This is a genomic window from Legionella clemsonensis, assembly GCF_002240035.1.
Classification (GTDB): Bacteria; Pseudomonadota; Gammaproteobacteria; order Legionellales; family Legionellaceae; genus Tatlockia; species Tatlockia clemsonensis.
In genome coordinates, this window is record NZ_CP016397.1 from 2,202,228 (window position 1) to 2,259,898 (window position 57,671).

The window sequence follows — 57,671 nt, forward strand, 5'->3', positions numbered from 1 at the left end:
ACTTTTCTGGTTTTTCGTTGCGTAAAAAAAATTAAAGAACCATTTTTAATTTCTCGTATAGCCACAACACGACTATGCGGGAATCCAGTGGGTGAAATAGTCGATAGAACTGTATTAACTTCTAATCCCAGTTCTTTCTCCTGATTAAACCATTCATTTAGTTTATTAAAAGGCATGGCATTTTGTTATAGTTTAGTTAAGTTTCGCAAGTATAAACTACTCTACCTGTCTATTAAATATTTGATTTACTTAAACAATTAGGGCAGTTCCTATCATTTAATAACCTTGCCGTCATCTGTTGAGCTCCTCCGCTACGCTAAGGATGACCTCATTATCCCATGAATAAACCATTCATTTTAGTTTTATTACCAAGCACATTCCGTTCAGGATAATGACACTAAAATTCCGTTATCCCGAAAAGAGCAAAGCTGCTAGAAGTCCCATAAGCTGCAGGAAGATTCGTAAACACCTTTAAAACCCCGGCAGATATTTTTGCAGTTCTAGCCTATAAAAAAGAGGGGAGTTAAATAATACGCCAGTAAGGCATTACAGGCTTATATTGAACTAGGATTATTTAGTGTTATCATCGCATTTTATTTGCCCGCATTCATTTTAGATTGAAAGGGCTTTGTGAGCGCTAAAAATATTCGTTTTCCGGAGTACATATGACCGAGGTTTATACAATAAAACAATGTTTGGAAGGTGAAATCAGTGTCGATGAATCAGTCATTGTAAGAGGCTGGGTTAAAACCAGAAGAGATTCGAAAGCTGGTTTATCATTTATTAGCTTGCATGATGGCTCTTGTTTTGCACCTATCCAAATTGTAGCCACCGATAAATTGGAAAACTATAGCAGCGAAGTGACGAGATTAACTTCAGGCTGTTCTGTCATTGCTCAGGGAAAACTGGTTATTTCTCAAGGTAAAGGTCAAGCCTTTGAAATTCAAGCTGAAGCGCTTGAGGTGGTAGGTTGGGTTGAAAATCCTGATACTTATCCTATTCAAGCCAAACGACATACCCTTGAATTTTTACGGGAAGTAGCTCATTTGCGACCTCGTACAAATACGATCAGTGCAGTGGCTCGCATTCGTCATTGCTTGGCACAGGCAATTCATCGCTTTTTCGACGAGCGTGGTTTTTTCTGGGTTCATACGCCTATTATCACTTCGAGTGACTGTGAAGGCGCCGGCGAAATGTTTCGGGTAAGCACGCTTGAGCTTTTAAATTTACCTAAAACACCACAAGGACAAATTGACTTTTCTAAAGATTTCTTTGGCCGAGAAGCGTTTTTGACTGTTTCCGGTCAGCTAAATGTGGAAGCCTATTGTTTGGCAATGTCCAAAGTCTATACCTTTGGTCCTACTTTCAGAGCTGAAAATTCTAACACCAGCAGACATTTGGCAGAATTCTGGATGATAGAGCCTGAAATTGCTTTTGCAAATCTCCAGGATATCTGCCAACTAAGCCAGGATATGTTACGTTTTCTCTGCCAAACTGTACTTGAAGAACGTGCTGATGATATGAATTTCTTTAATCAGTTTGTAGCGCCAGGTTGTATTGAACGTCTGGAACATATTATCGAAACCAGTTTTGAGGTGATGTCTTACACCGATGCTATTGCAGCACTCGAGAAAGCGGATCGTAATTTTGAATATCCCGTGAGCTGGGGACTTGATTTACAATCCGAGCATGAGCGTTATCTCGCAGAAGAACTCTGTAAAAAACCAGTTATTCTGACTGATTATCCCAAAGATATTAAAGGATTTTATATGCGGCTGAATGATGATGGACGCACGGTGGCTGCAATGGATGTGCTAGCTCCTGGAATTGGTGAAATCATCGGCGGAAGTCAGCGCGAAGAGCGGCTGGAAATTTTGGATAAACGCATTGAAGAATGTGATCTGGATCGTAATTATTATCAGTGGTACCGAGATTTACGTCGCTATGGTTCCGTTCCACACGCTGGCTTTGGCTTAGGTTTTGAGCGATTAATCAGTTATGTAACTGGTGTTAACAACGTGCGTGATGTAATACCCTTTCCACGCACGCCTGGACATGCCGAATATTAATTGATAGCAGGGGAAATTACCCCTGCGTCTGATAATGCTCTTTTGCTTTCATTTAAATTACCATTGCCTCGGTCTCTAAAAAAGCCAAAAGCAACAATACCCTTCCCTTCTCCAACTGTACTTAATTGGATTCTTTTTTCTGCCAGTTTGACACTGCTTATTCTTTTGTTAATGACTCTTCTAATAGTTATCTCACTTTTTTTAACAGTCATATTTAACCTCTTTATTGCACTATCAAGTCTATAACCATAGTGTTTTTGTTGCTTCAGAGTACCGCCTTTTTTCTTTAAAAGAAAGCAATCCTCAAGTGTTGTTAAATTATTTAGCCATTTTATATTTAATAATCTCTTAATGTACATTTATTATACTCATATTACCACTTATTGAGGGGCATTTGATTATGGAACCTGCAGTTATTAACTTTCGTCACTCATTCCTTGCTTATTTGACTAGCCCCTCATCCAATCGAAAAGCTTTAATTAAAGCAAGCGAGCAGTTAATGGAATTAGCCGACGAGCAAGCAAATGCTAAAGCAAAAGCTAAAAATAATGAGGAAGCAAGTGCTGATGAGATTGGTAATGAACTTATTTGTTTAATTGATGAGGCACTTTTACATATTAGCGTTTCTCAATTAAAACTTGATAATTTGCAAAATTTAATTAATACCCTCGATAACCAACAAATAAATGCTATTGGAGTATTAACAGCTTTTACAGGAAAATATACAGACCCTGATCACCCAGCCCAACCTGTTTCAGAGGAACAATATAGGGTATTAGCTTCTATTTATGAAATAGAACTTGATGGGCATCGAATTAAAGAAGTAGACGAAAAAGCCGGTGAAGCTGCTATAAAACTTGGCAAAAAACTTCTAAATATTACTCAGACAATATTTGAAAAAAAGAGTCTGGGAGAAGAGGAGGAAAACGCTTACAAAAATGCATATGACGAAGCTAAAGGTCAAGGTATTGAACATCATCGTGGCATTAAAGAAAAATTTTACCGATTTTTAAAAGTCTTAAGTTGCCTGTTTATCGTACCTGCTATTTACCATGCCAAAAATGCGGAAAAAACCGGCAGCTTTTGGGGACATGTTAAAACAAAAACAGAAGAAGACATTGAAAAATCGCAAGAAGCAATAGAAAAATATAAAAATAACCAGTCACCTTCCTAAGCCGCAAAAGATTCTGATCCAAAGATCAGAATCTTTTAATTCTTAGTGCCAATATTGACGTTGAAAATCCCTTACAGCACGTTCAGCTTCTTCACGTGAATAACCGTAATGTTTCTGAAGTTTGCCATATATTTCTTCTTGATTACCTTCTAATTCTCTTAAATCATCATCAGTTAACCAACCCCAAAATTGTTTCATTTTACCTTTGGTTTCTTCCCATTTGCCCTCGAAAATGTCCCTATTCATAATTTATCTCCTAAAATAAATGAATTTTACCCACCCGATAGATAGCAGGTCGGATTTTAAGCATAGTAGACAAATTTAAATTTCGCAAAATTAGGATTTAGCTGGATAACAAACCATCTTGAATAGTTAAAATTTTATCCATTTTTCTTGCCAATTGTACATCATGAGTCACAATGACAAGGGCTGTATTTAAATTTTCATTTAAACCCAACATGAGTTCAAATATTTTTAATGCGGTAGCATGATCTAAATTTCCTGTTGGCTCATCCGCTAACACACACTGAGGTTGATGCACCAAGGCTCGCGCAATTGCGACACGTTGTCTTTCTCCGCCAGACAACTGTGACGGTTTATGATTTAGACGTTGAGCAAGGCCGACTTGTTGCAGGATATTTTCAGCGCTAGCTTGTGCTTGGGCAATGGATTGATTGCCCAATAAAAGGGGCATAGAGACATTCTCCAATGCTGTAAATTCAGGTAATAAATGATGAAATTGGTAAACAAAACCTAACTGACGGTTACGTAATTGACAGCGCTGTTTTTCTGAAAGACTTTGCCAATTCACATTGTCAATTAATACCTCTCCTCCTGTTGCTTTATCTAATCCACCTAATAAATGCAAAAGCGTGCTCTTCCCAGAGCCAGAAGGACCCACTATTGCTACGCGTTCCCCTGGTTGAATAACAAAATTAATCCCCCTCAATACTTCAACCGAATTGGTTCCGTCATGATAAGATTTGCTTAAATTTTCACACTTTAAAATCGGATTACTCATAATGTAAGGCCTCCGCAATAACGGTCTTTGAGGCTCGCCATGCCGGGTAAATGGTCGCCAGGAAGCTCATTAATAAGGCCATTGCACACACTAACCACAAATCACTTAGCAAGATTTTCGACGGTAGGTAATCTACGAAATAAATATTGGATGATAAAATCTGCGTATTAAATAGCGCTTGTAATTTATTAACGATAGTAGTGGCATTAGAAGCAAGAATTAAACCACCGATAAGACCCAACAAGGTACCAATCACACCTACCATCATACCCTGCACGATAAATATCCAAAGGATTTTAGCAGGTGTTGCACCAATTGTTCGTAAAATTGCAATTTCAGCCTGTTTGTCATTAACTACCATCACCAGTGAGGAAACCAGATTAAAGGCGGCCACCGCAATAATTAACAACAAAATAAGAAACATCATGGTCTTTTCCATTTTGACAGCCTGGAAAAATGCTCCAAATTGTTGCGTCCAGTTTCCAACCTCATAGGCTTCACCTAATTTTGCAGCGAGTTGGTCAGACAGAGCAGGTGCATTGTAGATATTGGCTATTTTCATTTTGAGACCAGTCACATCTTTACCTAATTGGACTAATTTCTGTGCATCGCCCAGATTAATAAAGGCAAGTTTGGTATCAAAATTAAATCCTGCCCCTGCAGAAAACACCCCTACTACAGTGAAGCGCTTGAAACGAGGAATCATACCGGCTGGCGTAACGGTAGCTTGCGGAATCATAATCGTTACTTTATCTCCCAGCATTAGACCTAAACTATCAGCAAGCCCCCTTCCGAGGATGAGGCCAAAATTTTTAAGGTCAGATAGATCCCCTGCAAGCATTTTATCATTAAGTTGAGTGACCGTTTGTTCCTGTGCGGGGTCAACACCCGTTAAAACAATAGGTAATACTTGCCCTTCATGCGTTAGCAAACCTTGTCCCCCAACATAAGGAGCAATTGCCTTTATGCCAGGTGCCGCCTTCAGATCTTTTTCAAGAGCTTGCCAATCACTGATTCTACCATTTTTACCACTTACAGTAATTTCTGGCGCCATGCCAAAAAAGCGCTTATGAATTTCTTCATCAAAACCGTTCATTACCGACAGTACAGTAATTAATACCATGACGCCCAAGCCAATCCCAAGCATGGAACTTAACGATATAAAAGAGACAAAATGATTTCTTTTCTTGGCACGCGTATAGCGTAACCCGATAAATAATGCCAGTGGCTTGAACATAAGTGATCTATTTTGCTAAATAGCTCTATTGTAGTGAAATTTGCTGCTGCATGATAGCCGTTATAGCAAATCTCTTCATTCATTATCAGCTAATGCACACAGTTATCCACAGAATCTGTGGATAGAAGTCTGCTCTTTTAGTTCTGAACTAATCTCCTTCAGCAATCAAAATGCAAAATAAATAACCACGGGAAAAACAGCAACATTTAAATTATGAAAGTTAGTTCTTTTATTATTATTCAACCTACTGTTAAAATTTCTTTTCTATAAAAACCAGAGGGATCCGGGTTGAACAGTGCTGCAAAATTCGAAAAATTCAATCGTCTTTATCCCATTAATATTAGTAGCGGCACCCTTGAAGCATTAAAATGGTTGGCAATGGTATCAATGACTATCGATCATTTTAATCGATTTTTCTTGAATGCCAGTAGCTATCCAGCCTACTGCGCCGGCAGATTAGCCATGCCCTTATTTGCATTTATTTTTGCCTATAATTTGGCACGTCCTGAAGCCTTTGCTCGTGGTCTTTATACTCGCGTATTTAAGCGCCTTATTTTTTTTGGCGTATTAGCAACACCAGCCTATATGGCTATGCGACATTTACAACATCTATGGCCTTTAAACATTCTTTTCATGCTTTTTCTAGCCGCAGTTTTATTTTTGTTGTTGGAGAAAAGGAATCCATTTACGATTTTTCTTGCCATTTTTATATTTCTTTTTGGAGGTGCCTTTGTTGAATATAGTTGGCAAGGTTTACTCTTTTGCCTAAGTTGCTGGTTTTTTTGTCGCAATCCATCCATTTTAGCAGTAATCGCTTGCTTTTTTTCTTATTTTTTACTGGACAGTCTCAATGAAAATCACTGGGCGTTGGTTAGCTTGCCACTTATTATTCTGGCTACCCAACTACAATTAAACATTCCGCGCATCCCTTATTTTTTTTATATTTATTACCCGGCGCACTTAACCTTATTCTGGTTGGTCAGCACATGGATTTAGCCATTCGGCGACTTCACAAACAATCAGTTATACTAACTATTAGTACCAGGAAGAGTCCTGATTCTTACCACATCAGGAGATGGGATGAAGAAATTATCATTTGCCACATCAAAAATTGGCTCCATTGGTGTTGAGCTTGAACTACAGCTCATTGATCCTCAATCATTTTATTTGATTGCGCGTTCTAAAGATCTTATTCGTAATATTGGAGAAAGTGCCTATAAAGAAATTATTAAACCTGAAATTACTCAAAGTATGATTGAAATTAATTCTTCCATCCATCATTCAATTACCGACCTTTTAGAGGAACTTTTTCGTCTTAAGACTTTCTTGCTGCAACAGGCGGAGCAATTAAATATTGCGATTTGCGGCGGAGGTACACATCCTTATCTAAAATGGAGTAGACAAAAAATATTTCCGACACCACGTTATAAGAAAATTGCCACTAAATTCAGATATTTATCGAAACGCTCTACTGTATTTGGCCAACATATTCACGTCGGGTGTGATAGCGCCGAGAATGCGCTTTATCTTACTCATGCGTTGGCCCGTTACACGCCTCATTTCATTGCTATTGCTGCTTCCTCTCCATTTTACCAAGGTGCTGATACTGGCTATGCTTCATCGCGCTCTAATGTATTTAGTTCATTTCCGCAAAGTGGCCATATCCCTTACCTACTAAACTGGACAGAATTTTCCGAATATTACTACAAGATGCGCAAACTGGGTATTATTGTAAGTATGAAGGATTTTTATTGGGATATTCGTCCAAAACCTGAATTCGGTACTGTTGAGATTAGGGTTTGTGATACTCCTTTAACAATTAACAAAGCAGCCGATTTGACAGCCTATATCCAGGCGCTAGCACTTTATCTACTTCAAGAAAGGCCATTGAACATAAGTAAAGATTTATACTATCTCTATACTCATAATCGCTTTCAAGCAAGTCGATATGGTCTTGAAGGCCTATTTGTTAATCCTTACTCTTTTAAAGAGATTACCCTGGTAGAAGATATTCTCACCACCCTTAAAATTATTGAGCCCTATACAGTGAGTCTTAATAATGAACCTTATATTGCACGTTTGGTCAGTGATGTGACTGAGAAGAGAAATGATTCAGCATTGTTAAGGCAACTTTTTAAAGAACGCGGCTTTCTTCTTAAGGTAGTCAGCGAACAATGTGCAATTTGGAAACAATCTGCTGCAAAGCACTAACGGTCAGGTCACACGTGTTGTCGTTTTTTCTTAAAAAGCTGAAAAGGCCCTAAAAAGCCACAATTTCAGGTTTTTTTTCCCCCATTCATAAAATTTCTGTCTATATTATGAATAAGAAGCTGTTAGCGAAGGGATCAGTAAGCATTAAAAGCAACAAAGGCTTGATGTCTAAGCACTAAACTTCTTATAAAATGGAATTTATGGAGTGATCATGCCAGTACACGAACGACGTCAGCATTTCCGCATTGAGGATCAAATTTATTTTGATTATAAATTAATTCAAACTGAAGAGTTTTGTTCTGATAAAGCGCTTACAGAGGATTTATTGGGTCAAAGCGGCAAAAGATACCTTGAGACAACGCAGTATTTTCAAAGCCTTGATTATGAATTGTCTGAGCTTACACAATCACTCGCCTTACGCGAACCTGCTCTGGCACACTATCTCAACCTGTTAAATGCAAAAATTGATCACCTGGCACGGAATCTTTTGATCGGAGATAAAATTCATTTACGCAAGGTGAACATCAGTCTCGGTGGGATGTCATTTAAGACTAAAGAACGCATTAAAGAAAAGACGCACATGAAAATAGTCATCTATACCAAACCTAAAATGCTACCTATTGTTCTTGATGCTGTCGTAGTCTACAGCCAGTTCCATAATGAAAATCAATACCGTACTGCAGTACAATTTGAAGAATTAAGTACTGAGCAAGAACAATTACTTTCCCAGCATATTATGCTTGCCCAGTCCAAATGTCGAGCGGATTAACTCAACAAGATTATCATTGCTGATCATTGGCTATTGCCGCATAATCAGCATTTATAGTTTGAAGTTAGGGTAAACGATGACAAGACTGATTTACTGTGAAAAATTACATCAAGAAACAGAGGGTTTGGAGGCTCCTCCTTTTCCAGGCCCTTTAGGTGAAAAAATTTTTAACCATATATCAAAACAAGCCTGGCAAATGTGGCTTGCCCATCAAACCATGCTAATTAATGAATATCGCTTGAGCTTAATTGATCCGAAAGCTCGCGAGTTTCTTACTGCTGAAATGAAAAAATATTTTTTTGGTGAAGGTTCAGAAAAACCCGCAGGTTTTGTCCCAGAAAAATAAAGGAATTGATTATGTTTCATGAGCTGCTCGTGCTAAATGAAGAAGTTAAAACTGCCATACATAATAAGCAACCTATTGTGGTTCTGGAATCAACCATCATTTCTCATGGTATGTCTTATCCTGAGAATTTGGTTACCGCTCACATGGTCGAGCAGATAATCCGTAAGAATGGCGCAGTGCCCGCAACCATTGCCCTTCATCAGGGAAAAATCCATGTGGGTATTAATCAGGAGCTCATGGAGCATTTGGCTTCCAGTGATGAAGTCATTAAAGCGTCCCGGCGCGATATTGCTTTTGTCTTAAGCACTAAAAAAACAGCAAGCACCACCGTGGCTGCTACCATGTTTTGCTCTCATCTAGCCAATCTCCCTCTTTTTGTGACCGGCGGTATTGGGGGTGTCCATCAGCGCGTAGAGGAAAATTTTGATATTTCTGCAGACTTAATCGAGTTAGCAGCCACACCAATCACAGTCGTCTGTTCAGGCGCCAAATCTATTCTGGATCTACCAAAAACATTAGAAGTGCTGGAGACTCATGGTGTACCTGTAATTGGTTATCGCACTGATGAATTTCCTGCATTTTATAGCCATTCAAGCGGAATTCCGCTGTTGCATCGCCTGGATACTGCAAAAGAGATCGCTAGCTTAATATATTACCAACACCAATTAAAACTTAATAATGGCATTGTTATCGCTAACCCTATCCCCAAGGAAGTAGAAATTCCTGACGAAAAAATTCTGCCTGTTATCAAACAAGCACTGGGTGAAGCCAATCACATTGAAGGCAAAGCCATTACTCCGTTTTTACTACAACGCATTGCCGACTTAACAGCTGGGCAAAGTATCCAAGCCAACATTGAGTTAATTAAAAATAACGCTATTTTAGGAACCGAAATAGCGATTGCTTATCAACAACTAACAGAAAATAACTGATTTTAAATAACTCAGTTTGGATTAATTTTTAGCCTAAAATTAAATCGTTAAGCCAAGTAGTTAATCAGAGAGTTTATCCCACAGATTTTTTTGAAAAAAAACAGCAAACTCTACTTGACTCAAATTCATTCTCGGAGTTTAATAGCAACCTCTTCGGCCAGATAGCTCAGTCGGTAGAGCAGAGGACTGAAAATCCTCGTGTCGGCAGTTCGATTCTGCCTCTGGCCACCATTAGAATGGGTCTTCCCCAAATCCGGGGGCACTTTACTCATCCACAAAGCACTCTAACTCTTAATCTATAATTTTCAAAATTTCTAAACCCATAAGCCCTGCGTTGAATCAATTTCATCTTTCGATGAAACCCTTCAGTTATTCCATTATTCTGGGTCTTCCCCAAATCCGGGGGCACTTTACTCATCCACAAAGCACTCTAACTCTTAATCTATAATTTTCAAAATTTCGGGTCTTCCCCAAATCCGGGGGCACTTTACTCATCCACAAAGCACTCTAACTCGGGTCTTCCCCAAATCCGGGGGCACTTTACTCATCCACAAAGCACTCTAACTCTTAATCTATAATTTTCAAAATTTCTAAACCCATAAGCCCTGCGTTGAATCAATTTCATCTTTCGATGAAACCCTTCAGTTATTCCATTATTCTTAGTAAAACGAAGCATTCTAACGACTTCCTCTCTCCATTTAAATAGTGTATTTCCTAAAGTTCTAAGCGATTGAAAAGCGCTTTGCTTTAGTTCTTTAACCATTTCCAAGAATTGCGGTAATAAGCGTTTACACTCTTTTGCTGTACAATGCTTCTTAGTTAATAGTTCATGCAACTGTTGTTTAAAATCATAAATCGCAGCAATCGCGGGTTGTTGTTTCAGGTATTGGTCGCGTTTGCTTAAACGTAATGACGTTAGATTCTCTGGCTTTGTCTTCAAAGCCATGAGTGTGCCTCTTTGATACTTCATTGTGGGATCAATTTGATGAAAGGTTTGCATGCTCAGTTGGTTAATTAATCGGATGACATGAAAGCGATCAGCCACAATCTTGGCCTTAGGAAAGTGGCGTTTCACCAAAGCCCGATAGCTGCTACTTAAATCGATACACACGACACGTACACGCTCTTTGCCTTCCAATGTTTTAAAATAAGCCTCTAAATCTCGCCCTGAGCGGCCTTTAACAATATCAAAAACCTTATGCTTACCTAAATCACATAAGGTAGTTACATAGCCCTGCTTCTTTGTAAACGAGTGTTCATCAATACCCAATACACGAGGACATAAGGGTGATGTAATCCGTTTCTCTTGCCGTTCATAACCATAATGATACCAACGTTCTATCGTTGATTTGCCTGTATGGAAATGACGGCTTAAATCTTTTTGACTAACACCCTCTGTATGATGGTGAAACACCTCTTTACGCAAGCTTTCTGTAGCTCGCTGGTATTTACCTATCCCCGGAAAACGCTGATTAAAATAGCGCTTACACCCATAGCACTGAAACTTATGCGATTTAATAAGTAAATAGCTATAACGTAATCCGATAGACTCATGACGTATCTTTCGATTAAAGCTATCTTTCTTCCTTAATCGCTTGCCATTGCAGTAAATACAACGCACAACTCGAGTATATCTTACTTCAATATAAACAGGATTGTTTCCTGTCACCTTGACTATTGTATAGCCAGGTAAATTTAGGATAATATCTTTTCTTGGCACTTTAATCCTCTTTTGATTGCGGAATCAAAGAGTTAGATTACTATAATCTGATTAAAGTGCCCCTACATTTGGGGTAGAGCCTTCTCCCTCTGGCTGCCATGAAAACATAAGCATAATCAATAAGTTAAAGTTGATTTACTAAACCTTTAAAAAATTGCGCAATTTCACTTCCGTTATTGAATCTTATTGAATAAGATGTAATGCATTCATCAACCGTTCTTTAAATTTTATTGTTTTAGCTAATCCCATTATTTACTTTGGGTTATTTGAATCCCATTTTCGTGGCTTAAGGACAGAGACATGCAAAGAAATTGCAAAAAAAATACTTTAATGAACATTGTTTTGTTTTCCTTGCTAAGCACAGCAGCACATGCGGGAACGCCTCTTTGGACCATCTTTCCAGCACCTGGAAGTAATCCAACCCAAATTGTCCCGGAAAATGGTACAGCAACAGTAAATTATAGGGTTCAAAACCAATCCAGCAAATCTAAAAGACTCACAATTCAGCCTATACCTGGTATAATTCAAACCACAACCTGCAAACTGACACCCAAAGGAAAGATAGGCAGTAGCTGTTCCTTAATTCTTGCCATAACCGGTAGTGCGCTACCGAAGAATGGGGTTCATGGTGGGCCTGTACTGTGTCAATCTAACCCAGATGGTAGCCCAAATCCAAACCAATGCTACCAACCTAATATGGCTAACAGTTTAAATATTACTCGCCGTCCTTCTGCAGGCGCTGTGATAACGGTGAACCCAACCTCCTTAAATTTGTTCAGGGGAAAAATTGGTTTAGTGACTATAACCAATAGTGCGACGTCGCCAGAACCCGCATACAATGTGGGTGCCTCTATTCCTTTAGGAAGCAATATCAGCGTGCAAAGCACAACCTGCGGTACAAGCCTTGCAATTGGTGCACGCTGTACTATACGTTTTACGGCTCCTGTACCAGTAGATCCTACGACTATAGCCATCAATGGTACAAATACAAATACGGTGAATATCACTGTGACTGTGACGAACCAGCCTCAAATTAGCATCACCAATCCGGTACAGCAAAGCAGGGTAGTTACCGTATTTGGAATGACACCCTTGTCTTTAGAAATCACTAATAATGCGGACAGTGCCGTCAATGCACAGGCAATTACAGTCAGTAATAAAGCAGGCTGCCCAAATTTATCTGTAGATGACAGTGCCTGCTCTAGCTTAGCCCCTGGAGCGAGTTGTCTTCTGGAGCTAACATCCAATACGCCCTACGCACCCTGTATGATTACTGTCAGTGGCAGCAATACCGCCAATAGCCCGCAATCTTTGATTGCCTTTTTTCATTTGGGAGGATTGGTTTTTCAAGAAAACAACGGCAGTGGCAAGGTAATTATAGATGTGGCACAACAGTTTAATAGCCTATGGACTATCCTCCCTTCTGATATTAGTAACGCAACCAGCCTTACTGACGGCTTTGCTAATACCGGGGCCATTGTAAATGATCTAGCTTGTTCAGGTGATACTGCCAACTGTGCTGCTCAAAAATGTCAAGACATCAGTCCAGAGTGGTATCTTCCTGCAATAAAAGAATGGTCTGCGGTCCATAATGCCTTATGTTCTAATAACGCAATACCCTGTAACTTTGGCAATTTTTTGATGGGGTTCTACTGGAGTTCCTCGCAGTTCGATACCGACTTTGCCTGGTTTTTAAGTTTCCCCCTGGGCGTTGAAAATAATACTGTTTTTAACAAAACCAGCAATTTAATTGTACGATGTGTGCGAGTTTTTTAATGCTGGATGACGCCGATCTGCTATTTGATAACTTCATCTACAGTTATAAAATTCAGCATACTTATGTCGCTTTAAAGGGAAAAACTTTTGGGGGGTAGGGGTTTTTGGCTTATCCCTTGGGTAAACTGAAACGGCTTTTTCTTACACTATAGGTGCTGTGATGCAAAAATAATAAATGATCATTGGCAAATTGGTGCAGGATATGAATTTGCCGACTGGGCTCCTGATACCTTCCTATTCCAGGAAAACGCTGGATTAAAATAGAGACCATAAGAAGAAAATAACAAATCACTGCAACGCAATCCAATCGGCCCAGGGTATTTGTCTTATGCTGATTGCCCAATAACCGTCTGAATTTGCAGAGTGGGAAAAGATAAAGCTTCTACTATTTTTCATTGGGAAAGTGTTTTTTTACAAGGGGAACGATAGATAGTGCTGAAGTCCATGCAACCACCGTTACCCTCTCTTTTCTTTTCAGAGAGCTCAAATAAAATTGTTAAGTCACCTAATTCTTCCTTTATTAAATTTTGACCAAATTAGTTTTAAAAGCTAAAATGTGACACTTATACGAGCACCTCGATCACAAAATGTCTTTATTTTATGTTAAAGGCATGTAATGCGTATTAAGATTTCCGAACCGAAACCCCTGCAAGCTCCTGTTATTGCTAAAAAATACCCTCAGCCACTTTCTTCAACATTGACGCTCATTGGAAATTTTGAAAATGCTGCGGTTGCACAGAACTTAGCAAGTCTCCCCGAGAACCATAGCAACTGTTGCTTTCATTTATGAGGCTATTTATAAAGAGGAAACAGGTCGCATACAAGCAGGCCCAGATACTGATGTCGAGATACCCACTGGCTTTTACCTAGTTCGTATTAGTAATAATTTGCCCTTTTATACCGCCAATCTCCCTTTGACTGTCAAAAGTCTTACCATTAAATTGAATCATAATAACGGCAATTACCCTTTACATGAATTTCAAATTGATAGTTTAGTGAAAGCGGTCCAATCACTTCGATCTACTATTCAATCCCTTTATTTATCAAATATTTAGATTTTAAGCCTAGCAATAGCTCACATTCCTACTATGCAGAACTTTACAGGCAATACCTGTTAAAAAGAAGGCAACTTTTCAAGAGCATCCTGAAACGGTCCTTTCTGTAGCCCTCTCCTGGCCTGAAGGATTAAAATTTTTACACAAAAAAATAGAAAAACTAATCCTAGTACAAGCTAATCTATTCAGCTTACCTCAAAAAAAGCTAATCGAATTATTTGATTACATAAGCCCGAATTTAAAATCCCTTAGTTTAAAAAACAATCAACTTTATCGGTTGCAAAGGGAGCTAATCCCTGTTCTTTTCCCAAGTTACCAATACCGTAATTTATTAAAGAATAAAGGTTATATTGGTAGCATAGTAAAAAGGGAGATTGCTGGGATAATAGGGTTATTGAGAGCTTCTTTGGAAGTTTAAAAAAAGAACGAGTTCAATGGCGAAACTATCAAACTCGATGGGAAGCTCAACAGGACATCTTGAATTACATCACCATGTTCTATAACAGCCACAGATTGCATTCTTATTTAATATTTAAGCCCAAATCAATTTGAAAAACAGAGGGATTTTTTTATAAAAGTTGCTTAACTGGGGTGTAACATTTTCCTTGACCACTTCACAATTTAAAAAATTGGTGAAGATATATAAGTCGTTACGACTCGGTTAGTTACTTGTGAAGGCTAAAACATATAGCGCAGAAATTTGTATGTTTTTCTCACAAAAAATGATTATTAATACGGATCCTGTGGAAGAACCCCTAAATGTTATTATAGCAAGGGATTACTCTATTCTTAAGTAAATCAGGCGCTTGCTAATTCTATAAATTAAATCTACTATCTGATTTTTATAAACTCCCTAATTTATAAGGAGAGAATTATTAATTATTAGGAGAAAAAGAGCTTCCGTGAGTGGGCTCTTCGGGATTTGTCAATCTTGTACCAGCTGCACGAAAAAAAGTATCCGCCGCAGAAAATATAGAATGGGTTCTTGAGTAATCTGTTAGGGCTGCGCGGTAGGTATACAATAGTGAACCTTGTGTAGAGGAAGCGGGAGCAATGGCATCTTGGACGATTCGTTTCATCGTATCATCGCTCGCCTGAAAAAGTCTTTCAAAATCTTCAGTCGCTTGTCTTCGAACATCAGTAGTTTGATTTACGTCATTGGCTATGCGATGTAACCGAATTAATTCATTATATACTTCAATTTTCATGGCGATACCTCTCTCAAAATAGTTCCAATATTTGTCTAATCGGTGATATTTTATTCGATTTCTTTCTGAAAGGGCAAACGAATAGAAGGAGGGCATGAGATTCCATTTTGGAATGCTTTTTAATGTTTTCCTCTCTTGAGGAAGAAAACGCTTGCTATTACTTTCTACTTTAGGGCTTCGAATTTCCTTATTAGATCATTCATTTCTATCGAGGGCAGGACTGGGTTTATTATAGCAAGCAAAACCGGGAAAATTAGAATCTAGGCAGAGTAAAACCTTAGATTAAGGATAATTTACCTTGTGGGAGATACTCCTCGTTCAATTTCATGAATTCGATCATTAATAGAGTTTAGTTTAGCTTCATAGAGCTCAATTGTTCCTTGAGGTTTTTCTTTCTTGATGAGCGTGCTTAAAGCTTCGATATCACAATCAAATTGTTATCAACTAAGTAATCCCAAAATAATTTCAAACAATACGCATAGCTTTTCACCGTGCACGGCGATTTGTCTATGTTATTTAGATAGCGAACAAACTCAGTAATCGGTTTAATCGGCAAGTGATTATCATCAAGAACTATCCATGTGACATGATAAGAACTCAGTTTGATTTGATTATCACGGTAATCAGACTTAACAGATATTATTTACGGCGGATTCAACTGGCTGAGGTATTTCCTCTTCTCTCCTCTACTTGGGTTTCAAATTTAACACCCCTTTAAACTAAGCATCAAAAAATCTCCTTACGTCGGTTAACCATTCCATCACCCCTATATGAAATTAATGTTTTAAAAAAATTATATTCAAAGGGAATCAGGAATAATCACTTAAGCGATCTTCACAGACATTTATTGTAATGTTATAGGGGATTTTCCGCGCTCTTAATATTTTAGACTTTTGCGTCAGGGCGCAAGTTCCGGAGCGCTAGGCCTACTTGACATATAAGGTTGCAATAAATCATTTGGATTATTTTTTACAAACAACACAATGTCGTTTCTTCGACCTGAAATTGCCTGAGGTGTTAAGGCAGCAAAATAATCTAAAAATGTTGGGTCTATAAATCTATAACGTGATTGCCCTAATTTGCCTTGTTCATCGAGAAAAATACATCCTTTTCGTCCTAGAGTTATCATTTTATAATCTTCTTCATTCTTAAAAATAGAGGAATCATATTCACGGCAGAAAAATTTTTTATAAGGTTTCAGTTTTTCATCTTGGGTTTTTAGAATTTCTTCTTCTTTTATTTCTGTTAGCTTAAATTTATTCATAAATTGTGCAACAGCCACACTATATTTTAAAATTAGCTCAGACACACTAAATCGCCCAACTGCGAGTAAACCATTATTTTCCAATCGAATAACATCTGCCCTATCGTTTATCATAAGACAGGTAATAAAATGAAATAAATCTTTTTGAATGATTTCAGATACAAATTGATTCTTAGGTTGGTCTTCATAAAACAATTCTAAATAGGATAAGACATGCATCGTTACCATTAACATGATGGGCTTTTTAATAACACCTTCTAAATTAGGGATTAAGCTAATTCTAGATTGGACAGATAATACATCTTGGTATTGTAGTTCCTTTGCAGAATGGCTATTTTTGATAAAGTTAGCAATATATTCCTGAACTTCATCATAAGTAAACTCAGATTTAGAGGACAGTAATGCATAATCGTCTAAAATATCTTTTTCGCGAGTGGTTTTAACATATGGCAATTTTTTCTGATTTTTAATTTTATAGTTAGCTAGTTCTAACTTCTCATTTTTCATTAATAAATTAAATCGTTTATCAACTTGCGCTAACTTTGCTTGAGTTCTACGAGAAATTTTACTAATAATCTCCAAAACGACGTCGTCAGGACATTTTGCGAAAAAATTTGGCATTTTGGAGGCTCCTAAATTGGTAGACTAATCATTTGGAAAGGAAACAAGGATTATTTAAAATCCAATGCGCCTATATTTTAGACGTATTTTTGAGATTATGGTATGCTTAATTTTACCCATATTTTTATTGCATACTTTCCAGCAATTTTTAACAGATAAATCTAGTTTTAAGATTAATCAGACTTTAGATGCTTTTCTAGCTCTCAGCAAAAACACCCTACTATCAATATGAAAATACCTTTGGAACACTGTAATCCTTCTTGATTTTCACCCATTTTTACCAGACCTGAGCGTATAAAAATGTTAATTGGTGCCCAACTTTAACCGAAAGATCTCACCTTTCAATTCAATCGTATCTCCTGCAACCATCTTTTTTCTTTTCTGTTTTTCTATTATGCCGTTTACCAACACGGTGCCCGAAGCTATCATATCCTTAGCTTCTGCTCCACTCGAGGCGATACCTTCAAATTTAAGAATTTTAAAGAGTTCAACATGTTCTTTATTAATTAAAACATCTTTCATATTATTTATTACTCCAGTAATGATGAGTTGTCGCAGTCTTTACTTTTTAATGAAGCAAGATAAAGGGTTTCTATTTCAGTCCTTGCCCATGGCGTTTTGCGCAGGAATTTAAGGCTTAATTTGATGCTGGGGTTCGAAGAAAAGCAGTTGATCTTGACTCTTTCCGCCAAGCCTTCCCAGCCATAATAAATCAACAAACTATTTAAGATAGCCTCTAGCGTAATGCCATGCAGCGGATCATTAGAAGTTCTTTCCATCAACTATACCTTTTTTTGTTGCACAGGGGGTTAGTCAGACCTCGCTAAACTCTACTACTTCAAATACTATCAATCAGAATTAACAGGCCGTTTGAGTCAATAACAACTCGACCGCCATCTAAGATAAAATATATTGAATTCCATGATCATGAGCTAAACGCAGTAGTTTAAGATTAGCTCCTTTGGGGTGTACCTCCCCTCGTTCCCACTTTTGATAGGTAGATGGAGTAACATTCAATATTTTAGCCATTACAGCTTGGCTAACTTTTTCTTTAATTCGCATGTTCTTTATTTCTTGTGCCTCAAGTTCTTTAACCTCACTTAAGTTAAGCATTTCTATTTCTTTAATAGTAATTGCATCTAACCGAAGATCTTTGGCAGTTTCTAACATAGCATCAATAATTTTACTCATTCTCAATCTCCACTAATGCCCCCTCTTTTATCAGCTTATTAATCTCCACATCAGAATAAGCCAACAATGATTTAGCAATAATTTTAAAAGCTTTTTCTTCATTAGAAGAAATATTACTTTTGGCATTCTTCTCAAACCCAAAAACAAAAAAACAATGTTTCCCTTTTTTGAAGGCGACGATAGTTCTTGTACTACCACTCTTTCCTCTGCCTTTATTCGCAACACGCTTTTTTATTACACCACCACCATAATTAGCCTCGTAAATTTCAATAGCAATTTCTTTAGCAGCGATATTAAGCGATTCATCACTAACTTGATTTTTTATAGCCCACTTGGCAAAAAATTTAGTTTTTATTATTTTCATCAATAACGCCTTGTGTAGTAATCATTACTATAGCAAGATTTACTATATCGCGCAATTATAGATTAAATAAACGGGGGTTTTGTTTACTTTTCTGTCCTACTTAATGACCAACAGTAGTTCAACATGAAATTAGTTAAAAAATGTAGTTAATTTAACTATATTTAGTAAACTTTATTTTTGATGGAACTAATTACTAATGGGTTGACTACTAGTCTTTGGAAAACCGGTGTTTGCAATAACCACAAATCGAGTTCTCATCTAAATCTTCAATATCTGTTTCAGTTTCACAATATCGACAGACTAAATTAGCAGATTCATATTCGCAGCCCAAACATACATTTTCACCTTTTACAAAATATTCTTTGCTACAAGGGGTTCTTTTCAGGAAGGTACGAAATTTCCTAGAGCATGCCTACAACCCTTTACCAGTCTAGGCTGCAGCCAATAAATTGATTTTTTCATTTGACATTAAATTTTCTATAACCTCATGTAAATTAAGGGATTCCTTGTTGTTATAAAATTCATATATTCTACTGTTTTAGTACAGGAGTTGTTTAATGAGTTGTGTGCGTTTGGACTATCTGAAGCGATGTAAAATACAAGCTTTTGTGCATTCAGGTTATACACAGCAACAGATAGCCGATGAATCGGTGTACATAAATCGACAATAGAAGAAGTATTATAAAAGCTACGGGAGCCCTAAGCGCCAAGGTCTATTGGAAATAGACGCTTCGTTGATGAGAGCCTCTAAAATCATTGATGAAAAAGCTCTAGTTAGTGACTGAGAAATTGACACCATCATTGGTAAAAATCGTAAGCATGTGTTTAAATTGCTGAGTGTAATTTGTTCCTAGGTACCTATTAATTTAGAGCCGCCCTCCCATAAAAGCTTATTTCAGTAGAGGGTCTAAATTTTCTTATATTCCCTGCAAAGTATGCAGCTGCATTTATTTACTACTACATGTGGGTACTTTTACCCATATAGATAACCTATACTTTCTGTATAATATATAAACAGGGAGTTTAAATTTAACATGTTTTCTAATTTCACTGACAAAAATAATGTCAACTTCCATTTTAATTTGAGGCATAAACATTATGAATATTGAGCAATTTAATCAAGTAGTTTTTTTAGCTACGGAAGCTTATAAGGCAAAGTATAAAAGTGAAGATGCACAGAGTTTTGCTCTTGCAACAGCACGTGCCACGGGAATAGCTTTAAATGATCCAGCATTAACTCATGCCTCATCTGGACTTTCAGAAACTTTACTGCGTGTAAAAAACGAAGCTTTAGAAGCTATACGTCGAGAAGAAGAGGTTTTTAGTGAGTATAATACATTCATAAGGGAATTAGCAGAACACGACATAATAGAGCAGGCTTTTAATAGTGCAAATAAGATTACAAATGAGAGAATAGATGAGTTGTTTGACGGTGAAGTAGAGAGTGTTGGAACCTATGCAGTCACTTACTTTCAGGAAAATTTTATAACAAATTTAAATAAAGCTCTTAAAACCAATTTTGCTTCAACTGTGTTAACTAGAGGGTTTTTTAGCAAAAATCAATCAGAAAATACTCCCGCTGCAATTGAAGAAAAACAATCTAGTCTTTCCACACAACAGATTACAGAAATACGAAATTTAATAAGTAAACTTAATAAGGAAATTAATAGTTTCTGGCCTTACCCTCACAAGGACAGGAAAGCCAAAAAAGTAGAAGGATTAGAAGCATTGATTGAAAATTCTTTAACTATGGATGCTATTAGTGCGGTTAACAAAGTAGAAATTAATTTCCCCGAAATCCGTTTGGGTTCTATAAGTTCTCGCACAGCCGATTTACTTGATTCAATTAAAAGCAATGGAGTTGTGGCTTCCAAAAGCTGAAAATTGTTAGAGGTATCTAAATTCTGACACAGATGGGGTCGCTACCCCTAAACAGATGGGTATATTTGCCTATATAGGTTGAGATAAATTTATTGCATAATTAATTTCCACTCAAAGACAAAAGGAAATAACTGGTGACTCGATTAAAATTATTCAAACCGAATACAATAATAAATAGAGATGAAAAGCTTCAAAAAACAACGAAAGATGCACTTCTTGCAGCTTCTTTACTTGAGAGTTGTTATAAATATACATCTAAAAATGGAATTAGAAACACTTGGTTTAAACAATATATGAATCAAATATCAAAACTTCGTACTGACCTTAGTGGTTTTGAGGCATTTAAGACCGATGAGCAAGTAAAAATTTATATTACTAAATTAAATACATTAATTGGTCTTTCTTATGAAATCAAAGATAAAATTTGCGATAATCCTTTTATAGATCCAGCCAAAAGCACAATAAATAATCTCAAAGAAATATTGACTAGTATATCTAAAAAAATAAATCAAGAGACGGGTGTGTCCAACAATAATGAAGCAACGATGTCTCTACAGTAGTCAATTTAGAGCACAAAGATTTTGAAGTACTCAACGTATCATCAGTAGATGTTATTTTTTGTCCCAAACAAATGATAAGAAAAATGTGGTTGCATTAACTAGATGAATACACGTTATAAATCAATAAGTTAAGTCTGATTATCGAAGTAATCAGACTTAACTTGTTAAATTCGCCGCCGCCAAGAAGACCAAGGAGAGAAACGCATACCCTCCCTCTCAGCAATTTAAATTGAAGCTGTACAAATTATTTTTTTCCATTATCCTGCTAATGTTTTTCAAGGAGTAATGGAATGATGAAAAAAATAATATTTTATTAGCAACTCTCTTAGTCTCTCTACACAGTTTACCAGCATACCCAAAACATATTTACCCAGCAGAAATTATGGCAAGAGACTTACTAATTCCAGGTTTAGGTTGGGCTGGCCATGTAGGTATTTCAACTACATATATGATGTCACCAGACGGAATGCTAAATGATGCAGATCAAGTCATAGAAGTACTTAATGAATATCCAGTAGGCCAAATTAACTTAATCAGCGACTTTAAATCCCGATCAAAGTATTGGGGCAGTCGATATGGAGTATCTGATAGAGGACCATTTGGCTACAGAGTCCTTGTAGAGGCGAATCATCAGCGTTGGTGGTGTCCAAAATATACAAATGATACGAACTATCATGTCGGCTCAGGAATTCCGAACACAGGAACAATTATCGAGTGTGGAACTTGGCGCTGCGATACCTATGCCTGGTGGGCTTTCTTCAGTCAAGGTGTAAACACAATGCCCGGTAAGGTTTGGTTACCTAAAGTTATATTTAATTTCTTCCCGTATTATAATGATGAAAGAATAAAGCCAATAAACTCTTCTGATCTTCAAGAAGAAAGAAACTTAGAAAATGTAACAACTCTTGAACTTAATGAAATGCCCTATGAGGAGTTTCAAATGTTAATGGATTCCCCTCCAATACACTATGTATCATCCCCTTCAGCTGTTCAAATGCAGTTCGCATATGATTCGAATCTAAATGAAGTAAAAAGAGGAATCATGATTGATAGGCTTGTAGCAGAAGATAATGAGCCTAATTTAGTTCAAAAACTAATAAAACTCTATAATGAAACAACAAATTCAGAAGTTAAAGATAAAATCGTACAAGGTTTAATGTTATATAATCAAAGACATAGAAGTTTAGGAAACTATATTAAAGATGATCAACCTCTATTAAAAGTCTTTTTTGCTGAACTTTTAAATTCTAAATCACTCACTCCTCACACCACCGATGACGCTCTGAGAGGATTCATTGATATAAGCTCCCCTGATGAAATTCTGGCAAATGTACCTCAAATCAATAAATGGCTTTCAACCTTGAATCATTATCCTTCAATTATGCTGAAATATTCCTTACTTTTTAAATCCAAAGAGTTACAAAGAATTTACATACAATCTATAGTAGATGAGTTACGTGAAGCCAATAACTCAGATTTGGATAGTTATTTGTTTGGCCCCTTGTCTATGGGATATCAAGGGACAGGGAAGAATTTATTAGAACCAGAGTCAAAAAAAGTAGTTATGGATTACTTAAAAGAGATTAAATACAAATATACGGAAAAAGGAATTAAAGATAATCCTAAAGATTTTCATAGAGCAACTACTGCTCCTTATTATTTTGAGTTACTAAAACATATGAGTATTTAGATATAATCACCATTTCACATGCCAACTTGCTGATAGTTGGCATGATATAAACTCGATTATACAATTAATCAGACTTAGTAGGTATTTTGAAAAACATTTTTAATTTCAAAAAAACAGAATAAGTAAAACTCTTTACTAATGAAAAAATATTTGTGATTTGGGTTGTATTTTTTAAGGAGCTATTCTTGTTTCTAACAAAAGTTAATAAAATTTTACTTAATTCATGTGCCTTATTCACCCCTTCAGTACCACTTATGATCGCCTTGTTATATAATTCATCTTGATTTTTTCCTTTATTAATTGCTTCCGCTATTGGTCTAAAGGATATCAATAGTTCTTTATGAATCTCCGATAATTTGACTAATGATTCTTTGGGCAAATTCAGGTGCAACTCCATTATCATAAGCAATCGAGGAAATGGATTTTCTATTTGCTTTGTATCTTTTAAAGAAGATAAATCCGAATTTGACTTAAAAGCCCTACTTGCAGTGTAATTTGACTAAGTATGCTTAAAGCATAATCGTTAATTTGATTACTTAATAAAAATGCTTCTTCAACGTATTGCAACGTCTTATCTGCTGATTTAAAAAAGTGCCCAAAATACAAAACAACGACACCACCAATTATTGAACTAAAAAGAGAATTCCACACAGTCAATTCCTAATTTAACTAAGTATAGACAGGCCTTTATCAGCCACTAAATTCAGCAGTTTCAAAGATGTTCCTCTTGGATTTTTTTCTCCTTGTTCCCATTGGCGAACTGTTGATGGAGATGTATTAAGATATTTTGCAAACACAACTTGGCTTACATGTTCTTTTAAACGTAAACTTTTTATTTCCTGTGCCGTGAAAGATTTAATGGTAGGCAAACATAAAGCATCAAACTCATGCATTGTTGTCGCATCAACAATCCCTGCATCATAAAGACCTTTAGCAGCCCCATGCACGACATCTAAAATTGACTTTTTCATTCTTTATCCACCTTAATCAGACTACCAGCACGCAAAGCATCCGATATTTCTTCATCAGTTAAAGAAAAATAAATCTTAGCCAATTTTTTTAACGCTTTAAGTTCCTTTTCGCTGATATTGGCCTGTTTATTTTTTGCAAAGCTATATATAAAAAACGCTTTATCATTGTATTTAAAAGCTATTATAGTCCTAGCCCCACCTCTTTTCCCTTATTGTCTAAAGGAATACGTTTTTGTATACATTTCCACCTAAATTGGCATCAAATAATCCATTATTCATTTCATTTATTGCATTAAGAAGGACCTCATTAGAAACTTTATATTCGTCAGCCCATTCAGAGAATGCAGTTATTTTATAAATATCCACGTAGAACCCTTTTTGTTAAATTATATCACCTAGTGTTATAATTTCCAATACAAATAGACTATACATCTTTAAATTTAATGAGTTCCTACAATTCTCAATTGCTATTTACTTATACTTTTTAAAAGCCATATGAATTCAATCTGACAAGAGTCTCGCACCATTATTTGAGACTTTTTCAATAATGTATTTTCAAAGAGAACAGGGAAAATCTAAAAATTTAATAGATAGTGACAGAATTAACACCAGCATCCAATGTAACTTTCTTTCCTATAGGTAATACACAATTTTTGTCCCCATGCCCATATGGAAAATTTTTAATACATGGCACTTTAGAACGCATCGACCATTCAGAAATTACTTCATCAATAGTGCCGTCTCGATTATCAAAATTTGAAACACAATCCTCAAATTGTCCGAAGATAAGCCCAGAAATCTTACCAAATACTCCGGCTAGCTCTAGATGAGATAACATTCTATCTATATTAAATGGCTCTACAGCTACATCCTCTAATAACAAAATATTACCTTCAAAGTCAGGCTGATAGGGTGTGCCGATTAAGGAGGTAAGAAGTGACAAATTCCCTCCCACAATAGCTGCCTCTACTATACCAGGATTAACACCTTCACCTTCAGTAATACAATACTGCTCATCAAAAAGGCAGGACAATAATGTTTTCTTGATGAACTGATTAGATTTGGTGGTTAATGTAAATCCAGTGTAAGAGACAAGACCTGTCATTTTAAGAATGCCTAATTGCAGAGCAGTTGTATCACTAAAACCAACTAAAATTTTTGGATTTTCTGTAATTGCATGGTAATCCAGCAATGGCAAAAGTCGCTGAGATCCCTGCCCTCCTCGAGTAGCGATAATGCCTTTAATTTCCGGATCTTTAAAAAAATCCATAACATCTTGGGCACGATCTTCATCATTGCCTGCTAGAAATCTATTACTATCAATTAATATGATTACCTGATTTTAGTTTAAAACCCAAATCCTTTAGAAAATGAACCCCAGCATCTATCACACCTGGTCTTAAAGAACTGGAAGGAGAAACAAGACCAATTATATCGCCTTTTATTAAAGGCTTTGGTGTAATAATATTCATATATCTCCAAAATTACGATTTAAAGAACCCATAGACTATATCAGATGAAGAGTTCCTCAATTGTTTCTTGCATCTCCTCCTGGCTCGGTTTGGCATAACGAAAGATTTCCTTAATGGAAACATTGCCACTTAGTTCTTGAGCAAAGTGTACTCCATGTTTATCTGTGACCCTCTTTAAAAAAGTATGCCGGAGTTTATGCGGTGTAAAATCAAATTTCTCCTGCTCGGGTAAAAAAGCCAAAGCTTGCTTTAATACTCTCTGACATATTCTATAAACATCTAATGTTTGTAATCGTGTCCCATATCGTGAAATAAATAAAGGTTCATCTTCCTGTCCTTCTCTCTTTTCTAAATATTGATCTAAGTACACCCTACTCTCTTGTGGTAAAGGAATTTTTTGACTAATGCGTTTTGATTTATGACGTAGTACATCGCATAGTCCTTTTTGTCGATATTGATTTACATTCAATGAAACAACTTCTGATTCACGAAGTCCTGTACCTAATAATAAATAAAAGAGTGCTGTCTCCATCAGTGGATTTTGATTTTTACGGGTACAACTTTTAATACGCTGCTCACAAGCAGACTTTAATCGCATTAATTGACGCGACGTTAATCCATTCCAATCCGGTGCATCAGTTTGCAAATCTTTGACTTGGGCTAATGGGTCGCCTGCTAATAAAGGTCGCTGTTGATGAAGCCAACGACCTACATGGCGGATGGTTGCCATTGTTCGATTTATTGAAGTGGCTTTGTAAGGTTTTCCGGTTTTTTCAGAGATAGTTTTACATAAATGCTTCTGAAAATGTTTGCTAACCGCCGGTGTCCAACTATCAACCAAGTCATGCCCTACTTCCATTTGAAAGAAATTTATAAATTTACTCAAGTCTTTCATTTTAGCTTGTTCGGTTTTTTCAGGAGCCCCCTTCACATGCACTGAGTAATAATAAGACAACCACGCAGAAAGTGAATTGGTGTCAAAATGAACATCCAAAGGATGGAAAATCTTATCTATCACAAACTTTCGATTTTTTGAATTTTGCTCATCCAATAAATTCATAGGGTCTCTTTTTTTTCCTCATTATACCCTGTTTGTGATGGATAAGGTACGTTATCTAGCTCTAATTATTCCCATAGGTTTGATTAGTACTATACAACACGCTATATTCATCCAAGTTAAATCTAAGTAACTATTCTGCAATATGCCTGAAAAAATCTATTGGGTTTATATTTTACGCTGTAGCAATCAAAGCTATTACACAGGTTATACAGATAATCTTGAAAAACGGTTTTTAGACCACCTCACAGGCAAAGGTGGGAAATATACGAGAAGCTTCAAACCTCTCTCAATTGCTCAAAGCTGGGAAATTAAGGGCAATAAAAGAAAAGCTATGCGCATTGAACGTTACATCAAAACACTTTCAAAAACACAAAAAGAGGAACTTGTTCAAAACCCAAATTCTGAACTCTTAATTCATATACTATCCAATGAATTTTAGAGCTTTGAATGAGAGGGTTTTTAATCAATATTTAAAAGGAGATTCAATGCAAACTAAGATAGAAGTAAGTAAAACAGCGAAGCCTGTTATGGCCGTTAAATATATTACTTCTCAGCCTTCATTTTGGCAAAAAATGGGTTATGGTAATCGCCAAACACCTCTTGCACATAATGAGTCCGCTCGACTCTTTTTAAATGAGGAAGATATAAATAATGCCGAAAAAAGGCCAGACATTAAGCAGATTAAAACAGTAAGCTCCCGCGAAAGATGGATTAATAAACAATATGAAAAATATATAAAAGAAAACAATTACCAACAAGTTATTATATTAGGAGCCGGATTTGATATAAGAGCTTATAAAAAAAATATAGAAAATCAAAAGGATAAAAAAAATGCTCCTAAATATGCTCAAGTAAGATTCTGGGAAATTGATAAAGCTGAAATTTTAGATGAGAAAGAGAACATATTTAAAAGTCATGGACTCGACAAAAATGCTACTTACTTAAGAGCTGATTATACTAAAGAAGATTTTATACACATGTTAACCTCTTCGAATATTAATTTTCAGTTACCCACCCTCATTATTTGGGAAGGAAATACAATGTACTTAGAGAAGGAACAAATTTTTCTGGTTATTCAGAAATTAAAGTTGGCTTTCTCTGAGTTTTCTTTACTATTTGACTATTTTGAACAAAAAACTATTGATTCTTTAGATCCTAATTCAGTATTGAAGAATTTATGGAAAACTGGCATTAATGACATTCATGAATTTGCAAAACAAAATGATTTAATGGTATTAACTTCTCAAAATATTGGAGAATTAGAAGTATACTATGGCGTAGATAATGCTCCATGCGAACGAGCAATGCAATATTCTCTTTGTGATATAGGACAACGTCCTTTCTAGCCTACCCTTCGCTACCATAAAATTTTTTTATGGTAACTTTAGTAATTATCAATAGTTTGAACTAATTTAAAGCCATATAGAATAGTACTTTGATGGCTTTAAATTAAAAGAGATTCTTTGCAGAAAACTCATCTAGTTCGCAGAAAAATTAATGAGTTTTGGATAAATCCCATTACACTTCTCACAATTTCCTGAGTTAATTGGATCTGTCCGGAAACAAATATTAAATTTAAAATTTGATGGATAGTGAGCCTGTCGCTCTTCATACACAATTGGCTCAAATAAGGAATTATAATTGTTCGAGTCGCCATGCTTTGGATAATTTATAAACACAATTCTAACTATTAACTTTATATAATGTTTGACAAGCTATGCACAGCTTTATCCACAGATTTTGTGGATAAAAAAATTGAAGCATTTTTCCTGCATAAAGAATAAAAATCCTTGCCAGCAAAGGAGTTTATTTTAATATTGAAAGAAAGTATCGAGGACTTCATGCTAAAATTAAGATAAATATCCACAAGATGGGTTGAGATTGAAAAACATAACTGCGAACAGACATACTAACAAATAACTTCTAAAAAAACAGTCTTGACGTTTAAGTATTTTTAGAAACTTATTTTTCTCTCAAGCAATCTAGTCTAAAAAAGAACCATCTGATTGATTCAAACCTGCTCTGCTCGAAACGAATACCTTTTAAAGGCGGTGATTTCACTTCGTCGTAAGGTATCTGAAGCACCGACTCGACAATAGATTTGTTCATCTAACCATGCTTTTTCATCGGTCAGTTGTTCATTAGGAATAATCGACCACCAACATTTTGGCAGCCTACCTGAACCATCCGACCAACGATACTTTCTTAACTTGAGTAAGTCCTTTTTATCAAAAGCCGCATTTTTCAGCGCACAATAGGGTTTCTTTTGCTTTGACTTTTGATTTAAGCTCTTCAAAAGCCCCTTGCTCCTGCAAGAGAAGGTTTAATGTAGCCCGACAATCAACAATGGCGCGATGCCTTCATAGAAATAACCCAACTAAAAGTTTAAGTATTCTAATTTGCTCTTTCATATCCCCCGATTGCGCCAATCCATGTCTTGGATGGGTGCAGACAAAAGGCCTTTTTTCCACTAACTGACCAATATGCTCAGGCGTTTGTAGCTCTAAAAAATTGCGATCAAATTTACTGTTATGACAAATGACTAATGAGATTACCTCAACATTCGAAGACTTTTATCCCAATCAATAACCTTGCCTCATTGGTAATGCCGGTTATTTTGTAATTTCTTCGGGGATTAACTTATTAGGATCATTTAACTCATTGTAGCTATCAATGACTGCAACTATCCCCTCACCCGTGGAGAGGTAAATGACAGTCCTATTTCAAGAATTTCATGGCTTTTGGTATCAGACCCATGGTTTTAAGATCGATAATGGTCGCTACAAATAATTTAGGGTCTTGATAAGACTCTCGTTTAAATTGATTCGGAATTCGTTTTAAAATACGATAATCAGGATGGTTTGAAAGTCTATCGGCTCCGTTATTAGCTCCACGGGGTAACGATATCTTTTCGGCTTTCTTTCTAGCATTGCTTTTTTCCTCCAAATAATACCAGTCTAGAATAAAGGCTAATTGACGATGCCGGCAAAGCTGCTGATTTTCAAGCTCATGCGGCCAAATTCACCAGGTCCTTATCAATTGTCTATTTGGGCGAGAGGTGATTAAAAAACAACTCTCTATTTCTAGGCGTGAATTGATTTTTGCTTTAGAGGAATTGCTCCAGATTGTAATAAACACTCAACTGGAGCACGTTATATATGACTAAATTCGTGTGAATCGCTCAGATCTTGACCGGAGTAATTGGAGCCTTAATCAAAATTTGAAGGAAGCCGTCAGATATTTTGCAAAACGTAATTGGTTTATAATTTATCCTCCATGAGTCTGTAAATGGCAGTACATGTCCTTTTTTTGACATATTGACAAGAATAAAACAATAGATTAACATGTCATTTTAATATACATTATGAATATAATTTATTCATATGCCACTAAAGACACATACCTTTTTTTCAGGTTCTCTTAACCATCTCTCCATAGAAGCACTGGAAAATGTTGCTAATCGCTTAAGTATTGAAGAGTTGATTAAGTTACAAATCACAGGAGATAGCACTTTAATTGCAAAAATGAACAATGGCAATTTGTTACTGAAACTGTTTTGGAAAAAAATAAGTGTTGACTTATTGCAAGCAACTCCTGCGAGTGAAGCCTCCCCGCACAAGCTAAAAACTACTCAATCTTTACGCCATCTCCATAAGCAGTTACCTGAGCTACTATTCGAGCCAGAGTTAACGGCCATACAAACCGATGCTGTTGGTCGATGCATTAATCAATCGCTTTATCAACAAGCATTAGCTACAGGCGATGTTTGGTTATTAGAAGAACTACATAGCGAAGTTTTTCCATTATATCCAACAGAGGAAACGGAGGCCACTACTAAGGCATCCCAGCTTTTTAAAGCACAATTTCCTTTGTTCAATAAACCTATTACTCTAGCCTCCATCCGTGAAAAAGAGCCTGATTTAGTGTTTTCTCGAGAGGAAGAAAATTTTTTTAACATGGAATCAGCATATTATGATGAAAGAAATATAAGACAAATTATCACGATAAAAAAAGCCTTAACGAAGGTTATAAATGAAATTACAAATGATAATTGTGATCATGCCCAACCCACTCAGGCCACAAAAGAGGCTATAAATGATTTAAAACTAGCCTTAGCTAACGACGATGTTATTATTCAAACGGGGCTGCATTTTCCATTATTTATACTCATGATGGCAGCAGATGTGTATAGGAAAAACAATCATACACGGACCGAATGGGACCACTCAAATCAACGCGATGAAAAATGGAGTGTGTACTCACGTTTAGTTTTTGGATTAGTGCAAAAATACCTCACAGCGGTAGATGGGCAAAGCTTGCTAAATGGATTTGGTCAAGTTGATTCTGATTTTGGGCCAAATAGAAAAAATAGTCTGTTTAACATGAGTCCCCAACCCGGAGGACGATATAGTAAACATGTCAAAGGTCCCATCTCCTTAATAAAGGACTTAGGTAATATCGCATATATCACTGATAAAGGTGTGATCGCTGAGACCGATGAGCGAGATCTAAAGACATTTTGTTTTGGATTTTTTGGAGGTTATATAGATCAATACTACATAGGGACAGTGTTTGATCCATGGTTTGATCCTTCTAAGATTCCTTCGAATCTGACTGAATATATTGCTAAAAAAGTAGAGATTTTGTTAAATTATTCAAGCTCCTCTCAAACCAATTTAACTCTGTAAAAAGGGCTCCGTCAAACTGATTTGCTAAGCTTAAATAATCAAATTAAGGACTCTGATATAATTATCATCCCATCCGTTAGGCTAGAAACCAGCTTAGTATGCATTCTCATTGTTGGAAACTGGATGGGTGTAATCTTTCCTCTTAACTTATACCTTTTACTTAATCATTTTTTTTGAAGTTACTTTCAATTGATTCTTTTTTTACACGACACGAAAAGCATGGTCAATGAAGAGACAATTAAAGTCGCCTCATTACACCACACGGTGGTCAGAACTTCCTGTTGCCTATTTAAAATAATCCATGCTATTTACGTTTGATTATCTGAATTAAACGATCAATCTCATCAGGATCAAGCGGGTTCTCCTGGGCCGCAGGTGGATTTAATACATCTTTTAGACGAATACCTCCAGAAATATGTTTTAAATCATCTTTTTTAATGTTTAATTTAGTCTGTTTTTTTGAAGCACTAGAAGAAGACTTCTTCATAATTTTGTCCTATAACAAATAAGGTACTTTGTAAGAATAGTTCAAAAGGAGTTCCTATTGTTTTACCTGAGCGTATTTCTGTCTGTGCCAAAATATTTAAACTTCCCAAATTAAAACCGAAGCGGTCTTACATAGCATCGAAATTGATAAACATCCCTTGCAAACCATTGCCGATGAATTAGAGGTCAATGTGGATTGGCTTTTAGGGAAGAAAACTCAAAAAAACCACTAGAAGAACCCTCTAGTGGTTTAAGAAATTAACGTTGGTATTGACCTGGTTGATCTTTCTTTTCACCTTCCCCAGGTTTATGACCTTGTTTTTGACCACCTTGGCCTGGGGCTTGTTTTCGTTCATCGGGATTTTGTCCCATATTTCGACCACCTTGACCTTGTTGGTTTTGATTCATACGTTCTTTATCGTCCCTGTTCATGATTATCTCCTTTTATTGATAGGGTAAATCAAGTATAGAACAGAAAAACTACAGTGTTTTAAGAAAACAGGAGATAATTTCTCTTATCACTAAAGAAAATGAGGCCATTCAAAGAGATAACTAAGCTGAACAAGAAAGTTAGAAAGAGAAATAACTATCATTTAGAAAGACTTGTGCGTTTACAGAGTGATTATAGCGGCCGGGAATTCAGGAAATCACCCCCCCATGAAACATTTATGATGCCAGGACCGACTATTTAAAATAGTAGAACAGTTCCTAAGATTCGGAATTTATTATCAAATTGCAAACGTCGAGAATGTTTGGAACTATTTAGATCCTAATAACTAATAAAAGCCACCAAAATTGATTGCTAATCCATTAACTCACGTGATAAGAGCGACTTTTACCCACCCCTCTTTTCGTGTATCAAATTGGTTATAAGCTTCAATCACGTTATCTAAAGGTTTCTTTTGAGTTAAGATTGTTAATGGGTTAATACGATTATCTTCAATAAGAGACAATAATTTAGGGATATAGGCACGATGTGGGCAATTTCCCATAACTATTTTTAAATTTTTATTCATGGCTTCCCCAATAGGATAAACGTTAAAGCCTGGAGGATATACTCCAACAATAGAAACGGTCCCGCATTTTGCTGCTAACTTAACTGCTTCTTTCAGTGTGTAGCTAGGCGCATTGCCCGGTACCCATTCATTATTATGGCTCCCAACATGAGGGGCGACCTGAGAAACTTCTTGTTCATATTGCTTTTTATTATCTTTAACTTTTTTTGCTGCAGGACCGTGTGATGGAGCAAATGCATCAATACCAACGGCATCAATAACAATATCACAGAGTGAACCATTGGTTAACTCTTTAATAACTTCAACTGGGTCTTCTTCATTAAAATTAATACACTCCGCTCCTTGTTTTTTTGCCATTTCCAATCGAGAAGGAATTGCATCAACAGCAAATATTCTTGACACCCCTCTTAACTTGCAACTTGCTATGGCAAATTGTCCAACAGGACCGCAACCTAAAACCACCGCTAGGTTCCCTTTTTTTACATGAGCCATGTCTACTGCAAAATAAGCCGTGGGAAAAATATCAGAGACAAGAATAGCTTGATCATCGGAAATCGAGTCAGATAATTTTACCAAATTATTATTAGCGAAAGGGACCAAAACATATTCAGCTTGGCATCCATGGAAAGGTCCAGTCATTTTAGGACCACCGTAAAACGCTGTTCCTGCATCAGGCCCATTTGGATTGGCTTTGTCACATTGAGAATAGTTGGCCCTACGACAATTTAAACAGGTTCCACAAGCGATAGTTGAAGGGACAACGACTCTATCCCCTATCCTTAAATTTCTTACACCCTTCCCTATTTCATCAACCACACCAACTGCTTCATGTCCTAAAATCGTTCCAGATTCCATGGGACCCATTGTGCCTCGGATAAAATGTAAATCTGTTCCACATATAGCAGAAGTGGTAATTTTTACTAATGCATCGTATTGGTCGTTTAGAGATGGTTTTTTTACATCTTCTAAACAAATTTCTCCAATGCCGCGAAAAACAAGCGCTTTCATTAAACCTCCTGTCATGGCTCCTTTTTCACATTTTTATTATTATTTTAAAAAAGAGTCACTCCTTTATTTCTATGCGTATTATTAATAATAGGACAGTTTGATTTTCGCGTGTTCGATGACAAGATTCCTTAATAAATTTTCTTTATAAATCACATATAATTTGTACTATAATTTATTTTAACTTTTTTGTGTGAGGATAAATTTTTTTAGATTATACCGTCTATTGTTATTTTTTTTGCCACTCCTCATTTAATAACCTAATCCTCCCACCTTCATTATTATTTCTCAGTTTGCAATACCTATACTTGATACAGGTTTGTCATTTTCGTATTACTTTTAAACGCTAAAGCTGACATTAACAAAGGTAGCAAAACACATTCTTTAATCAAAGAAGAATATGATTTATTCCATTGTCTCCGTATACCTGTGGTAGACTTCCCACATTTAAATTTTACAAAGGTTGTTAAAAAATGCCTTCAAACCGTTTCTTTAATAATAATAAAGCAGATACTCCAATTATCGGGCGACACTTAAGAAAATCTGAATTTAAAAAAGAAAAATTAAAGCAAATCACTCGTTCTCTTTCATTTGATAGTTTTTTTACCAAAGCATTAGATGAACCTAATTACAACGGTAGTAGTTCAACTCACCCGATAGAAAACAATTCTGCACACTGTGAGGATCCTTTTAATCACGATTGGGTAAATGTTATGTGGGGTTGGGCTAATGGTAAATTTTTAACAACCTAGCCGTGGCAGAGGGATAACCAACTTCAGTTCATGAATGGTACTTGTTCAACAAAATCCAACTCATTCGTCTTTTAAAAACATGAGGCAGCTTCGCTGCCTCAAAAGAAAGGGATAAAGGAGTTAAGGGGTAAAAGCCCGAACGCACCTAACCCGAAGAAAGTTGCTCTTAATGAGGACGTTCTGGAAGCCATCGTCGAAGTACTGGAGCCAGGCGCTGCCCGTAGGACTGCCGGAAAACTCGGTAGAACTCCAGTAGCCGTCACCGGCAAAACCACCTAAATTATTCCTATGCAGCGTTATATATAAGTTGGGGTTAGTAGTGCCACATCCAGCATCATCACCTAAACTTATAAATCGTCCGAGCTCGCAAATGGCCGGCATGTACCAGTCATTAAAGCCGCCGTCAGATAAATCTACACAGAGTTGAGCGGCAACGGGTGGGGTTAAGCCCGCGGCAATGATGCGACTCGTGTTGCATGCTCCATCATTTTTACCATCACAGGAATTTGGACCGGGCATAGATGTTTGATTAATGCCTCCTACCTCTACATTCGGTCCCCATTGAACTCCTGCTGATTGGTCACTCATTGCCGCCACTTTACCACTGATACTTCCGGTATTGGAGGTGGAGTCATCGATAGAAAATAAAAAGCCGCCTTGATAAATACAACCGTATCCTAATACCAGCACATTGATATTTGTGGAGAACGCATTATCAGCACTGACCGTGACAACAGTCGGCACGGGTTCAGTCCCTGGCGATGTGGTACAGGCATTCGCATTGCTATCGGGGCTGGCCGTACTGCCCGGGGTGATGGTAATGTCGCAGGTGGCGCCAGCATTGAGTGTACCCATACAGGTATTACTGGTAATTAAAGTGCCCGTTGGAAATCCGGAAGTACTCACCTGTACGTTGCTTGCGGGCATTGAGCCTGTATTTTCTATGCGGATGATGCGTGGATTGCCAGTCAATGCTGGGTCAGACACAGGAAAAGGGCTTTGAATTGACAGCGCCAGGTTTTGACTGAGAGGAGACAATGTTGCCTGACCAAAGGTCACCGCTACGGTATGGTTAGCCTGGATATTGTTCAACTGAAAGGTGGTACCGCCATTTTGTACCACATTGCCATCCAGCAACCATTGATTGACTCCGAAGCCGGTATTGGGTGTTGCCGTAAATGTCAGGCTGCTGCCAGCATTAACTCGCTGTGCTGTTGCAGGGGAAATAGAGCCGTTAGCACCCGCCGATGGCGTGACAATGAATTGCTGGACGGGGGGCTGCTGTGTCAGACGAATTCGTAACATATTGTCTGAACTCGGCTGGTAACACTGCAAGTCATTACCCTGCTGACATAATACCGGGCCTCCAATGACATTTCCTTGCAACGCTGAGCCATTCACATTAAGTATCAATGTGCAACTTCCTTTAGCGGGGAGTCGGCAGGGTGCAGTTTGATTAATCCCCGCAATCCTTTTCATGAATAGAATCTTTGGTTTGGAGGATTGATTATGTAGGGTATAGATAATCTGGGCGCTTTGTCCTTTGGCAACAGTAATGGAAGTTGGCGTTTGGGGTGCGAAAGTCCATAAGGGCTTGGCTGCTTGTACGTTTAACAGCATTAAACAAGAGAAAAGGGCTGTGATGGCAATGCTAAAAAAATGTCTTTCCTTTCTATGCATGATCTGTCCTTAAGCGACATAAGTTAGGTTAAATAAAACCCCATTGGTATAAAGGTGATTGAGAGTTAATCCTGAGTTCATGGTCTGCCCCAAAGCGCGACCCAGTTCACTTTTCCCCCAATCAGCAAACTCATAGCCAACGCCTATCTGCCAGTGGTCATTGAGCGCTTTTTGCACGCCAGCGCCTAAGGTGTAGGTAAAAGCGGTTTTCGTGTGGTTTGTAAAATTAGGATTGGGCAATGCTTCGAAAATCAACGGTGTATTAGTAAACTCATGAGCACGATTAAACCCAACGCCTACACTTGCGCTCACCCAGGGCATGAACCAATACCCTTTATCAAGCAACAGTTTGCCTTTCACCGCTAGGCGAGTGTTTCGTACTTTATATTGGTAGCTGTAATTATCAAATTGAGGGTCGGCATCATCCCATATCACGCCTTGAAGTTTGGCATTACCGGTAGTGGCGACTGCCAGACCCAATTGCCCCAGCCATTGAGAAGTCAACGATTTTTGTAGGCCTACAAACAGCTCGCCAGAAGCGAGAGCATTCGTGGATTTTCTCGCCGCATACGTCTTTTCAATGTCTGGCGCCAAATAAAAAGTCTGTGTCTCACCACCACGAGCCCAAACCGGGCCTGCGGCTATTGAGCCAACCCAGGTCCAGTCTTTGGAGCCCATAATAGGACCCATGGTGCCCGCAAAGGCTGTACTTCCCAACACACCGGCTGTTGCAACAGAAAGAAATAAACGATACTTCATGAGCACTCCTTGCAAAATAAAAACGAGTTGTTAAGTAAAAATCATAAGCCTCAGCGGCAATCGATTCAATAACCTGGGAATAAAAGCACGAACGGGTAGCATAGAATTTAAGCCGAGCAAAGAGATGAAACAAAACCCTGAATAAAGGAAAGAAACACCATAACATGTAGGGGAAAGGAGGAAGATAAGGGAAAATCTAGTGTTGATTGCTGGCAATGGTCCGGTCATTGAAAGAAATCTTGTAATTCCTCTAAACTTAAACGCTGGTTCTTCCCCACCACCCAAAAGGTCTTTCCAAGGGTCAACGCTTACCGTTGGGGTAACGTAAGAATGGTATAAAAGGTATCTTCGCACTCACCTCTATATAGACAGGATTGTTTCCTGTCACCTTGACTATTGAGTAATCAGGTAATTTAGGGATATATCTTTCTTCGGCACTTTAATCCTCTTTTGATTGCGGAATCAAAGAGTTAGATTACTATAATCCGATTAAAGTACCCCTATATTGGGGTAGAGTCCCTAATTCTTCGGCAACATTAGTTTATTAGGGCACTCTATACACGCCCCCTATTGATCCAAATAAAGACTATATGTATAATTTATATACTTAAATACGTTAGAGAAAGCTCCTTTGGACGAATTAATAAAATTTTTTGAAGAAAATAATACATTCTACTATTGCTTTGGTAGTGACACTATTACTTTAAAAGAGTTAGACTCCCTTAAAGAAGAACTGAGTAAACATCCTCAATTGTTCAAGATCTGTTTAGATAAACTTCATAATTTTTCAATTACAGATGTCACTGAGACAGAAGATAAGATGTTAGATATTCTCTTATCTCTTCCTATGTTTACTAATCTTGAAATCTCTTGCGGTGAATTGGATGAGAGTCTTGATGCTTTCCTTGAGTCTGTTTTCCGTCGGGCCGTCCATATAAAACATATTGATTTAAATTTTGGCGAACGTATAGAGAATCATGTATTACAAGGTGGGTTTCCTGGCTTTATAGACAGCATAGGTAAATCAGTTACATCTTATAAGTTAGATATTGATACTTCTTTTCCTGTTGAATCTTTTTTTCAACTGTATATCCATAGGGTTATCGAAAAAAATTTATATGAACAAGGTGTTAAACAAACTTTTACAGAAGTAGTCTCAAATAAGATATCTAGCTTTATAGACAAGGTGCACTCTATCGCCATTATTCCTGATACTGTGGATTATATAAAACTGGATTTCAACGAAATAAAACAATTCTTTACTACCTACATAAATTTTATCGATGAAAAACAAATAGATTCTCTCAAAGAGAAATATGGAAAGGCAGTTTTTGAATTAGCAAGTTATTATTTAGCAAAAAATGAGTTGGTTGAGTGTTGTTCATTTTTAATAAACGAAAAAAGTACTGTATCGAATGAACCATTATTCGTAATAGCTTTATTTGATATCTTTAAAGAAAAGAAACTACTTATTAAAACTGAATTAGAAGAGTTCAGTTTTGCCGCACTTGCAAATATATTAAAACCAGAATACTCAGATTCCGATTCTTCTATTGAACCAAAAGATTTATTAATAGCAGTTTTCTTACAAATACAAAAAAAACGCAATCCCTCAGTCGCAGCAGAACAATTACAAGATCAATGCATCGAGAAGTTTTCACCTGTTTCCAGTCCTATTGAAACTCAACTAAACCAGCAGAATTCCTTTTTCGGAGGCACCTCAGGGAATCAAAAAAGAAGAAGGCTTCTTGAGAGTGATACAAATGCTCTTGAAAGTAGCTCAGACTACAAAACTATGGATTATGATTGAGATGAATTATGATCGCATTCATTGCAGTTATGCCTTGCACTATCTAGAAAGCAGTAGGAATTATGGCTTAAGGTTTGGCAGAGCCTGAGCCATTTCTCTTCCTACATAGTTCCTAAAAAGAAAAAGCTCATTTCATCAAATGCTTGAAAACAAATGACTGTATTACATCTGGGACACTTCATTTATGTAATGATTGGTCAAATGAGCAGATAGAGCTTTTCCACTTTCGAGATGAATATAGGAATGAAGTGGATATCGTCTTAGGGCGAGATAATGATCAAATTAGCGGAATCGAAGTTAAAGCTTCTGCTACTATAAAGCAACATGATGTTAAAGGAGTAATCAACTAGCAGAATTCCATCCCGCACAATTTCAATGTGGAATTGTTTTTATTCTGGCAAAGAGATATTACCTTTCTCACAAAATAATGTTCAACTCTATGCTCTGCCAATAGGTTATTTTTAAAATAACTGCTCTGAATGATTTAAGACAACAGGCGCTTTCTCTAATCAACTTCCTCAAAGATCTCTTCAACGCCTATCATTTGTCGCAATTCATTAGTTGACGATGCCAATAATTTTGCTATCCTGCTCTAATTTATTCCATGCGTAGGAATGGAATATTCTTATTCCAATAAACACAAAGTAATCATTGAGGTGTATTTTGAGGTTTTTTAAAGTATCAAAAAAAACTGTCCAAAAGACTACTGCCTATATTCGCTATAGTGATGCCCCTGAAGGTAATACAGTGGTATGTATAGCTATAAAAGAAAATGGGGAGAAAAAGGTCTTGCTGAAAACTGGTGATATTGAGGGTAACGAGACTCTTTTTAGCAATACTGCGAATACACTTTATTCCGGTGCTAGCGCAATGGAAATCTATAATGCTAAGGATGAAGAGGGGTTTGAGGATGAAATTGAACGCGAGGAAGAGAAGTTTGCCATATCAAGAGAAATATTTTGTGCTGAGCTGGTTCGGGATGTTGATCCCAATTGTGCCCCTAACTATAACCGCTACTACGAAGCAGATACCCAAAAGCCACTAATAGGCCCTGATTTTATAACTAACTTTCAATCATGGAAATCAAGTTATCATTATGAAAACCAGACAATATTAGGCTTTGCAATTAATACAGCTGGATTTATTGATTTTCCATCTCACGCTGGGTTTCCCGCGCAACGGAAACGCATACGCGGATTAGGTGTTTGCGCTGTTTTATTGGCAATACTTGGTAAAGATGATAGAGGCGGCGAGAATTGGGGATTGGTTGAAAAATACAATCACCTACAAGTTGTTTTAATTGATTTTGGCCGTTGTCTTTGTAGGATAATGTTTGCCGATGAGGAAAAAAATCAATCGGAAAATTCGTATAAAGATCCATTCGACATTGTAAAAACAGTATTCCAACAATACGATACTTCAGATGAGCCGCCACTGCCTGAGTCATTCTTTAAATCAACCCATATAAAGTATGAAATTTTTGAGACTATAGAGAAACTTTATGGGATGTCTGCCACCCTTGAGAAAAGAGCCGACGATAATTTTAAAGAATTCCCACGCTTTAAAACAGCAATATTGCATGATAAAAGAAGGGGCATTGAGCATTTATATCACCAATTCAAAAACAATAAAGAGTATATTGCGACGCAGTACATTAATAAAATAATTGAAAAAGCAGGAATATCTATAAAATTAAGCGATCTTGATAGCGAAACAGCGACTTACCTACAGAGCCTTTATACTTATTTAAAACCTTTTGAAACATCAATCAAACACGATTTATTTTTTAAACACATTATGAAGATATTTAATCCCGAGAGCCCTAATGAAACACTTCACACAACCCCCCAATCAATGTAAGGTTACATTAATTGGGGTAATAAGTCACAAAAGATAGAGCGCTTGTTGGTATTCTAATCGTAAAATTCCACTGCACCAGTTTGAAGATGATACAATCCACCAATCATTGCTATCTGCTTCTTATTCAATAAATTTCGTACAATTTCGCTATGCTGGGTTATTTGCTGCAACGTATGCTTTATATTTTGACGTGAAACCTCATTGAGGAATTGGTCGTTTTCGACCTGTTGGTCGGAATTTGGCATTTCTACCTTTTGAATTACTGGCTTTATTTTCTCTAATAGCGAGGTAAGATGTCCAAGACGAACGCCTTCACAGGCCCCTTTAATAGCTCCGCATTGCGTATGCCCAATCACCGCTATTAATTTTACTCCAACAACATGACAGGCAAACTCTATACTTGCCAATATATCTTCATTTAAAATATTTCCTGCAATTCGAATACTGAAAATATCCCCAAGTCCCTGATCAAAAATTAATTCAGCAGGTGTTCGAGAATCCATGCAACTTAAAACCACCGCAAAAGGATACTGCCCTTGAGATGTCTCGTTGACTTGCTGCAGTAAATTACGATTTATCTTAAGGTTGCTGATAAAGCGTTTATTTCCTTCCTTCAGTAATTGGATTGCTTGTGCTGGGGTAATGTCTTGTTGTTGTTCTTTAGTTAATGTCCACACTGGTTAAACTCCTCTTAATTCCACCTTGATATCTCGTGTTTTTGCACTTAAAACAAAATGATGAATAACTTCCTTTACATCTGGATCAACTATTTTTGAATCAGAACCATCAATCACCACAGTAACTCCTTTAGGAAGCTGTTTCAGCTCATGAATGATACTTCCTTTATTTAAAAAGGAAACTTGCTCTGCCAAATGTAGATAATATTTTGTATCTTTTTGGGTACGAATTTTAAAAAAATCATGGGAATTTAGATAGTGGTGCCGTAGGATAATGAAAAGGGCCAGCGAAAATCCAAGTGTGATGCCAAAAAGCAGATCGCGCATTATAATCCCTGCTATTGTTACCAGGAAGGGTAAAAATTGCTCCCAACCCAGGCGATACATTTGTTTAAATACTACTGGGGTTGCTAATTTGTAGCCGATTATCACCAAAATGCTGGCAAGAGAAGCGAGAGGAATTTTATTTAACACTGCAGGTATGGTAACGACGCATAGCAGAAGGAAAACGCCATGTAAGATCGTTGATAATTTTGTTTTTGCACCAAAAGTAATATTTGCGGTACTACGCACAATGACCTGTGTAATGGGTAGTCCACCGATAAAAGAAGATAGAATGTTCCCCAACCCTTGTGCTTTTAACTCACGATCTGTGGGAGTAACACGCTTATGTGGATCTAGTTTATCGGTTGCTTCCACACATAATAAAGTCTCCAGACTGGCAATCAGCGCGATAACTATTGCCACTTTGTACACATTCCAGTTAGTCAATTGCGAGAAATCGGGTAGAGTCACATGATTTAGCAATTCGCCAGGTCCAGAGAATTCAGGTAATTGAACAAGCTCGGAGGGTTCAAGCATAAAAGGAAATAATTTCTGTTCATACAAAGTGCTTAACAGTATACCAATAATGACCACCACTAGAGGTGCCTGAAGGATTTCAAAAATTTTATATTTCTTCATTAGCACCTTTTCCCAGAGCACCATTAGAAATAAAGATATTACACTGATTAAAATCACACCTGGATTGATAGACGCTACGGTATCTTTAAGACGAGTAATATTAAAGTCGCCATCAGGCTCCATCAAAATGCTAGAACTAACTTCGTGACCCAACAAATGCGGTATTTGTTTTAAAATAATAATAATACCTATACCTGCAAGCATTCCCTTAATGACTGATGAAGGGAAATAGTAAGCAATAATTCCACCTCTTAAATAACCGGTAAGTAATTGAAGTAAGCCTGCAATCACTCCAGCCAGCAAAAAAGTTTCCCAACTACCTAATAATTCAAGAGAACTTATTACAATAGCAACCAGCCCAGCTGCAGGACCACTTACACCAAGAGCTGAGCCACTCGCGATGCCCACAACAATTCCACCAATAACCCCTGCAATAATTCCTGAAAACAATGGCGCGTTGGAAGCTAGAGCAATCCCTAGACATAATGGCAATGCAACTAAAAAAACAACCAGGGAAGCAAATAAATCATTTTTTAAGTGAGCGAATACATTATGGTTCATATCTTCCTTCCTGGATACACGCTTTAAAATGAGATAAAAAATCATACCACAATTTAAGTGAATTGTTTAAAATTCGGAGTCAGAACACGTCTTTAGAATTAAGACCGCAAAAGAAAGTGATTGGGCTTTTGAGGAGCTAACACAGTTTATTAAAATTACCTGAACACTCTCATGCACAGAGAGCGTTAACGCTCTACTCTCTCATTGATAATCAGTAACTCTTTAACGAGTTTATGTTTGTGGACCAAAAGAAACCATAAGTCAATTAAAAACCACCCTATTTCTCGCAGGCGTCCCATCGACAAGAATTATAGTGAGACATTTTTTAACACCATAATGATTAATACTGCTTTTTAATGGTTGTCCGGGACTAACAGGTCATTGACGAAGGATGGCAACGGCGGGATTCTTATTTTTCAGACAGTTGCTATGCTTGCTATACTAATGTCTAAATCCTCATCATTTGGAGACAGGAATGAAAGAACTAATAAGGAAGTTTGAAGCGCGAAGTGAGGGGGGAGAGTCAATCTTTATTTTGGAATATCGAGGCATTAAAGATCTTCTGACTGCTCCAGATAAAGACAAAAAGCCTATGTATGGTCTGCCTACCTATACCACAGCTACGGGGCAAAAAGTCGTTAAGGTAGATGGAGGCTATCAAATTCTTGGCCTTGATACACTATTTTATGAAAGGGAATAAATTTTTAGTATGCAAACAATAGCCAGCTCACGTAATTCCTGTCTGTCACAAATCAGTCAGTTAAAAAGGACTTTCTCTTAATAATTTGTTAATTTCTCTCCGATATAATTTCATTAATTTGTGCTATAAAGACTCAGTACTAATGAAGAAATTTGTCGCTGGAAATTATTACATACGAAAACCTGAATCTATTTATTCTATTGCAGTGGGCGACAGAATTGAATTAAAGCCAGCGGGTATTGAGTTAGCTAATAACTATTACAATGAAAAATATCAATCCGATTTATCCTATTCACCTTTTGGATTATACATTGAAAAGGAGATATTGGAATCAAGAAAAAAAGAGACTCTGGATTATCGCAAAGCTTTTATTGTTAATGAAGGAAGCAGCCCAGGCTATCACTCCTTATCAGTGATCTATATCAAAGAAAATAACGATGAAATTCTATTGCTTGTAGATTCTCAGGGGTCTGAGGATAAGGAATATCAGAAAATATGGGCAAAAAATTTCTTTAAAAAAACTGGTATTCCCTCTTATGCGGTGAGTGATGTCTTTCAAAGCGATAACTATTCTTGCCATACTGCTTCTCTTACTATTGCAAAAGATTGTACCGCTAAAATAAATGGTCAATACAAGCTAACTAATTTATTAACTTCCATTAAAGAACGTTCAGAAAAGCCTTATGAAGGATTTGCCTGGGCTAAATTACCCGATGAATTACTGAAGGTTTCACAACTCTCTAAATTCGTAAAACAACATACCGAGCATTCAACAAGAAAAGTTGATCAAAAAAAGGAAAAAACACTTAAAGAGTATCGTCAGTCCTTTACCGCGACAGTGAAGATAGCGTCTGAAGAGTTTCATTTTAACGATTATTTGAGAAGAAAAGGGTTGAAATTAGCGAATGCGGTTGAGATTCAATATTATGTTGAAGCACTGCAAGCTGAGTTTGCAACACTGCAAACTGAATTTGAAAAGGTGGATACTGAATTTAAGGAGCTTCAGTTTTTATTCCAACACTCGTGGCCAAAGTACAGAGAGCTGTTTATTAAACGTGCAAAGGAAATCTTAAAAGAAAAGGATCCTCAAGAAAATCTTTATCGATACGCCTCATCTTTTATAGAACAACAGCTCGCCAATGCCCCTCGTTATCAAGAGTTTATTGCTGCTCTTCCTGTGGAGTTTATTGAAAAAAAGCTTCTAAAGGCCGTAGAGGATGATCAATTGGCTGACGTCCAGAAATTAATCACCTTAAAAACATCTAATCGACCAGGCATTAAAGTAATTAGCGATATTTTAAACAAAGCTGCAACTTATACTAATGGCAAGTGGGATATTGTACAAGCACTCCTTTCCATGACTGAAGACAATAAACCTAATAAGGCTAATGTTACTGATACTCTAAATACAGCTATTGATGCTAATGCAATTGGCGTTGTGCAATATATTTGCCAAATGAGCGGAGACAATAAACCGGATGAAAAAGCAATTGCAGATGCTTTAGACTTTGCCCTTGAGTCAGGTAATTTCAAAGCCGTTCAAGCTCTTTGTCAGATAACAGGAGGTAATAAATTACGCAGTAAAGCGATTGATGAAGTATTACAAAAACTGGCAAGAAAGCAATACATTTATTCCGATTCCAAAGTGGTGCAATACCTTCAGGATGCTAAAAAAATTGCTCTGCTTTATGAACGCATTGAGGCACTTAAAGAGTATGGCACAACATTGAAAAAACAAGGTTATGCAGCTGATGGCGATGCTGCAATAAGTAGTGCTGATGATCTCAAACAAATGACAGATACCTTTCTGACACTCAAAGCTAAGGATCAAAGTAGCGAGATAAAGGCTCTAAAAGAGAAGTTTAATCAACAACTAAAAAGCAGTTATGAAGCGATGGGAAATCATCGCATGCCCGCGAGACCATTCTTCGCGAATATTGCAATATCTGCAACAGGAATAGGATTATTCCTGGTTATCGGTAAATTGCTGATGACTGGAAGCGATTTTTTCTTTGAAACAACAAGACAAACCAAAATCAACTCTATCCGAGAAGTTTTGCAGGAAACTGAAGCGTTTCCAAAGGTGCATCGATGATCCTTAATCTGCAACCTTAACTCTGGTATAATTGCAGCCTTTAGATTAATATTCACCTGGGAAATAGTAATTGAACACCATTGGCTGGACAGAAAAGCAAAGTCTTTTTCGATTATTTCCGCTAATCATCAGCATTTCTTTTGCTATGGATGTTTTTGTGCCTGCAATTCCGGAGATGAGTCGTTTTTTCCATACCTCCAGCACTACCATGCAAGCTAGTCTTTATGTGTTTATGCTCACTGTTGCGATAGGCCAGTTGCTGATAGGTCCTCTGGCAGATCGTTTTGGACGTAGACGTATAGCACTTGGTACGGCAGTACTTTTTTTTGCAGGCTCCCTACTCTCTTCACTGGCGCCCTCTGTTCCAACACTAATCATCGCGCGAAGCATTCAAGCCGCGGGAGCCTGTGGTACTTATTTGTTGTCTTTTATTATTGTTAGGGATAATTTTTCAACAACGGCCTGTGCTCGCTTATTCAGCATGCTAAATGGAATTAATTCGATAATAGCAAGCGCTGCTCCAGTAATAGGCGGATTACTGCTAGATATAACCCTGGATTGGCATAGTGAATTTTATTTTTTAACGCTGCTCGGATTTTTAATGAGTATAGTCGTGTGGCGCTATATTCCTGATTACAATTACCCCAAATCAAAGCACTCAAAAACGAATTTATATAAAACCATCAAACCAATGATCGCCAACTCTTCCTTCCGCAAATACACGCTTATTGCCTCCTCTTCTTTGCTTGGCTTGTATTTATTTTGTGCTTTATCACCGGAAATTCTAATCACAAACCTTCATCTATCCGCAACAGCCTATGGTCTTTTTTTTGGATTAAATGCAGTCACTGTGTGTTTTTCCAATATGATTGCTGCACGACTTACCTATTCTTACTCTTTGGAAAGAATTGTATTTTGGGGGTTAGCATTCATGATAACCTCCTGCTTTTTTATGATGATTTGTAACTTACATCAGTCTAGCATTTTAACTTTTATGCTCCCCATGCTTTGCCTGACTATAGGCATTGGTACTTGTATGGGTTCAGCTGCAGCGCTTGCATTAAAGGATTTTGAGCAGCAAGCAGGAATTGCTACTGCTTTATTAGGTGCTTGCCAATTTGGTCTTGCAGGTTTCATTGGAATGCTGATAGCTCAACTGGCACCTGGGCCATTTAGCCTGGCTCTTCCGGTTTTTTGTTTCAGTCTCTTAGGATTTGTCAGTATTTCAAAATTCAATTTAAAACTCTTGCGGACAGAATAAACCTATCCAATAGCGCAAATTAAAGTCAACATGCCCCATTACCCGCGAAATCCAGCATAGCTATTGATTACGAGATTATATGTTCTGCATAAAGCACAGCACCTAGACAAAAAAGAGCTTTTGCACTCAAATACTTAAATGCATTTACCTGCTCTTGCGAACATAAAGTTGAGAACACATTCATTTAGAGTGTACACTGACCTTTTTACTTACTATTTAAAATTGATGAATAAATCTGATTCATTTTATAACCTTGAAACAATTGGTGGTCTTCTTTTATTCCTTGCCGCCGTATTAGCAATTGTTATTGCTAATTCGCCTTACCGTATTATTTATGACCATTTTTTAAATATCCATGCCAGTGTTACTATTGGTAATCTTTTTATCAATAAGCCATTACTTTTGTGGATTAATGATGGATTAATGGCAATTTATTTTCTGCTGATTGGGCTTGAGATTAAGCGCGAAATTAAACGAGGTATTCTAAGCAGCAAAACCAATCTATTGGTACCAGCTATTACCGCCTTAAGTGGCTTAATTTTTCCTGCTTTGATTTTTGTAATGCTTAACCGACACAATGTGGTTTATTTGCATGGCTGGGCCATTCCTACTGCAACAGATATTGCTTTTACACTTGGCATAATCTCACTTTTAGGATCACGTGTGCCCCTTTCTTTAAAAATTTTGCTTACTGCAATCGCTATTTTTGATGATATTGCAGCTATTGTGATTATTGCACTTTTTTATACACAAAAACTCTCGCTCTTTTCATTATCATTAGCCCTTTTATTTGCTTTAATATTGGGGGCGTTGAATTATTTTAAGTGCAGGCGTGTTTCAGTATTTGTGTTCTTCGGTATCGCATTATGGATTGCAGTACTTAAATCGGGAGTTCATGCCACACTGACAGGTATAGTGCTTGCCATGGCCATTCCTGACGAAGGTCGACAATCTATGCTTACGCGACTTGAAGACGGTCTTCATCCTTGGGTTGTCTTTTTTATTTTACCTTTATTTGCTTTTGCCAATGCTGGCGTTACTTTTATTGGTCTTAATCCATCAATGTTTGTTCACTCAATTGTCTTGGGAACAGCATTAGGTTTATTTATTGGCAAGCAAATTGGGATTTTTTTACCCTTAGCCTATTTTGTTAAATTTAAACAACTTTTGCGACGGGATAAAATTAATTTCAAACATCTGTACGGGATTGCCTTAATTTGTGGGGTAGGTTTTACCATGAGCCTGTTCATTGGCTCATTGGCTTATTACCATAGTTTAAATTTAATTCCCATGGTCAAAATTGGAGTGGTTTGCGGTTCTTTAATTTCCGGGATTGCAGGTTTCTTTGTCTTAAAGTATGCAAGCAGTCGACATATAGACACTAGCGCGTTGTAATTTAATTCTACTATTAGATTAGATGCGATTGCAAAAAAGGAGTTTATGGTGCAACAATTTTCAAACATTCTATTTGTAACTCATGCCATTAAAGATGAAGCAGAAGTGCTTGGTCAAACAATAAAACTTGCCCATGATAATAAAGCTAAATTAAGTATATTGGTCATTTGTCCTTCCTTTCCCGATTCTCTAAATGATTATAGGGCCTCTTATGAGGAGGCATTGATTGACAAAATGCAGCAATCTATAAAGAATGCCAAATCATTATACAAATTGGATAAAAATTTATTGTCTATTCCTATTGAAATCCATTGTTGCAGCATGCCAGATATCCATATTATCCGGCACGTTATTCGACACAATAATGACCTCCTTATTAAAGAAGTGGAAACAACGGCCAAAGGATTCAAAGCGCTGGATATGGAGTTATTAAGTAAATGTCCTTGTACTTTATTTCTTTACCGTCCATTTAAGCATAAACAAAAAAATATTCATGTCGGTGTGGCTATTGACCCGGAAACAGAAAGCGAGGCAGCCGAAGATCTAGGGCTTCGCCTGCTCAATACTGCCAATGCTTTGACAAAGCATTACCAAGGTAGCCTAAGCATTATTTCCTGCTGGAATTTTGCTTTAGAAAGCTATTTACGCGATAGTGTTTGGCTTAAAATGCCACAAGAAGAGCTTGACAGGATATTACAGGAAGAGGAACAAGCTCATTTATCGCTCTTGCAATCCCTGATTCAGAAGTCTCAAGTTTCCAATGACTATTCCATTGCCCATTTAAAAGGAGAGCCTGAAGAATTAATTCCCTCTGCCGTCACTACCAAAAAAATTGACATTTTAGTGATGGGAACTGTTGCCCGCACAGGAATAGCCGGCTTTATTATTGGCAATACGGCAGAAAATATTTTGCAAAAGCTTGATTGCTCATTGCTTGCACTAAAACCGCATGGTTTTATTTCCCCTGTTAAAATTTAAATTAAATTTTGAGCAGGAGGTAAATCAGGTTGCTTAATAATTCAGTAGTTGTTAAATAACTACTGAAATTCATCACTTACCAGGTTATTTATTTATAGAATTGCACGCTATGTTAGCAGCAGAAAAAGGATAAATTCAATGTTACCCTCTAAAAGGTATAAAATTGAATTTATCCAATTAAAGGTATATACTAAAAATATCCCTAATAAGGTATAATATATCTGGAATTTTATGCTTATTCATTCACCGCATGAACTAGCAATGCTACTAAAAAATCGACGCAAATTATTAAAATTAAATCAAGCTCAAGTAGGTAGTCTTGTGGGTCTAAAACAAAAAACAATTTCTGCTATTGAAAACAATGCAGAAAATATCAGGTTGAATACTTTATTTCGAATATTATCTGCTCTTGATTTAGATATAAATATCTCGCCTAAAAATGAAATCAATATAGTAGCCAAACAATGGAATGATGAATGGTAAAACGAAAGCAAATTCTTCATGTCTTAATGAATGGCATTCTAATAGGAGACTTGGAAAAAACATTTCAAGGGGGGTTAAGGTTTACTTACTATTACGAATGGCTAAACCGCCCAGGTGCCCGACCTATTTCTTTGTCACTTCCACTCATTCAGCAAACTTACACGGGTGATGTGGTTTATAATTTTTTTGACAACCTTCTTCCAGACAATCAACAAATACGTACTAGGATTCAGGCTAAATTTCAAATACCCACTAATCAACCTTTTGACTTGCTTTCAAGCATTGGCAGGGATTGTGTAGGGGCAATCCAGCTCATTGATGGCCAACTACCCGAATTTAAAAAAAAAATAAATTTTAAACCCTTAACGGAACAAAGCATTGCCGCCAAATTAAAAAATTATCACGTTAATCCATTGGGGATGAGTAATAAGGATCAGGATTTTAGGATCTCTATTGCCGGAGCACAGGAAAAAACTGCATTTTTATATCATCAACATCAATGGTGCGAACCACTGCAAGACACACCAACCACCCATATTTTTAAGTTACCAATTGGTTTCATTTCTCATCAAAATATAGATTTAAGTGATAGTTGCGAAAATGAATGGCTATGCTCTCTCATTGCTAAAAGTTTTGGACTTCTAGTGGCCGAATGTGAAATCTTGCACTTTGAAGAGGTGAAAGTTTTATCCGTCGAACGATTTGATCGCCGTATCTCTCATGATAAGAGCTGGATAATGCGATTGCCTCAAGAGGATATGTGTCAAGCATTGGGTGTCTCTCATAGCCTCAAATACCAATCAGATGGCGGTCCTGGCATAAAAGAGATCATGAAACTGCTGTTAGGTTCTACAATGCCCATGGAAGATAGGGATTGTTTTTACCGGGCTCAGGTTTTCTTCTGGTTAATTGCCGGCATTGATGGTCATGCCAAGAACTTCAGTTTATTTATTGAGCCTGAAGGAAAATATCGGCTAACACCCTTATATGATATTATGTCAGCCTATCCCCTAATAAAGAAAAAACAACTACAAACTCAAAAAATAAAAATGGCAATGGCATTACAGGGTAAAAATACTCATTACCATTGGTACACTCTGCAGCGCCGCCATTTTATAGAAACAGCAAAAGCTGTCAGTTACTCAGTTGAGAAAGCTGAATGTATCCTTGACGAAATGCTAAAAAAAACAGAATCAGTAATAGAAGAAGTCTCCAAACAATTACCCGCAAACTTCCCAATACATATCTCTGAACCTATTTTTGAAGGAATTCAAAAGGCTAAACACAGATTAAACAGGTAATAGAACCTTTCTCCACTTTTAGAATATAAATTAATCAAGTTCTAAATCTGTAAGTCAGCTCGCAATGTTGCCAAGCGTCTTAATGTTTTTAAATAACTTAAAAAATTAATTGCCTGACGAGAGGTACGCTGCTGCTCAAAACTTTCAATCTGGGTTTCATCATAAAGAGTGGTTATTTTTTGCTGAATTTCTGCTCGCTTATTTTTATCTTCTTCTTTATAGAGTTTTAGTAATTCTTGTTCAACCAAAGGCAGCTCTATACCCGACGTTTCAGCTACATTACGAGCATCTTCCAAATTTAAACCACGCGAGATGTAACTTAATGTTGCTTGAATCAGCGTTAATTGAACAAACCGTTTTTTAGCATCTTGTAAACGTTGCTGCTTTCTTAGATTTAAATGCTCCTCTTCTAGCGACTCCATTACTCCTCGAGTCAGCCAAAAAAAATGGGTTACATCATACATCGTGCCTTTATTTAAAAATAACACAGCCATGTTATGAATAAGGAAGCCATGTAGTTTTTTAATATTTTTTTCTAATAACGAAAGTGGATGCGCACGCCATAAAAGATTTCCTACAATAAAACTGGCAGCTATGCCAATGATAATGCCTCCAAATCGCTCAAGTGGAGGCCACAATTCAGTAGGTGGTCCGCCAGCTTGTGCTAAACAAATTACCAAAGCAATATTGGCTTGCAAACCAATATAAGCGTATTTAGTGTACTTAAAGGAAAAATAACTAAATCCCCATACAGCAAAAAAAACAAGAAGAATGAAGGCATACAAGTTCAGGAAAAAAAAAGCTAAAGGAACTAATGCAACGCTCCCGCCCAAAAGACAACCTAGAAACCGGTGTAGGCTAATGTTTTTCATCTCAAATAAATCTTTGCGGATTGAAATAACCACACTGCTGATGATGCCATTTAATCCGCCTGGCCAATTGCTTACTAGCCAGAAACTCAGTGCAAGAATCGCTGCTAATCCAGCCTTAATACTATGTTTAATAACATCAGGATCACTGCTCAACTGCTGTTGCTTAGTGATAACTGATTTTTTGGGAACCAGGGGTTGATGATTGATTAGAGTGTCATTTAAGCTGGTAAAAATAGTATTGATTTGATGCAACAAAGTCATTAAATCAATTGAAATTTTCGTTGAAGTCTCTGTAAGCTCCTTCTCAATAATTCTATTTAAAGCTTCTATGGCATTCTCAGTAAGCAATGCTTTTTGAATAGCAATTTTTTTTTCTGTAAAAAATGCTTTTTTTAAATTATCCAGGTCCTGACAAATCGCAGTAAAAACATTATTAATTACTGTTACAAAAGCACTTAACTCCTCTTGCTTTTTTATCTCACAAGAGGTTACAAAATAAGTAACAGCACGTGATAAATCATAAAATAAATCCAGTAAAACGCGAAATTGATCAATTTTTTCTTTTTTAATGCCCAACTCTCGCCGCATAAAACCCAACATTTCTGTTGTTTTTTTTAATTTCCTCTTGAGAGCTAAATTATTCTCCGTAAGCTTGGCAAATGAAATAGTCTCCGCCAGGAGGGAGCCTTTCAACTGTTCAAAAAGCTGTCCTATAGTATCGAAAATTTCCGAGACATTTTTTTGAATATTATCGTGAATGTTATTGGGGAACAGGCATAAAGCTGCAGCGGCGGAAATTACCACGCCAAGACCAATTTCAATCGGTCGCCAAATAGCTACATTAAATACTTCCTCAGGACTTATTGCTAATTGGGCAATCACAATGAACGCTCCCAGTGCCCCTAAAAGATAGGCATAGGCATACGTGCTAAAATTGTAATAATAAACAGCGACTGTAATCAGTAACAAATTAATTAATAGGTAAAGAAAAAGACTATCAGCAGCCATTCGTGCCAAAAAGAAACCCAGCCATACACCAATGACTGTACCTACAATACGCAATATTGCTTTATCAATAATACTGCCTACGTAAATATTAGCCACAATAACCACCGTCATCCCCGACCAATAAGGCTTTTCCAAATGCAGTGCAAATGCAACGAGTATTGCACTGACGGCCGCAATGGCAGTGCGCAATGCTGCTCTATTTTCGATGGTATTGGCTGTAATTGCTGTAAAAATCTTACCTCTCCGCCGGATAAGTGATTGTGGTTGCACTAGCGCCAATTCTTAGAGGATATTCCGGACTCACGTCATCTATATATATCCTCACAGGAAAACGTTGTGCGATTTTAATCCAATCTTCGGTTGCCTCCATGTAAAGCAAGGTCGATGGTGCCACTGCCCCCGCCTGAACACGATTGATTCCCCAACCAATACTTTTTACATGGCCGTAAAAAACTTTTCCTGGATACATGTCGATTTTAATTTTTGCCTTATCTCCGGGTTTAATTAAACGAATAACAGTCTCTCGATAGCGCGTTTCTACCCACCAGCGTTTGGTTTCAACCAAGGCAAATAAGCCCTCACCTGTTTTTATATATTGACCATAACGTAAATTAAAGTTAGTGATATAGCCATCGGCAGGAGCAACGATAGTAGTGTGTTCATACAAATAGCGTGCTTTATCGTATTTTGCTTTGGCAGCTAAAACAGCATTATTATCGAAATTTTGCTCAGCGATTCGCAATTGTTGCGTCGCGGCTAAAACCATTGCTTCCTGTTCCTTAATCTTGGCTTCGACATTTACAACCTGAATTTCTGGTAAGGCTCTTTCTTTTAATAATTTTTGATAACGCCTGAAATGATCCTGACTTAATGCGAGGAAGGACTTACTCTGTTGCAGTTTCTCCCTGGCAATAATAATAGCCAATTTGTCATTTTCGTAATCGATTTTCGCAATGTTCCATTCTGCCAATGCCTTTTCCATTGCATATTTATAAGGTCTAGGGTCTATCTCTATTAATGGTTGTCCTTTCTTGACATTCTGATTCTCAATCACATAGATGTTGCTGATAGGTCCATCTACTAAGGAAGCCATATTTACAACATTTGCTGAAACATAGGCATCATCTGACCAGGTAAAATAATAGGCAAAATAACGATAGCCCGCATACGCCACAACAATAATCATTATCGTGACCACATGAGGCCAATATTGAAACGCTGTTAAACGTTCTCGAATCATTACCACATTCCTGGGCTAAAAAAGCTTTTTCATCACTATAGCTAATCTAGCGCCTGAGAGCTATCCCATTGAAAATGCTTTATCTTTCTGAATCATACTATACTGTAGAAAAATCAAGGAGAGAAATTATGGATTACACGCGCAAAATCGATGAAAACGGTCAGGCTTACCTTGAAGTAAATGTTAAAGATTATTCCTTGATCTCTAATCCCATTCTTAACAAAGGCACCAGTTTTACCAATAAAGAGCGCGAGGAGTTCAGACTATTTGGTCTGCTGCCTCCAGAAGAAAGTAACATTGTGGAGCAGAGAAATCGCTCCTACGCTGCCTTTAAAAGTAAACCGACTGATTTAGAAAAATACATTTATTTGCGTGACTTACAAGATTCCAATGAAACATTGTATTACAGTTTGCTATGTGAACATATTACTGAAATCATGCCCATTGTTTATACACCAGTAGTAGGTGATGCCTGTTTGAATTTTAGCCACATCTACCGTCGACCACGCGGCGTCTTTATTGCTTACCCTTACCGCGATCGTATTGATAAAATTCTTGAAAATCCCCGTTTTGATCAAGTAAAAGCCATTGTTGTTTCTGATGGAGAACGTATTTTAGGTCTGGGAGATCAGGGAGCCGGTGGGATGGGCATACCTATTGGCAAGCTTGCTTTATATTGTGCATGCTCTGGGATTCATCCTTCAGCAACCTTGCCTATCTTGCTGGATACAGGAACGAATAATGATGAGCTGAGAAAAGATCCCTTGTACATCGGTTGGAGACATGAGCGTATTCGCGGACAGAACTACGATGATTTTATTGATGCATTTATTACAGCACTAAAAAAACGTTTTCCACATGTTTTATTGCAGTGGGAAGATTTTGCACTACAGAATGCCACCCGTCTATTAGAACGTTACCGTGGCGAGCTTTGTACTTTTAATGATGATGTGCAAGGAACTGCAGCTATTGCTACAGGTACTCTTTTCTCAGCCGTTCAAGTCACTGGGATCCAATTACGAGATCAATCCATTGTGATTGTCGGAGCAGGCTCAGCCGGTTGCGGCATCGCTGAACTTATCGTGCATGCAATGATTGAGGATGGGCTTTCAGAGCAAGAAGCGCGTAATCGGATTTATATGGTGGATCGCAATGGTTTATTGATAGAGGGCATGAAAAATCTACTGCCTTTCCAGCAAAAATTACTCAAATCCAGACAACTTGTTGCAAATTGGCAAAGCGAACACGAAGGGATTATCAGCCTAAAAGACGTCATTAAAAACCTCCATCCAAATGCTTTGCTCGGCGTATCGGGTCAAGCGGGTTTATTTACCGAAGATTTAATCCGGGAAATGGCTTCTCATGTGGAAAAACCCATTATTATGCCCTTGTCAAATCCCATTACTCATAGTGAAGCGATTCCCTCTGATCTAATGCTGTGGACAAACAATCGTGCAGTGATTGGAACAGGAAGTCCATTTGGAACTATTGTAAAAGATGGGAAGATGTTTCGCGTTGATCAAACCAATAATGTGTATATTTTTCCTGGCATGGGTCTTGGCCTTATTTCTGTAAAAGCAAAACAAGTGACTGATAAAATGTTTATGGCTGCGGCAAGAGCGTTGGCGGCCTGTTCACCAGCCAAACATGATCCTAATGGAAATTTGCTGCCGCCTTTAACAGAGGTTCGTGAAGTCTCCTATCAAGTGGCCTTTGCGGTAGCGAAGGAAGCTATTAATGCCAATTTAGCAGATTATTTAACTGATGAAGACATTGAAAAATGTATTCGAAACCATATCTGGACTCCGAGCTACATACCCTATCGATATAAGCCTCGGTAGGTATGAAGCTCAGTAAAAATAGCTTAAGTATGGGCGGGGATAGTATACTGTTATTTGATAGCGTCCCTTACATTATTATTTATCCAAGGAAAGGAACATGCTTACTTCATATCGAATTCTTTTTCTTTTTGTTTTGTTCGTTTTTAATTTTAGTGCTTTTGCAAACACCACAAAAATAGCAAAGATAGACTGTAAAAAAGTGGATAATAGTGAGCAGTGTGCGTACAAAACAGGTTCCACAACCTCTTATATCATTACTAATATGCCCTATGCTTTATGTGCTCAGGCGCTTTGCAAGCTAGAGGAGGTAAATGATAAAATGTCGGTTTGCCATTGTCCAGTCTATGGGGTAGAGTCTAAAAATTGGCAGTCTATTTCGCTTTCTGACCGACCCTATGCTGATGTAAAACCCACTTATGCTGGTGAAACACTCAAACAAGTCACCTCCAATTTTTCACTTGCGCTGGCTCCTTCCAGCAACAATTTAACAGTGCCACACGCACAATGCATCAATAATACCCCCACACCTTGGGCAAATTGCTTTGGTGTACGATGTGATGTGGCAACGAAAAGTGTCAATGGTACTAAAACAATAGAAGCCACTTGTCTATGTCCGGTTGAAACCAGCTTAAATTACATTTCCGCTGGGCCTAAAACCAGTAGCGATTGCAATCTGGGCAAAAATGAAATTTGGTCTGCAGCAAAAACAGAGGCAGGGCTAGAACAATATGAGTTAATTAGGCAAGCGTATAAAAACTACAAAACCTCATCCAGGTAGGCAAATTATTACATGATATCAACATTGGGCCTCTCGCTTTAAAGCGGTGCTCTATTGGCGCTTATCGCTGCTTTCAACATTGAAAATTTGTAGAGATTGTCTCTGAAAAAAATTGATGGTCTAATAGGGATTTTAAATTTCAAATTTTCCAGAAAGTCATGAATGTAAAAAGTAGGCTCAGCTTACTATTCTTAGTGGTTGGTATCGTTAACACCGCTTTGGCACTTACTGTAAATCAATGGAAATTATCACCAGAAGGCCTTGGCCCCCTAAAAATAGGAATGACTCTAACGGAAGCTGCAAAAATTAAGGGACTACAGTTATCCAGGAATAAACCCGACGTCCATGAAAGTGAAGGTTGTTATACAAAAACATTGAAAGGGATAAAGCACGTCTCTCTCATGATCTCAAACGGAAAAATTGTACGTATCAATATAAGTTCACCCAGGTTTTTTACATCAAAGGGTGCACACGTCGGTGATTCGGAAGCTAAAGTTCAAACTTTATACAACAATCAATTAACAGTAGAGCCACACCGTTATGAAGAGAGCGGTCATTATTTAACATCGGTGGTTAAAAAACCGCAGGAAAGAGCAATTCGTTTTGAAACAGATGGCAAGAAAATTACGCGAATATATGCAGGTCAGGATCCTGAAGTATATTATGTTGAAGATTGTTTATAATAAGTGACCTAGATCTGCGACACTTAAGTCGCAGAGCCTAAAATTTGGGGCACCGTAGAGACGTATTAGGACCACAAGATGCAGAAATCAGGACTTTTCGGCCAGGATGGTAGCAATGTCAACAGATCTTGGCTCTCGAACAAGCAATAATAAAATCCCTCCGACAATAAAAAAAGGAATCAACATG

At 37.2% G+C, this 57,671-nt stretch carries 59 protein-coding genes, 1 tRNA gene and 4 pseudogenes (2 of these 64 cut by a window edge); 33 read left to right on the top strand and 31 right to left on the bottom strand.

Annotation, left to right across the window (positions count from 1 at the left end; all coding sequences use genetic code 11):
* Window positions 1-176, bottom strand: partial view of a pyridoxine/pyridoxamine 5'-phosphate oxidase gene (locus tag clem_RS09580; protein ID WP_094091353.1) — the 5' portion only. It extends 394 nt beyond the left edge of the window; 176 of the gene's 570 nt are visible here — the first part of the coding sequence; it begins with the start codon at window positions 174-176; its stop codon lies off the left edge, out of view.
* 489 nt (window positions 177-665) lie between these two features.
* Between clem_RS09580 and asnS the strand changes: the two genes are divergently transcribed.
* The gene (asnS, locus tag clem_RS09585) at window positions 666-2,069 is read left to right on the top strand and encodes an asparagine--tRNA ligase (protein ID WP_094091354.1); all 1,404 of its coding nucleotides are present in this window, start codon (window positions 666-668) and stop codon (window positions 2,067-2,069) included.
* Here the strand turns inward: asnS and clem_RS09590 are convergent.
* On the bottom strand, window positions 2,066-2,428 hold the full coding sequence (locus clem_RS09590) for a hypothetical protein (protein WP_094091355.1): 363 nt from the start codon (window positions 2,426-2,428) through the stop codon (window positions 2,066-2,068). The genes asnS and clem_RS09590 overlap by 4 nt on opposite strands.
* A gap of 140 nt (window positions 2,429-2,568) precedes the next feature.
* On the opposite strand from clem_RS09590, the gene clem_RS09595 reads away from it, so the two are divergent.
* Window positions 2,569-3,243: a hypothetical protein gene (locus tag clem_RS09595; RefSeq protein WP_157698223.1), complete on the top strand. Its 675-nt coding sequence runs from the start codon at window positions 2,569-2,571 to the stop codon at window positions 3,241-3,243.
* 42 nt (window positions 3,244-3,285) lie between these two features.
* Here the strand turns inward: clem_RS09595 and clem_RS09600 are convergent, their stop codons facing one another.
* The 3 genes from clem_RS09600 to clem_RS09610 all read right to left on the bottom strand — a co-directional run bounded on the left by clem_RS09600 (window position 3,286) and on the right by clem_RS09610 (window position 5,501).
* Window positions 3,286-3,489 (bottom strand): CsbD family protein, encoded by a 204-nt coding sequence (locus tag clem_RS09600; protein WP_094091357.1) that lies wholly within the window; start codon window positions 3,487-3,489, stop codon window positions 3,286-3,288.
* Between the two features lie 97 nt (window positions 3,490-3,586).
* A complete protein-coding gene (gene lolD, locus clem_RS09605) occupies window positions 3,587-4,264 on the bottom strand; it encodes a lipoprotein-releasing ABC transporter ATP-binding protein LolD (RefSeq protein WP_094091358.1) in 678 nt (225 codons plus the stop codon).
* Window positions 4,257-5,501 (bottom strand): lipoprotein-releasing ABC transporter permease subunit, encoded by a 1,245-nt coding sequence (locus clem_RS09610; protein ID WP_094091359.1) that lies wholly within the window; start codon window positions 5,499-5,501, stop codon window positions 4,257-4,259. Before clem_RS09610 ends, lolD begins: the two co-directional genes overlap by 8 nt.
* Window positions 5,502-5,789: 288 nt before the next feature.
* Between clem_RS09610 and clem_RS09615 the strand changes: the two genes are divergently transcribed.
* The 6 genes from clem_RS09615 (at window position 5,790) to clem_RS09640 (ending at window position 9,990) form a co-directional block, all read left to right on the top strand.
* Window positions 5,790-6,497, top strand: coding sequence for a TraX family protein (locus clem_RS09615; protein ID WP_094091360.1), 708 nt, complete (start codon window positions 5,790-5,792; stop codon window positions 6,495-6,497).
* Between the two features lie 84 nt (window positions 6,498-6,581).
* Window positions 6,582-7,712, top strand: a complete 1,131-nt coding sequence (locus clem_RS09620; protein ID WP_094091361.1) for a YbdK family carboxylate-amine ligase — start codon at window positions 6,582-6,584, stop codon at window positions 7,710-7,712.
* A 211-nt stretch (window positions 7,713-7,923) separates the two neighbouring features.
* The gene (locus clem_RS09625) at window positions 7,924-8,481 is read left to right on the top strand and encodes a PilZ domain-containing protein (protein ID WP_094091362.1); all 558 of its coding nucleotides are present in this window, start codon (window positions 7,924-7,926) and stop codon (window positions 8,479-8,481) included.
* Window positions 8,482-8,557: 76 nt separating this feature from the next.
* Window positions 8,558-8,827 (top strand): oxidative damage protection protein, encoded by a 270-nt coding sequence (locus clem_RS09630; RefSeq protein WP_094091363.1) that lies wholly within the window; start codon window positions 8,558-8,560, stop codon window positions 8,825-8,827.
* 11 nt (window positions 8,828-8,838) lie between these two features.
* Window positions 8,839-9,759 (top strand): pseudouridine-5'-phosphate glycosidase, encoded by a 921-nt coding sequence (locus clem_RS09635; protein ID WP_094091364.1) that lies wholly within the window; start codon window positions 8,839-8,841, stop codon window positions 9,757-9,759.
* A 155-nt stretch (window positions 9,760-9,914) separates the two neighbouring features.
* Window positions 9,915-9,990 (top strand) — tRNA-Phe (locus clem_RS09640).
* A gap of 37 nt (window positions 9,991-10,027) precedes the next feature.
* Here clem_RS09640 and clem_RS09645 read toward each other — a convergent pair.
* Window positions 10,028-10,147, bottom strand: a pseudogene (locus clem_RS09645) (transposase); the annotation flags it as partial.
* A 156-nt stretch (window positions 10,148-10,303) separates the two neighbouring features.
* On the bottom strand, window positions 10,304-11,479 hold the full coding sequence (locus clem_RS09650; protein WP_094090993.1) for an ISL3 family transposase: 1,176 nt from the start codon (window positions 11,477-11,479) through the stop codon (window positions 10,304-10,306).
* 300 nt (window positions 11,480-11,779) lie between these two features.
* Here clem_RS09650 and clem_RS09655 point away from each other — a divergent pair, with 300 nt between their 5' ends.
* From clem_RS09655 to clem_RS09660, 3 genes and pseudogenes are all read left to right on the top strand, one after another.
* Window positions 11,780-13,255 (top strand): DUF1566 domain-containing protein, encoded by a 1,476-nt coding sequence (locus clem_RS09655; protein ID WP_232505449.1) that lies wholly within the window; start codon window positions 11,780-11,782, stop codon window positions 13,253-13,255.
* A gap of 5 nt (window positions 13,256-13,260) precedes the next feature.
* A pseudogene (locus tag clem_RS15425) lies at window positions 13,261-13,519 on the top strand (hypothetical protein); the annotation flags it as partial.
* Window positions 13,520-14,614: 1,095 nt separating this feature from the next.
* Window positions 14,615-14,896: pseudogene (locus tag clem_RS09660) on the top strand (IS3 family transposase); the annotation flags it as partial.
* A 289-nt stretch (window positions 14,897-15,185) separates the two neighbouring features.
* On the opposite strand, the gene clem_RS09665 reads toward clem_RS09660, so the two are convergent.
* From clem_RS09665 to clem_RS09690, 6 genes are all read right to left on the bottom strand, one after another.
* On the bottom strand, window positions 15,186-15,518 hold the full coding sequence (locus tag clem_RS09665; RefSeq protein ID WP_157698224.1) for a hypothetical protein: 333 nt from the start codon (window positions 15,516-15,518) through the stop codon (window positions 15,186-15,188).
* Window positions 15,519-16,416: 898 nt separating this feature from the next.
* A complete protein-coding gene (locus clem_RS09670) occupies window positions 16,417-17,403 on the bottom strand; it encodes an F-box protein (RefSeq protein ID WP_094091367.1) in 987 nt (328 codons plus the stop codon).
* 303 nt (window positions 17,404-17,706) lie between these two features.
* Window positions 17,707-17,925, bottom strand: coding sequence for an RNA-binding S4 domain-containing protein (locus clem_RS09675; protein ID WP_094091368.1), 219 nt, complete (start codon window positions 17,923-17,925; stop codon window positions 17,707-17,709).
* Window positions 17,926-17,933: 8 nt separating this feature from the next.
* Window positions 17,934-18,182: a VF530 family protein gene (locus clem_RS09680; RefSeq protein WP_094091369.1), complete on the bottom strand. Its 249-nt coding sequence runs from the start codon at window positions 18,180-18,182 to the stop codon at window positions 17,934-17,936.
* Window positions 18,183-18,300: 118 nt separating this feature from the next.
* Window positions 18,301-18,594: a helix-turn-helix domain-containing protein gene (locus clem_RS09685; protein WP_094091370.1), complete on the bottom strand. Its 294-nt coding sequence runs from the start codon at window positions 18,592-18,594 to the stop codon at window positions 18,301-18,303.
* Window positions 18,587-18,958, bottom strand: a complete 372-nt coding sequence (locus clem_RS09690) for a type II toxin-antitoxin system RelE/ParE family toxin (protein WP_094091371.1) — start codon at window positions 18,956-18,958, stop codon at window positions 18,587-18,589. Before clem_RS09690 ends, clem_RS09685 begins: the two co-directional genes overlap by 8 nt.
* Window positions 18,959-20,056: 1,098 nt before the next feature.
* Here clem_RS09690 and clem_RS09695 point away from each other — a divergent pair.
* From clem_RS09695 to clem_RS09705, 3 genes are all read left to right on the top strand, one after another.
* Window positions 20,057-20,839 (top strand): hypothetical protein, encoded by a 783-nt coding sequence (locus clem_RS09695; protein WP_094091372.1) that lies wholly within the window; start codon window positions 20,057-20,059, stop codon window positions 20,837-20,839.
* Between the two features lie 134 nt (window positions 20,840-20,973).
* The gene (locus clem_RS09700) at window positions 20,974-21,399 is read left to right on the top strand and encodes a hypothetical protein (RefSeq protein WP_094091373.1); all 426 of its coding nucleotides are present in this window, start codon (window positions 20,974-20,976) and stop codon (window positions 21,397-21,399) included.
* Window positions 21,400-21,781: 382 nt separating this feature from the next.
* Window positions 21,782-23,089 (top strand): hypothetical protein, encoded by a 1,308-nt coding sequence (locus clem_RS09705; protein ID WP_232505450.1) that lies wholly within the window; start codon window positions 21,782-21,784, stop codon window positions 23,087-23,089.
* A gap of 444 nt (window positions 23,090-23,533) precedes the next feature.
* On the opposite strand, the gene clem_RS09715 is transcribed toward clem_RS09705, so the two are convergent.
* The 7 genes from clem_RS09715 to clem_RS09735 all read right to left on the bottom strand — a co-directional run bounded on the left by clem_RS09715 (window position 23,534) and on the right by clem_RS09735 (window position 26,592).
* Window positions 23,534-23,740 carry a hypothetical protein gene (locus clem_RS09715; protein WP_094091376.1) on the bottom strand — a complete coding sequence of 69 codons (207 nt, stop codon included), beginning with the start codon at window positions 23,738-23,740 and terminating at the stop codon, window positions 23,534-23,536.
* A gap of 14 nt (window positions 23,741-23,754) precedes the next feature.
* A complete protein-coding gene (locus clem_RS09720) occupies window positions 23,755-24,060 on the bottom strand; it encodes a helix-turn-helix domain-containing protein (protein WP_094091377.1) in 306 nt (101 codons plus the stop codon).
* A complete protein-coding gene (locus tag clem_RS15320; protein ID WP_332460237.1) occupies window positions 24,057-24,245 on the bottom strand; it encodes a type II toxin-antitoxin system RelE/ParE family toxin in 189 nt (62 codons plus the stop codon). The genes clem_RS09720 and clem_RS15320 overlap by 4 nt, the downstream gene beginning before the upstream one ends.
* Before the next feature lie 31 nt (window positions 24,246-24,276).
* A complete protein-coding gene (locus clem_RS15325) occupies window positions 24,277-24,426 on the bottom strand; it encodes a type II toxin-antitoxin system RelE/ParE family toxin (protein WP_269766784.1) in 150 nt (49 codons plus the stop codon).
* Between the two features lie 217 nt (window positions 24,427-24,643).
* Window positions 24,644-25,330 (bottom strand): S66 peptidase family protein, encoded by a 687-nt coding sequence (locus clem_RS09730; protein WP_332460221.1) that lies wholly within the window; start codon window positions 25,328-25,330, stop codon window positions 24,644-24,646.
* Between the two features lie 49 nt (window positions 25,331-25,379).
* Complete coding sequence (locus tag clem_RS15345; protein WP_332460222.1) at window positions 25,380-25,532, bottom strand: hypothetical protein; 153 nt, start codon at window positions 25,530-25,532, stop codon at window positions 25,380-25,382.
* Between the two features lie 40 nt (window positions 25,533-25,572).
* Entirely contained in the window at window positions 25,573-26,592 is a 1,020-nt protein-coding gene (locus clem_RS09735) for a tyrosine-type recombinase/integrase (RefSeq protein WP_094091378.1), read from the bottom strand.
* Between the two features lie 142 nt (window positions 26,593-26,734).
* On the opposite strand from clem_RS09735, the gene clem_RS09740 reads away from it, so the two are divergent.
* Together clem_RS09740 and clem_RS09745 are read left to right on the top strand one after the other, a co-directional pair.
* Window positions 26,735-27,031, top strand: coding sequence for a GIY-YIG nuclease family protein (locus clem_RS09740; protein ID WP_094091379.1), 297 nt, complete (start codon window positions 26,735-26,737; stop codon window positions 27,029-27,031).
* Between the two features lie 46 nt (window positions 27,032-27,077).
* Window positions 27,078-27,938 (top strand): class I SAM-dependent methyltransferase, encoded by an 861-nt coding sequence (locus tag clem_RS09745; protein WP_157698225.1) that lies wholly within the window; start codon window positions 27,078-27,080, stop codon window positions 27,936-27,938.
* 665 nt (window positions 27,939-28,603) lie between these two features.
* On the opposite strand, the gene clem_RS15125 is transcribed toward clem_RS09745, so the two are convergent.
* Window positions 28,604-28,888 carry a hypothetical protein gene (locus clem_RS15125; protein ID WP_232505451.1) on the bottom strand — a complete coding sequence of 95 codons (285 nt, stop codon included), beginning with the start codon at window positions 28,886-28,888 and terminating at the stop codon, window positions 28,604-28,606.
* Window positions 28,889-29,975: 1,087 nt separating this feature from the next.
* On the opposite strand from clem_RS15125, the gene clem_RS09755 reads away from it, so the two are divergent.
* Together clem_RS09755 and clem_RS15430 are read left to right on the top strand one after the other, a co-directional pair.
* Window positions 29,976-31,280 carry a hypothetical protein gene (locus clem_RS09755; RefSeq protein ID WP_094091381.1) on the top strand — a complete coding sequence of 435 codons (1,305 nt, stop codon included), beginning with the start codon at window positions 29,976-29,978 and terminating at the stop codon, window positions 31,278-31,280.
* A 226-nt stretch (window positions 31,281-31,506) separates the two neighbouring features.
* Window positions 31,507-31,578 (top strand): DUF4113 domain-containing protein, encoded by a 72-nt coding sequence (locus clem_RS15430; protein ID WP_094092330.1) that lies wholly within the window; start codon window positions 31,507-31,509, stop codon window positions 31,576-31,578.
* A gap of 6 nt (window positions 31,579-31,584) precedes the next feature.
* Here clem_RS15430 and clem_RS09765 read toward each other — a convergent pair whose 3' ends face one another.
* The 3 genes from clem_RS09765 to clem_RS09775 form a co-directional block, all read right to left on the bottom strand.
* Window positions 31,585-31,767 carry a hypothetical protein gene (locus tag clem_RS09765; protein WP_094091382.1) on the bottom strand — a complete coding sequence of 61 codons (183 nt, stop codon included), beginning with the start codon at window positions 31,765-31,767 and terminating at the stop codon, window positions 31,585-31,587.
* 257 nt (window positions 31,768-32,024) lie between these two features.
* On the bottom strand, window positions 32,025-32,198 hold the full coding sequence (locus clem_RS14855; protein WP_157698226.1) for a hypothetical protein: 174 nt from the start codon (window positions 32,196-32,198) through the stop codon (window positions 32,025-32,027).
* Window positions 32,199-32,581: 383 nt separating this feature from the next.
* Entirely contained in the window at window positions 32,582-33,790 is a 1,209-nt protein-coding gene (locus clem_RS09775) for an alcohol dehydrogenase catalytic domain-containing protein (RefSeq protein WP_094092331.1), read from the bottom strand.
* A gap of 470 nt (window positions 33,791-34,260) precedes the next feature.
* Here clem_RS09775 and clem_RS09780 point away from each other — a divergent pair, with 470 nt between their 5' ends.
* Window positions 34,261-34,539, top strand: coding sequence for a hypothetical protein (locus clem_RS09780; RefSeq protein WP_094091383.1), 279 nt, complete (start codon window positions 34,261-34,263; stop codon window positions 34,537-34,539).
* 120 nt (window positions 34,540-34,659) lie between these two features.
* On the opposite strand, the gene clem_RS09785 is transcribed toward clem_RS09780, so the two are convergent.
* Together clem_RS09785 and clem_RS09790 are read right to left on the bottom strand one after the other, a co-directional pair.
* Window positions 34,660-36,219: a DUF1566 domain-containing protein gene (locus tag clem_RS09785; RefSeq protein WP_094091384.1), complete on the bottom strand. Its 1,560-nt coding sequence runs from the start codon at window positions 36,217-36,219 to the stop codon at window positions 34,660-34,662.
* A gap of 9 nt (window positions 36,220-36,228) precedes the next feature.
* Window positions 36,229-36,978, bottom strand: a complete 750-nt coding sequence (locus tag clem_RS09790; RefSeq protein WP_094090452.1) for an outer membrane protein — start codon at window positions 36,976-36,978, stop codon at window positions 36,229-36,231.
* Window positions 36,979-37,609: 631 nt separating this feature from the next.
* Here clem_RS09790 and clem_RS09795 point away from each other — a divergent pair.
* The 3 genes from clem_RS09795 (at window position 37,610) to clem_RS09805 (ending at window position 40,648) form a co-directional block, all read left to right on the top strand.
* Entirely contained in the window at window positions 37,610-38,788 is a 1,179-nt protein-coding gene (locus tag clem_RS09795; protein ID WP_094091385.1) for a hypothetical protein, read from the top strand.
* 143 nt (window positions 38,789-38,931) lie between these two features.
* On the top strand, window positions 38,932-39,138 hold the full coding sequence (locus clem_RS15435; protein ID WP_094091386.1) for a DUF4143 domain-containing protein: 207 nt from the start codon (window positions 38,932-38,934) through the stop codon (window positions 39,136-39,138).
* 313 nt (window positions 39,139-39,451) lie between these two features.
* Window positions 39,452-40,648 (top strand): hypothetical protein, encoded by a 1,197-nt coding sequence (locus clem_RS09805; protein ID WP_094091387.1) that lies wholly within the window; start codon window positions 39,452-39,454, stop codon window positions 40,646-40,648.
* Window positions 40,649-40,701: 53 nt separating this feature from the next.
* On the opposite strand, the gene clem_RS09810 is transcribed toward clem_RS09805, so the two are convergent.
* Window positions 40,702-41,325: a carbonic anhydrase family protein gene (locus clem_RS09810; protein WP_094091388.1), complete on the bottom strand. Its 624-nt coding sequence runs from the start codon at window positions 41,323-41,325 to the stop codon at window positions 40,702-40,704.
* 3 nt (window positions 41,326-41,328) lie between these two features.
* Window positions 41,329-42,849: a SulP family inorganic anion transporter gene (locus tag clem_RS09815; RefSeq protein WP_094091389.1), complete on the bottom strand. Its 1,521-nt coding sequence runs from the start codon at window positions 42,847-42,849 to the stop codon at window positions 41,329-41,331.
* Between the two features lie 226 nt (window positions 42,850-43,075).
* Between clem_RS09815 and clem_RS15130 the strand changes: the two are divergent.
* The 8 genes and pseudogenes from clem_RS15130 to clem_RS09850 form a co-directional block, all read left to right on the top strand.
* Window positions 43,076-43,186 (top strand): annotated as a pseudogene (locus clem_RS15130) (FAD-binding oxidoreductase); the annotation flags it as partial.
* A 138-nt stretch (window positions 43,187-43,324) separates the two neighbouring features.
* Window positions 43,325-43,549 (top strand): hypothetical protein, encoded by a 225-nt coding sequence (locus clem_RS09820; RefSeq protein ID WP_094091390.1) that lies wholly within the window; start codon window positions 43,325-43,327, stop codon window positions 43,547-43,549.
* 142 nt (window positions 43,550-43,691) lie between these two features.
* A complete protein-coding gene (locus tag clem_RS09825) occupies window positions 43,692-45,644 on the top strand; it encodes a hypothetical protein (RefSeq protein ID WP_094091391.1) in 1,953 nt (650 codons plus the stop codon).
* Window positions 45,645-45,714: 70 nt separating this feature from the next.
* On the top strand, window positions 45,715-46,905 hold the full coding sequence (locus clem_RS09830) for a multidrug effflux MFS transporter (RefSeq protein WP_094091392.1): 1,191 nt from the start codon (window positions 45,715-45,717) through the stop codon (window positions 46,903-46,905).
* 225 nt (window positions 46,906-47,130) lie between these two features.
* A complete protein-coding gene (nhaA, locus tag clem_RS09835) occupies window positions 47,131-48,300 on the top strand; it encodes a Na+/H+ antiporter NhaA (protein WP_094092332.1) in 1,170 nt (389 codons plus the stop codon).
* Window positions 48,301-48,348: 48 nt separating this feature from the next.
* Window positions 48,349-49,278: a universal stress protein gene (locus clem_RS09840; RefSeq protein WP_094092333.1), complete on the top strand. Its 930-nt coding sequence runs from the start codon at window positions 48,349-48,351 to the stop codon at window positions 49,276-49,278.
* Window positions 49,279-49,509: 231 nt separating this feature from the next.
* Window positions 49,510-49,761, top strand: coding sequence for a helix-turn-helix domain-containing protein (locus clem_RS09845; RefSeq protein WP_094091393.1), 252 nt, complete (start codon window positions 49,510-49,512; stop codon window positions 49,759-49,761).
* Window positions 49,755-51,062, top strand: a complete 1,308-nt coding sequence (locus clem_RS09850) for a type II toxin-antitoxin system HipA family toxin (protein ID WP_094091394.1) — start codon at window positions 49,755-49,757, stop codon at window positions 51,060-51,062. Before clem_RS09845 ends, clem_RS09850 begins: the two co-directional genes overlap by 7 nt.
* A 41-nt stretch (window positions 51,063-51,103) precedes the next feature.
* Here the strand turns inward: clem_RS09850 and clem_RS09855 are convergent, their stop codons facing one another.
* Together clem_RS09855 and clem_RS09860 are read right to left on the bottom strand one after the other, a co-directional pair.
* Window positions 51,104-53,212: an FUSC family protein gene (locus clem_RS09855; protein WP_157698227.1), complete on the bottom strand. Its 2,109-nt coding sequence runs from the start codon at window positions 53,210-53,212 to the stop codon at window positions 51,104-51,106.
* A complete protein-coding gene (locus clem_RS09860) occupies window positions 53,178-54,182 on the bottom strand; it encodes an HlyD family secretion protein (RefSeq protein ID WP_094091396.1) in 1,005 nt (334 codons plus the stop codon). Before clem_RS09860 ends, clem_RS09855 begins: the two co-directional genes overlap by 35 nt.
* A gap of 128 nt (window positions 54,183-54,310) precedes the next feature.
* Here clem_RS09860 and clem_RS09865 point away from each other — a divergent pair, with 128 nt between their 5' ends.
* The 3 genes from clem_RS09865 (at window position 54,311) to clem_RS09875 (ending at window position 57,484) form a co-directional block, all read left to right on the top strand.
* On the top strand, window positions 54,311-56,023 hold the full coding sequence (locus clem_RS09865) for an NAD-dependent malic enzyme (protein ID WP_094091397.1): 1,713 nt from the start codon (window positions 54,311-54,313) through the stop codon (window positions 56,021-56,023).
* 97 nt (window positions 56,024-56,120) lie between these two features.
* On the top strand, window positions 56,121-56,801 hold the full coding sequence (locus clem_RS09870) for a hypothetical protein (RefSeq protein WP_094091398.1): 681 nt from the start codon (window positions 56,121-56,123) through the stop codon (window positions 56,799-56,801).
* 158 nt (window positions 56,802-56,959) lie between these two features.
* Complete coding sequence (locus clem_RS09875) at window positions 56,960-57,484, top strand: hypothetical protein (protein WP_094091399.1); 525 nt, start codon at window positions 56,960-56,962, stop codon at window positions 57,482-57,484.
* 87 nt (window positions 57,485-57,571) lie between these two features.
* Here the strand turns inward: clem_RS09875 and clem_RS09880 are convergent, their stop codons facing one another.
* A protein-coding gene (locus tag clem_RS09880; RefSeq protein WP_094091400.1) for an MFS transporter crosses the window boundary here: on the bottom strand, window positions 57,572-57,671 show its 3' end. Its footprint extends 1,208 nt past the window's final position; only the last 100 of its 1,308 coding nucleotides appear in the window; its start codon lies off the right edge, out of view; the stop codon is at window positions 57,572-57,574.

Excerpts from the sequence above, each read along its gene's own strand:
- clem_RS09600 (WP_094091357.1), bottom strand. The coding sequence starts at position 3,489 with ATGAATAGGGACATTTTCGAGGGCAAATGGGAAGAAACCAAAGGTAAA.
- clem_RS09690 (WP_094091371.1), bottom strand. The coding sequence starts at position 18,958 with ATGAAAATAATAAAAACTAAATTTTTTGCCAAGTGGGCTATAAAAAAT.
- clem_RS15345 (WP_332460222.1), bottom strand. The coding sequence starts at position 25,532 with ATGAATATTATTACACCAAAGCCTTTAATAAAAGGCGATATAATTGGT.
- clem_RS09780 (WP_094091383.1), top strand. The coding sequence starts at position 34,261 with ATGCCTTCAAACCGTTTCTTTAATAATAATAAAGCAGATACTCCAATT.
- clem_RS09870 (WP_094091398.1), top strand. The coding sequence starts at position 56,121 with ATGCTTACTTCATATCGAATTCTTTTTCTTTTTGTTTTGTTCGTTTTT.
- clem_RS09790 (WP_094090452.1), bottom strand. The coding sequence starts at position 36,978 with ATGAAGTATCGTTTATTTCTTTCTGTTGCAACAGCCGGTGTGTTGGGA.
- clem_RS09675 (WP_094091368.1), bottom strand. The coding sequence starts at position 17,925 with ATGAAAGATGTTTTAATTAATAAAGAACATGTTGAACTCTTTAAAATT.
- clem_RS09610 (WP_094091359.1), bottom strand. The coding sequence starts at position 5,501 with ATGTTCAAGCCACTGGCATTATTTATCGGGTTACGCTATACGCGTGCC.
- clem_RS09680 (WP_094091369.1), bottom strand. The coding sequence starts at position 18,182 with ATGGAAAGAACTTCTAATGATCCGCTGCATGGCATTACGCTAGAGGCT.
- asnS (WP_094091354.1), top strand. The coding sequence starts at position 666 with ATGACCGAGGTTTATACAATAAAACAATGTTTGGAAGGTGAAATCAGT.
- clem_RS09705 (WP_232505450.1), top strand. The coding sequence starts at position 21,782 with ATGGCAAGAGACTTACTAATTCCAGGTTTAGGTTGGGCTGGCCATGTA.
- clem_RS09775 (WP_094092331.1), bottom strand. The coding sequence starts at position 33,790 with ATGAAAGCGCTTGTTTTTCGCGGCATTGGAGAAATTTGTTTAGAAGAT.
- clem_RS14855 (WP_157698226.1), bottom strand. The coding sequence starts at position 32,198 with ATGAACAGGGACGATAAAGAACGTATGAATCAAAACCAACAAGGTCAA.
- clem_RS09665 (WP_157698224.1), bottom strand. The coding sequence starts at position 15,518 with ATGAAAATTGAAGTATATAATGAATTAATTCGGTTACATCGCATAGCC.
- clem_RS09685 (WP_094091370.1), bottom strand. The coding sequence starts at position 18,594 with ATGAGTAAAATTATTGATGCTATGTTAGAAACTGCCAAAGATCTTCGG.
- clem_RS09655 (WP_232505449.1), top strand. The coding sequence starts at position 11,780 with ATGCAAAGAAATTGCAAAAAAAATACTTTAATGAACATTGTTTTGTTT.
- clem_RS09720 (WP_094091377.1), bottom strand. The coding sequence starts at position 24,060 with ATGAAAAAGTCAATTTTAGATGTCGTGCATGGGGCTGCTAAAGGTCTT.
- clem_RS09850 (WP_094091394.1), top strand. The coding sequence starts at position 49,755 with ATGGTAAAACGAAAGCAAATTCTTCATGTCTTAATGAATGGCATTCTA.
- clem_RS09730 (WP_332460221.1), bottom strand. The coding sequence starts at position 25,330 with ATGGATTTTTTTAAAGATCCGGAAATTAAAGGCATTATCGCTACTCGA.
- clem_RS09590 (WP_094091355.1), bottom strand. The coding sequence starts at position 2,428 with ATGTACATTAAGAGATTATTAAATATAAAATGGCTAAATAATTTAACA.
- clem_RS09630 (WP_094091363.1), top strand. The coding sequence starts at position 8,558 with ATGACAAGACTGATTTACTGTGAAAAATTACATCAAGAAACAGAGGGT.
- clem_RS09875 (WP_094091399.1), top strand. The coding sequence starts at position 56,960 with ATGAATGTAAAAAGTAGGCTCAGCTTACTATTCTTAGTGGTTGGTATC.
- clem_RS09595 (WP_157698223.1), top strand. The coding sequence starts at position 2,569 with ATGGAATTAGCCGACGAGCAAGCAAATGCTAAAGCAAAAGCTAAAAAT.
- clem_RS09785 (WP_094091384.1), bottom strand. The coding sequence starts at position 36,219 with ATGCATAGAAAGGAAAGACATTTTTTTAGCATTGCCATCACAGCCCTT.
- clem_RS09865 (WP_094091397.1), top strand. The coding sequence starts at position 54,311 with ATGGATTACACGCGCAAAATCGATGAAAACGGTCAGGCTTACCTTGAA.
- clem_RS09845 (WP_094091393.1), top strand. The coding sequence starts at position 49,510 with ATGCTTATTCATTCACCGCATGAACTAGCAATGCTACTAAAAAATCGA.
- clem_RS09825 (WP_094091391.1), top strand. The coding sequence starts at position 43,692 with ATGAAGAAATTTGTCGCTGGAAATTATTACATACGAAAACCTGAATCT.
- clem_RS09695 (WP_094091372.1), top strand. The coding sequence starts at position 20,057 with ATGAATATTGAGCAATTTAATCAAGTAGTTTTTTTAGCTACGGAAGCT.
- clem_RS09860 (WP_094091396.1), bottom strand. The coding sequence starts at position 54,182 with ATGATTCGAGAACGTTTAACAGCGTTTCAATATTGGCCTCATGTGGTC.
- clem_RS09820 (WP_094091390.1), top strand. The coding sequence starts at position 43,325 with ATGAAAGAACTAATAAGGAAGTTTGAAGCGCGAAGTGAGGGGGGAGAG.
- clem_RS09670 (WP_094091367.1), bottom strand. The coding sequence starts at position 17,403 with ATGCCAAATTTTTTCGCAAAATGTCCTGACGACGTCGTTTTGGAGATT.
- clem_RS09735 (WP_094091378.1), bottom strand. The coding sequence starts at position 26,592 with ATGAATTTATTGGATGAGCAAAATTCAAAAAATCGAAAGTTTGTGATA.
- nhaA (WP_094092332.1), top strand. The coding sequence starts at position 47,131 with ATGAATAAATCTGATTCATTTTATAACCTTGAAACAATTGGTGGTCTT.
- clem_RS09635 (WP_094091364.1), top strand. The coding sequence starts at position 8,839 with ATGTTTCATGAGCTGCTCGTGCTAAATGAAGAAGTTAAAACTGCCATA.
- clem_RS09765 (WP_094091382.1), bottom strand. The coding sequence starts at position 31,767 with ATGAAGAAGTCTTCTTCTAGTGCTTCAAAAAAACAGACTAAATTAAAC.
- clem_RS09625 (WP_094091362.1), top strand. The coding sequence starts at position 7,924 with ATGCCAGTACACGAACGACGTCAGCATTTCCGCATTGAGGATCAAATT.
- clem_RS09755 (WP_094091381.1), top strand. The coding sequence starts at position 29,976 with ATGCCACTAAAGACACATACCTTTTTTTCAGGTTCTCTTAACCATCTC.
- clem_RS09620 (WP_094091361.1), top strand. The coding sequence starts at position 6,582 with ATGAAGAAATTATCATTTGCCACATCAAAAATTGGCTCCATTGGTGTT.
- clem_RS09745 (WP_157698225.1), top strand. The coding sequence starts at position 27,078 with ATGCAAACTAAGATAGAAGTAAGTAAAACAGCGAAGCCTGTTATGGCC.
- clem_RS09815 (WP_094091389.1), bottom strand. The coding sequence starts at position 42,849 with ATGAACCATAATGTATTCGCTCACTTAAAAAATGATTTATTTGCTTCC.
- clem_RS09740 (WP_094091379.1), top strand. The coding sequence starts at position 26,735 with ATGCCTGAAAAAATCTATTGGGTTTATATTTTACGCTGTAGCAATCAA.
- lolD (WP_094091358.1), bottom strand. The coding sequence starts at position 4,264 with ATGAGTAATCCGATTTTAAAGTGTGAAAATTTAAGCAAATCTTATCAT.